49 protein-coding genes (2 of these 49 only partly in view) are annotated in these 57,352 nt (G+C 66.9%); 24 read left to right on the forward strand and 25 right to left on the reverse strand.

Translation table 11 applies throughout. The annotated features are described in order from the left end of the window. Nucleotides 1-195, forward strand: the 3' portion of a protein-coding gene (locus IB227_RS09815) for a hypothetical protein (protein ID WP_192287184.1). Its footprint begins 129 nt before the window's first position; 195 of the gene's 324 nt are visible here — the last part of the coding sequence; its start codon lies off the left edge, out of view; it ends in the stop codon at nucleotides 193-195. Nucleotides 196-216: 21 nt separating this feature from the next. Here IB227_RS09815 and IB227_RS09820 read toward each other — a convergent pair whose 3' ends face one another. After that, nucleotides 217-1,314 (reverse strand): PA0069 family radical SAM protein, encoded by a 1,098-nt coding sequence (locus IB227_RS09820; protein ID WP_192287185.1) that lies wholly within the window; start codon nucleotides 1,312-1,314, stop codon nucleotides 217-219. Nucleotides 1,315-1,464: 150 nt separating this feature from the next. On the opposite strand from IB227_RS09820, the gene cls reads away from it, so the two are divergent. The 3 genes from cls to IB227_RS09835 all read left to right on the forward strand — a co-directional run bounded on the left by cls (nucleotide 1,465) and on the right by IB227_RS09835 (nucleotide 4,165). Then, entirely contained in the window at nucleotides 1,465-2,925 is a 1,461-nt protein-coding gene (gene cls, locus IB227_RS09825) for a cardiolipin synthase (protein ID WP_192287186.1), read from the forward strand. 155 nt (nucleotides 2,926-3,080) lie between these two features. After that, nucleotides 3,081-3,395: a hypothetical protein gene (locus tag IB227_RS09830; protein ID WP_225591643.1), complete on the forward strand. Its 315-nt coding sequence runs from the start codon at nucleotides 3,081-3,083 to the stop codon at nucleotides 3,393-3,395. Further along, complete coding sequence (locus tag IB227_RS09835) at nucleotides 3,392-4,165, forward strand: pyridoxine 5'-phosphate synthase (RefSeq protein WP_192287187.1); 774 nt, start codon at nucleotides 3,392-3,394, stop codon at nucleotides 4,163-4,165. The genes IB227_RS09830 and IB227_RS09835 overlap by 4 nt, the downstream gene beginning before the upstream one ends. 1,605 nt (nucleotides 4,166-5,770) lie before the next feature. Here the strand turns inward: IB227_RS09835 and IB227_RS09840 are convergent. The 12 genes from IB227_RS09840 to dnaA form a co-directional block, all read right to left on the reverse strand. Continuing rightward, nucleotides 5,771-6,181 (reverse strand): biopolymer transporter ExbD, encoded by a 411-nt coding sequence (locus IB227_RS09840; RefSeq protein ID WP_132864051.1) that lies wholly within the window; start codon nucleotides 6,179-6,181, stop codon nucleotides 5,771-5,773. Between the two features lie 3 nt (nucleotides 6,182-6,184). Further along, nucleotides 6,185-6,610 carry a biopolymer transporter ExbD gene (locus IB227_RS09845; RefSeq protein WP_132864052.1) on the reverse strand — a complete coding sequence of 142 codons (426 nt, stop codon included), beginning with the start codon at nucleotides 6,608-6,610 and terminating at the stop codon, nucleotides 6,185-6,187. 46 nt (nucleotides 6,611-6,656) lie between these two features. Continuing rightward, complete coding sequence (gene exbB, locus IB227_RS09850; RefSeq protein WP_132864053.1) at nucleotides 6,657-7,400, reverse strand: TonB-system energizer ExbB; 744 nt, start codon at nucleotides 7,398-7,400, stop codon at nucleotides 6,657-6,659. A gap of 87 nt (nucleotides 7,401-7,487) precedes the next feature. Then, the gene (locus tag IB227_RS09855; protein WP_225591644.1) at nucleotides 7,488-8,045 is read right to left on the reverse strand and encodes an energy transducer TonB; all 558 of its coding nucleotides are present in this window, start codon (nucleotides 8,043-8,045) and stop codon (nucleotides 7,488-7,490) included. A 263-nt stretch (nucleotides 8,046-8,308) separates the two neighbouring features. After that, the gene (locus tag IB227_RS09860; RefSeq protein ID WP_132864055.1) at nucleotides 8,309-9,502 is read right to left on the reverse strand and encodes a DUF4032 domain-containing protein; all 1,194 of its coding nucleotides are present in this window, start codon (nucleotides 9,500-9,502) and stop codon (nucleotides 8,309-8,311) included. 129 nt (nucleotides 9,503-9,631) lie between these two features. Then, a complete protein-coding gene (locus IB227_RS09865) occupies nucleotides 9,632-10,438 on the reverse strand; it encodes a M48 family metallopeptidase (RefSeq protein WP_192287188.1) in 807 nt (268 codons plus the stop codon). 72 nt (nucleotides 10,439-10,510) lie between these two features. Continuing rightward, complete coding sequence (locus IB227_RS09870) at nucleotides 10,511-11,332, reverse strand: type II CAAX endopeptidase family protein (RefSeq protein ID WP_225591645.1); 822 nt, start codon at nucleotides 11,330-11,332, stop codon at nucleotides 10,511-10,513. 80 nt (nucleotides 11,333-11,412) lie between these two features. Then, nucleotides 11,413-13,872, reverse strand: a complete 2,460-nt coding sequence (gene gyrB / locus IB227_RS09875) for a DNA topoisomerase (ATP-hydrolyzing) subunit B (protein ID WP_192287190.1) — start codon at nucleotides 13,870-13,872, stop codon at nucleotides 11,413-11,415. A 109-nt stretch (nucleotides 13,873-13,981) separates the two neighbouring features. Then, nucleotides 13,982-15,082, reverse strand: coding sequence for a DNA replication/repair protein RecF (recF, locus tag IB227_RS09880; RefSeq protein WP_132864059.1), 1,101 nt, complete (start codon nucleotides 15,080-15,082; stop codon nucleotides 13,982-13,984). A gap of 497 nt (nucleotides 15,083-15,579) precedes the next feature. Further along, nucleotides 15,580-16,284: a hypothetical protein gene (locus tag IB227_RS09885; protein ID WP_192287191.1), complete on the reverse strand. Its 705-nt coding sequence runs from the start codon at nucleotides 16,282-16,284 to the stop codon at nucleotides 15,580-15,582. A 19-nt stretch (nucleotides 16,285-16,303) separates the two neighbouring features. After that, nucleotides 16,304-17,401 (reverse strand): DNA polymerase III subunit beta, encoded by a 1,098-nt coding sequence (gene dnaN, locus IB227_RS09890; protein WP_132864061.1) that lies wholly within the window; start codon nucleotides 17,399-17,401, stop codon nucleotides 16,304-16,306. 324 nt (nucleotides 17,402-17,725) lie between these two features. After that, nucleotides 17,726-19,057: a chromosomal replication initiator protein DnaA gene (gene dnaA / locus IB227_RS09895; RefSeq protein ID WP_132864062.1), complete on the reverse strand. Its 1,332-nt coding sequence runs from the start codon at nucleotides 19,055-19,057 to the stop codon at nucleotides 17,726-17,728. 254 nt (nucleotides 19,058-19,311) lie between these two features. Between dnaA and rpmH the strand changes: the two genes are divergently transcribed. The 7 genes from rpmH (at nucleotide 19,312) to IB227_RS09930 (ending at nucleotide 28,743) form a co-directional block, all read left to right on the forward strand. After that, nucleotides 19,312-19,452: a 50S ribosomal protein L34 gene (gene rpmH, locus IB227_RS09900; RefSeq protein ID WP_132864063.1), complete on the forward strand. Its 141-nt coding sequence runs from the start codon at nucleotides 19,312-19,314 to the stop codon at nucleotides 19,450-19,452. Nucleotides 19,453-19,490: 38 nt separating this feature from the next. Beyond that, nucleotides 19,491-19,949, forward strand: a complete 459-nt coding sequence (rnpA, locus tag IB227_RS09905; protein WP_192287192.1) for a ribonuclease P protein component — start codon at nucleotides 19,491-19,493, stop codon at nucleotides 19,947-19,949. Further along, the gene (gene yidC, locus IB227_RS09910) at nucleotides 19,949-21,661 is read left to right on the forward strand and encodes a membrane protein insertase YidC (RefSeq protein WP_192287193.1); all 1,713 of its coding nucleotides are present in this window, start codon (nucleotides 19,949-19,951) and stop codon (nucleotides 21,659-21,661) included. Before rnpA ends, yidC begins: the two co-directional genes overlap by 1 nt. Before the next feature lie 96 nt (nucleotides 21,662-21,757). Next, nucleotides 21,758-24,439: a polysaccharide deacetylase family protein gene (locus IB227_RS09915; RefSeq protein WP_192287194.1), complete on the forward strand. Its 2,682-nt coding sequence runs from the start codon at nucleotides 21,758-21,760 to the stop codon at nucleotides 24,437-24,439. 3 nt (nucleotides 24,440-24,442) lie between these two features. Further along, entirely contained in the window at nucleotides 24,443-25,792 is a 1,350-nt protein-coding gene (mnmE, locus tag IB227_RS09920; protein WP_192287195.1) for a tRNA uridine-5-carboxymethylaminomethyl(34) synthesis GTPase MnmE, read from the forward strand. A 176-nt stretch (nucleotides 25,793-25,968) separates the two neighbouring features. Further along, entirely contained in the window at nucleotides 25,969-27,582 is a 1,614-nt protein-coding gene (locus IB227_RS09925) for an ATP-binding cassette domain-containing protein (protein WP_225591646.1), read from the forward strand. A gap of 75 nt (nucleotides 27,583-27,657) precedes the next feature. Then, nucleotides 27,658-28,743 (forward strand): glycerophosphodiester phosphodiesterase, encoded by a 1,086-nt coding sequence (locus tag IB227_RS09930; RefSeq protein ID WP_192287197.1) that lies wholly within the window; start codon nucleotides 27,658-27,660, stop codon nucleotides 28,741-28,743. A 52-nt stretch (nucleotides 28,744-28,795) separates the two neighbouring features. Here the strand turns inward: IB227_RS09930 and IB227_RS09935 are convergent, their stop codons facing one another. Together IB227_RS09935 and IB227_RS09940 are read right to left on the reverse strand one after the other, a co-directional pair. Further along, nucleotides 28,796-29,578: a rhomboid family intramembrane serine protease gene (locus IB227_RS09935; RefSeq protein WP_192287198.1), complete on the reverse strand. Its 783-nt coding sequence runs from the start codon at nucleotides 29,576-29,578 to the stop codon at nucleotides 28,796-28,798. Between the two features lie 94 nt (nucleotides 29,579-29,672). Beyond that, nucleotides 29,673-30,629 (reverse strand): TerC family protein, encoded by a 957-nt coding sequence (locus IB227_RS09940; RefSeq protein ID WP_132866114.1) that lies wholly within the window; start codon nucleotides 30,627-30,629, stop codon nucleotides 29,673-29,675. Between the two features lie 281 nt (nucleotides 30,630-30,910). Here IB227_RS09940 and IB227_RS09945 point away from each other — a divergent pair, with 281 nt between their 5' ends. After that, nucleotides 30,911-32,080: a class I SAM-dependent rRNA methyltransferase gene (locus tag IB227_RS09945; protein ID WP_132864071.1), complete on the forward strand. Its 1,170-nt coding sequence runs from the start codon at nucleotides 30,911-30,913 to the stop codon at nucleotides 32,078-32,080. Between the two features lie 169 nt (nucleotides 32,081-32,249). Continuing rightward, a complete protein-coding gene (locus IB227_RS09950; RefSeq protein WP_192287199.1) occupies nucleotides 32,250-33,488 on the forward strand; it encodes a dipeptidase in 1,239 nt (412 codons plus the stop codon). A 79-nt stretch (nucleotides 33,489-33,567) separates the two neighbouring features. On the opposite strand, the gene IB227_RS09955 is transcribed toward IB227_RS09950, so the two are convergent. From IB227_RS09955 to IB227_RS09970, 4 genes are all read right to left on the reverse strand, one after another. After that, nucleotides 33,568-34,998 carry an amino acid permease gene (locus IB227_RS09955; protein ID WP_192287200.1) on the reverse strand — a complete coding sequence of 477 codons (1,431 nt, stop codon included), beginning with the start codon at nucleotides 34,996-34,998 and terminating at the stop codon, nucleotides 33,568-33,570. A gap of 152 nt (nucleotides 34,999-35,150) precedes the next feature. Then, a complete protein-coding gene (locus IB227_RS09960; protein WP_132864074.1) occupies nucleotides 35,151-35,507 on the reverse strand; it encodes a DUF488 family protein in 357 nt (118 codons plus the stop codon). A 62-nt stretch (nucleotides 35,508-35,569) separates the two neighbouring features. Then, the gene (leuE, locus tag IB227_RS09965; protein ID WP_192287201.1) at nucleotides 35,570-36,193 is read right to left on the reverse strand and encodes a leucine efflux protein LeuE; all 624 of its coding nucleotides are present in this window, start codon (nucleotides 36,191-36,193) and stop codon (nucleotides 35,570-35,572) included. Nucleotides 36,194-36,196: 3 nt separating this feature from the next. Beyond that, nucleotides 36,197-36,754, reverse strand: a complete 558-nt coding sequence (locus tag IB227_RS09970) for a nucleoside 2-deoxyribosyltransferase domain-containing protein (protein ID WP_192287202.1) — start codon at nucleotides 36,752-36,754, stop codon at nucleotides 36,197-36,199. Between the two features lie 81 nt (nucleotides 36,755-36,835). Here IB227_RS09970 and rmuC point away from each other — a divergent pair, with 81 nt between their 5' ends. Continuing rightward, nucleotides 36,836-38,377 carry a DNA recombination protein RmuC gene (gene rmuC, locus IB227_RS09975; RefSeq protein ID WP_192287203.1) on the forward strand — a complete coding sequence of 514 codons (1,542 nt, stop codon included), beginning with the start codon at nucleotides 36,836-36,838 and terminating at the stop codon, nucleotides 38,375-38,377. A 123-nt stretch (nucleotides 38,378-38,500) separates the two neighbouring features. Continuing rightward, nucleotides 38,501-39,046 carry a glutathione peroxidase gene (locus IB227_RS09980; protein ID WP_132864078.1) on the forward strand — a complete coding sequence of 182 codons (546 nt, stop codon included), beginning with the start codon at nucleotides 38,501-38,503 and terminating at the stop codon, nucleotides 39,044-39,046. Between the two features lie 105 nt (nucleotides 39,047-39,151). Here the strand turns inward: IB227_RS09980 and IB227_RS09985 are convergent, their stop codons facing one another. The 6 genes from IB227_RS09985 to IB227_RS10010 all read right to left on the reverse strand — a co-directional run bounded on the left by IB227_RS09985 (nucleotide 39,152) and on the right by IB227_RS10010 (nucleotide 43,477). Further along, nucleotides 39,152-40,165, reverse strand: a complete 1,014-nt coding sequence (locus IB227_RS09985) for a VacJ family lipoprotein (RefSeq protein ID WP_192287204.1) — start codon at nucleotides 40,163-40,165, stop codon at nucleotides 39,152-39,154. A 1-nt stretch (nucleotide 40,166) separates the two neighbouring features. Beyond that, nucleotides 40,167-40,475 carry an STAS domain-containing protein gene (locus IB227_RS09990; RefSeq protein WP_192287205.1) on the reverse strand — a complete coding sequence of 103 codons (309 nt, stop codon included), beginning with the start codon at nucleotides 40,473-40,475 and terminating at the stop codon, nucleotides 40,167-40,169. Further along, nucleotides 40,465-41,133 (reverse strand): ABC transporter substrate-binding protein, encoded by a 669-nt coding sequence (locus IB227_RS09995; RefSeq protein WP_192287206.1) that lies wholly within the window; start codon nucleotides 41,131-41,133, stop codon nucleotides 40,465-40,467. Before IB227_RS09995 ends, IB227_RS09990 begins: the two co-directional genes overlap by 11 nt. Further along, nucleotides 41,130-41,657: an outer membrane lipid asymmetry maintenance protein MlaD gene (gene mlaD / locus IB227_RS10000; RefSeq protein WP_132864082.1), complete on the reverse strand. Its 528-nt coding sequence runs from the start codon at nucleotides 41,655-41,657 to the stop codon at nucleotides 41,130-41,132. The genes IB227_RS09995 and mlaD overlap by 4 nt, the downstream gene beginning before the upstream one ends. 91 nt (nucleotides 41,658-41,748) lie before the next feature. After that, entirely contained in the window at nucleotides 41,749-42,498 is a 750-nt protein-coding gene (locus tag IB227_RS10005) for an MlaE family lipid ABC transporter permease subunit (protein WP_192287207.1), read from the reverse strand. 181 nt (nucleotides 42,499-42,679) lie between these two features. Then, on the reverse strand, nucleotides 42,680-43,477 hold the full coding sequence (locus tag IB227_RS10010) for an ABC transporter ATP-binding protein (protein WP_132864084.1): 798 nt from the start codon (nucleotides 43,475-43,477) through the stop codon (nucleotides 42,680-42,682). A 349-nt stretch (nucleotides 43,478-43,826) separates the two neighbouring features. Between IB227_RS10010 and IB227_RS10015 the strand changes: the two genes are divergently transcribed. The 9 genes from IB227_RS10015 to IB227_RS10055 form a co-directional block, all read left to right on the forward strand. Then, complete coding sequence (locus IB227_RS10015; RefSeq protein WP_192287208.1) at nucleotides 43,827-44,927, forward strand: PAAR domain-containing protein; 1,101 nt, start codon at nucleotides 43,827-43,829, stop codon at nucleotides 44,925-44,927. A 68-nt stretch (nucleotides 44,928-44,995) separates the two neighbouring features. Next, nucleotides 44,996-45,415 (forward strand): hypothetical protein, encoded by a 420-nt coding sequence (locus IB227_RS10020; RefSeq protein ID WP_192287209.1) that lies wholly within the window; start codon nucleotides 44,996-44,998, stop codon nucleotides 45,413-45,415. Between the two features lie 82 nt (nucleotides 45,416-45,497). Further along, nucleotides 45,498-48,854 carry an exodeoxyribonuclease V subunit gamma gene (gene recC / locus IB227_RS10025; protein ID WP_192287210.1) on the forward strand — a complete coding sequence of 1,119 codons (3,357 nt, stop codon included), beginning with the start codon at nucleotides 45,498-45,500 and terminating at the stop codon, nucleotides 48,852-48,854. Then, entirely contained in the window at nucleotides 48,851-52,477 is a 3,627-nt protein-coding gene (gene recB / locus IB227_RS10030) for an exodeoxyribonuclease V subunit beta (protein ID WP_192287211.1), read from the forward strand. Before recC ends, recB begins: the two co-directional genes overlap by 4 nt. Next, complete coding sequence (gene recD / locus IB227_RS10035; RefSeq protein WP_192287212.1) at nucleotides 52,474-54,495, forward strand: exodeoxyribonuclease V subunit alpha; 2,022 nt, start codon at nucleotides 52,474-52,476, stop codon at nucleotides 54,493-54,495. Before recB ends, recD begins: the two co-directional genes overlap by 4 nt. Nucleotides 54,496-54,602: 107 nt before the next feature. Further along, entirely contained in the window at nucleotides 54,603-55,130 is a 528-nt protein-coding gene (locus IB227_RS10040; protein ID WP_192287213.1) for a DUF3828 domain-containing protein, read from the forward strand. 123 nt (nucleotides 55,131-55,253) lie between these two features. Then, complete coding sequence (gene folE / locus IB227_RS10045; protein WP_132864091.1) at nucleotides 55,254-55,853, forward strand: GTP cyclohydrolase I FolE; 600 nt, start codon at nucleotides 55,254-55,256, stop codon at nucleotides 55,851-55,853. Between the two features lie 22 nt (nucleotides 55,854-55,875). Next, nucleotides 55,876-57,345: a DUF3375 domain-containing protein gene (locus IB227_RS10050; protein ID WP_192287214.1), complete on the forward strand. Its 1,470-nt coding sequence runs from the start codon at nucleotides 55,876-55,878 to the stop codon at nucleotides 57,343-57,345. After that, nucleotides 57,332-57,352: the 5' portion of a DUF4194 domain-containing protein gene (locus IB227_RS10055; protein WP_192287215.1), read on the forward strand. Its footprint extends 696 nt past the window's final position; 21 of the gene's 717 nt are visible here — the first part of the coding sequence; its start codon is at nucleotides 57,332-57,334; its stop codon lies off the right edge, out of view. Before IB227_RS10050 ends, IB227_RS10055 begins: the two co-directional genes overlap by 14 nt.

The following is a 57,352-nucleotide window of genomic DNA, read 5'->3' on the forward strand; positions in this document are numbered from 1 at the left end:
CCGGTCATCGGCGCGGTGTTGTGCCTGAGCTTCGCCAGCACCCAGGCCAATGCCGCCGCCACGCCGCGCGATGACACGTTCTCCGCATCCGACGGCGGCGGGCCGATCCTGGGAACCGACGCCTATGCCAGCGAGTGCAGCGGCGATGGGGGCAGCTGCGATGGTGGCGGGGACGGTGGAGGTGGCGGCGATTGACCCGGCAACCGGCCTGCCCGCTCAAAACAACTCGCCCTGCAGCGACGGTTTCTTCGGCGGGGCCGGCGCGATGAAACGGCTGCAGTCCAGCTTCGGCCAATGGCTGTTCTGGGCATCAAACCCCAACCGCTTGCGCGCCAGCTTGAAGCGGTTGGAAAGCAGGTCGGCGTAGGCGCCTTCTCCACGCATGCGCTTGCCGAACTGGCTGTCGTAATCCTTGCCGCCCCGCAGCTGGTTGATGGTGCTCATCACGTGTTCGGCACGCTGCGGGTAGTGCGCCTGCAGCCAATCGCGGAACAGCGGTGCCACTTCGTAGGGCAGGCGCAGCAGCACATAGCCCGCGCTGCAGGCCCCGGCATCGCGGGCGGCCTCCAGCACCGCTTCCAGCTCGGCGTCGTTGATCCACGGGATGACCGGCGCCACCATCACCCCCACCGGGATGCCGGCCTGGCTCAGCCGCCGCATCGCGCGCAGGCGGGCATGCGGGGCCGAGGCGCGCGGCTCCAGCTTCGCCGACAGGTGCGGGTCCAGCGAGGTCACCGAAAAATGCACGCTCACCAGCTGCTGCCCGGCCAGCGGGGCGAGCAGGTCGATGTCACGCTCCACCAGCGCGTTCTTGGTGATCAGCGAGAACGGATGCCGGGTCTCCAGCATCACCTCGATCAGCTGCCGGGTGATGCCCAGCTTGCGCTCGATCGGCTGGTAGGCGTCGGTGTTGATGCCCAGCGCGATCGGCTGCGGCACGTAGCCCGGCCGGGACAACTCCCGGCGCAGCACGTCGGCCGCGTTGACCTTGGCGAAGATCTTGGTCTCGAAGTCCAACCCCGGCGACAGGTTGAGGTAGGCATGCGTGGGGCGGGCGAAGCAGTACGAACACCCGTGCTCGCAACCGCGGTACGGGTTCACCGACTGGCTGAAACCCACGTCCGGCGAGGTGTTGCGGCTGATGATGCTGCGCGCGGTTTCCGGGCGTACGTCCGTGCGCAGCCGGGCCTGGGCGAACTCCTCGCTCTCCTCTGTCGCCCAGCCATCGTCCACGGCTTCGGTGAGCTGTGTCTCGAACCGGCCGGGCAGGTAGCTGCTGGCACCGCGGCCTTTGATGGGGGAGGGGGTCGACATCTGCCTACGCTAGCGCCCGCCTGTCTCACTGTCAGCGACTGGCCACATTCAGCTGCCCGGCGCTTCAGCCGGCCTTGCACAAGGTGATCGACAGGCGCCATGGGCGGCTTTTGTCCCTCGCGCGCACCGTCGGATGGCTAGAATCGGCGGATGCGCGATGCCTTCCACAGCCTCTGGGCCAGCTTGTCCAGCCTTCCCCACCTCGGCCAGATCCTGGCCGCCACCTACGTGGTCTACCTGGTCCTGCTGGCCTGCTACATCGTGCTGCAGAAGCGCGAACCGGTGGCCACGCTGAGCTGGATCCTGTCCTTGGCGGCGCTGCCCTACATCGGCCTGTTCGTGTTCTACCTGTTCGGCCCACAACGCATCGTCCGCCAGCGCCTGCGCCGCGGGCGCTCGCGCGAGGGGCTGGGCACCTACGACGCGGTCGGCGCGCAGGATGACACCTGCACCGAGCTGGCGCGGGTCGGGCAGGCCACCACCGGCCTGCCGCCCAGCACCGCCACCGAAGTCGACTGGCTGGTCGATGGCGCGGCCACCTACGCGGCGATCATCGGCGCCATCGGCCAGGCACGTCGCCACGTGAACCTGGAGTACTACATCTTCGAGCCCGACCATGCCGGCACCGCCATGCGCGATGCCTTGGCCGAACGCGCCAAGGCCGGCGTCAAGGTGCGCCTGCTGCTCGATGCGGTGGGTTCCTCGCGCATCGGCAAGCGCTTCCTGCAACCGCTGCTCGACGCCGGCGGCGAGGTGGCCTGGTTCCACCCGCGCCAGTTGTTGAAGCCGTTCAAGCGCCCGTGGCTGAACCTGCGCACGCACCGCAAGCTGGTGGTGGTGGACGGCGAGGTCGCCTTTACCGGCGGCATCAACGTCACCGACGAGGAAGACGACAGCCGCAACCCCAATGCGTATCGCGACCTGCACATGCGCATCCGGGGCCATGTGGTGCACAGCCTGCAACTGGTGTTCCTGGAAGACTGGATCTACGCCACCGGGCAGGGTGCGGGCAACTTCCGGCGCGAAGACCTGTTCCCGCCCGACGTGCCGCGGCGCGACCAGGGCACGATCCGCGCGCAGGTGCTGGTCTCCGGGCCGGATTCGGCATGGGAGGCGATCCACCGCCTGCACGTGGCCGCCATCCAGGAAGCCCGCCACCGCGTCTGGCTGGTCACCCCGTATTTCGTGCCCGGCGAAGCCGCCCGAATGGCGCTGACCTCGGCTGCGCTCGGCGGGCTGGACACGCGCTTGATGGTCCCGCGGCAGAGCGATTCGAAGTTCGTCACCCTGGCCGCCCGCTCCTACTTCGACGAGTTGCTCGAGGCCGGCGTGCGCATCTTCGAGTACGGCCCGCGCATGCTGCACAGCAAGGCCTTCATCGCCGATGACCACACCTGCATCGTCGGCACCGCCAACTTCGACCACCGCAGCTTCCGCCTGAACTTCGAGCTGTCGATGATGTACAACGACCGCGGGTTGACCGCCGAGCTGGACGCCATCCTGCAGCAGGAGTTCGACAGCGCCACCGAGGTGGTGCCAAGCAGCCAGCGCCCCCTGTGGCGCCAGCGGCTGCCGGAGGCCGTAGCTCGGCTGGCCTCACCACTGCTCTGAAGACCGCGCGGCACGCCTCGCCTGGCATGGCTGAACCGGCGGCGACAGGGGCGTTTCGCCGTCCATGCCTTCCAGCGCTCCGTCCATTCCGCGGCCCATGGAACCGGGCTTGCAGCGGCCGTTAAACTGCTGTCCTCTCCGGGGAGGTCGAGACCATGTATTGGTTGTTCCTGTTGCTTGCGCTGGCTGCATTCGTGTTCGCCCTGTCCACGACGAACATGGCCCTGCTGGTGCTGTCGTTGGTGGCGGCGCTGGTGTTCATGCTGCTGTGGGTGAAGGGGCTGTACGCGGCCAAGTTCGACGGCGTGGTCAACGATGTCCCGCGGCCACTGCACGCGGCCGAACTGCAGGCGCTGCGCGAGCAGCTCCGTCCCGCGGCCACTGCCGACGCCGCGACCACAACGCCCCCTTTGCCGGCGCCGGCAGCGGCTCCCGCACCCCCGCAGCTGCAGGACCCCAACCACCCATGACCCAGCTCAGCGTCAACGTCAACAAGGTCGCCGTGCTGCGCAATTCGCGCGGCGGCAGCGATCCGGACGTCGTGCGTGCCGCGATGACCTGCCTGCGCGCCGGCGCGCACGGCATCACCGTGCATCCGCGCCCGGACCAGCGCCACATCCGCGCCGACGACGTCTACGCATTGTCCGAACTCACCCGCCAGCATGGCGTGGAGTTCAACATCGAAGGCAATCCGTTCGCGCCGCCGCGCGAGGGCTATCCCGGCCTGCTGCCGCTGTGCGAGCAGACCCGTCCGGCGCAGGTCACCCTGGTACCCGACGGCGACGGCCAGCTCACCTCCGACCACGGCTTCGATTTCAGCCGCGACAGCGAACGCCTGCGTCCGTTGATCGCCACGCTCAAGGGATATGGCTGCCGGGTCAGCCTGTTCGTCGATGCCGGCAATCCCGACCTTGCCCAGGCCGCAGCCTTGGGCGCTGATCGCATCGAGTTGTACACAGGCCCTTACGCCGAGGCCTTCGCCACCGGCCCGGTGGACCCGGCGTTGGCCCTGTTTGCCGATGCCGCACGCCGCGCGCAGGCCGCCGGGTTGGGCGTCAATGCCGGACATGACCTGTCGCAGGCAAACCTGTATCACTTCCTGACCCAGGTCCCCGACGTGCTGGAGGTCTCCATCGGTCATGCACTGATCGGCGAGGCCCTGTACGAAGGCATCGAAGCCACGGTGGCAGGCTACCTGACGATCATCGAGCGGGCAGGGGAACCAGCCGTCGACGCCTGATTCAGGTCGGAGGCGGGGTACCCGGCGATGGGCAACATGTGCATGCGGCATGAGCACATGATCATTCACATGGTTATCCACAGGCCGGGCGATGGCTTTCACAGACATCCACTGCCATCCCCTCAAGTGCGGGCCCTGCCCGCTTGATGCCGGAGCGGGGAAGGAACGCCGGGCCCCCCGCGAAGAGGACTTACAGGACACGCGGGCGCGCAGCAGGAAGCGGATGCTCTCCTGGGCCCCTGACGACGATGCCCTGTGGATGGATTCGCCGTATCGAAAAGGGCAGTTTCGGCGGCTATCTTTTCCTAAATTCTACCAATGGGCCGACAAATAGCCTGATTTTCTCGGGCGCCGCGTGCTTCCGGTCCGGACTTGTCCACAGCTGCAACGGCCCATGTACAGGCAACGAGCCTGATTCGGTCAGCGCCTGTGGATAAATCAGGTGTCGTCCGGGTCACGAAGCACACCGGAGGCCTGCGAAGCCGCTTATCCCCAGATTGCTGTGGATAAGCAGGCATCCCTCGTCGCTTGAACGCATTTTTATCCACAAACGGGAGCATCCGGGGCCATTCGGGGCATTGATGCGGCGCTGCTTTGCCATTCTCCTGTGAATAAACACCAGTTCGATGGCAACCGACAGCCCTATCGCTGGTCCGTTGTGGATATCCGGCGCCCGGTACGTTGAGAGGCATGACTTATCCACCGGTCCCCTGGACCTGCCACGCCGGGGGTGGGGCAGGCAGCCTGATTCCATCCGCGCCCCTGCTCGGGCATTCCTGATACGTCGGGTTTCAGGCGCAAAGATCGCTGAATATCGCTCAATTTCTGTAGATTCTCGGAAATCCGGCTGTTCTGGCAGTGATAGCGCTTCGCGGGGTATAGCAGGAGTTATCCACAGCCAGACCGATCATCCGCCCGGATCCGCCTTGGCAGAATGACGCCACTCGCTGGCGGTTGTGGATAAGCGCCATCCGGCATCCCGAAATGGATGCACCATGGTCTGTGGATAACCATGGAATCCGCGTTCACCAGGCTGGAGAATCGAGCCGCTCAGCGCAGGAGCTGTGGATAACAACGCCTCCTGATGGCCTGCAATCGCGCATCCGGACGATGCATCGGATTGGATGAGGCTGCAGTTTCATCCACAGCCTGCGCCGCATCTGTGGATATCCCAACAGGCATGCCATGTTTCTCCGATCGGTGGTGCCGAATCAGGCTCGGTGCCAGGCACTCTGCAGGGCAACCCCACGTGGAACCCAGCGATTCTCCGCACGCGTACCTAGCCCAGCGCATATTTATCCACAGCGGGAGGTTCGCAACGCAGGGCTTTCCGGCGCAACGCAATCTACCCCCGCCACGCGCTTCCACATCCAGATGCGCTACCGCGACCGCCTTCTGCTTCGTTTATCCACACGCCCGTCGCTCGATGCCACCCAGCGCCTGGCGCTCGTGTCCAACCGCTCCCTGCCGGTGCACAGCAGGGCAGGGCAGCGCGCCCCATCCCGTTTCCACCGCTGCGCACCATTACGATTCGCGAAGCAAAAAAAAAAACGCCCCCGTTTCCGGGGGCGTTTTCCAGTCGCGTCATGACTTGGTGTTGCAGTATTACTGCACGAAGCCAATCTTCTTCATCTGAGCATTCTTGGCCTGGGCAAGGATCTTGGCCATGACTTCATACTCCGAATCCGGGCTTGCTTCGATGCGAAGTTCCGGCTGGTTGGTCGGATCCTTCTGTACCTCTTCTTCCATCTTCTGCTGCAGGTCAGCCACGTTCACCGGACTGTTGTTCCAGAAAACCTGGTTGCTCGCATCCACGCGCAGATCGATCGGCGGCGGCGGCTCGCGCAGCTGCGGCGGCGGGTTGATGACCCGCTGCGGCAGATCCACGGCGATCGGGTACGTCATGATCGGCGCGGTCACGATGAAGATGATCAGCAGCACCAGCATCACGTCCACGAGGGGCGTGACGTTGATGTCGGCCATTGGGCCCTTGTTGTTGCCACTACTGAATGCCATCGCTTATTGCCCCTTTTCTTTGGTGGCAACGAAACCGACGTCCAGCATGCCCTGACCCTGCGCGATCTTGGTCACTTCGTTGATCACGCTCATCTTGGTGGTCTTGTCACCACGCAGATTCAGCGGCGGCTGCGGCGTCTGCTGCGCAGCGGTGGCGAAACGCGATTCCAGGGTCTCCTTCGAGACCGGCTCGTCGTTCCAGTAGAGCGAACCGTCTTCCTTGACGGCAACCGTGATCGGATTCGGACGCTTTTCAGCATCGTCCGGATTCTGGATCAGGTTGGCCTCGGGCAACTCCACCTTGACCTTGTGGGACATCAGGGGAGCCGTGATGATGAAGATGATCAGCAGCACCAGCATGACGTCCACCAGGGGCGTCACGTTGATGTCGGCCATCGGGCCGCTGCTGTTACCACTACTGAAAGCCATAACGGGCTCCGTCTATATCGTTGCGAGGACTGCTCGGCTTACTGGCTCAGCGAACGCGCGAGCCAGTGGCGAAGAAGTCGTGCAGATCGTGCGCGAAGGTATCGAACTTGCTGATGGTCGCGCTGTTGATCTTGCTGAAGAAGTTGAAGGCGAACACGGCCGGGATAGCCACGAACAGACCGATGGCGGTCATGATCAGCGCTTCACCCACCGGGCCGGCAACGGCGTCGATCGAGGCCGAACCGGTTGCACCGATCTTGATCAGCGCGCCGTAGATGCCCCACACGGTACCCAGCAGACCCACGAACGGAGCGGTTGCACCGACGGTGGCCAGCAGGATCATGCCGCCCTGCAGCTTGTTGGACTCGCGGGTCACGGCCTGACGCAGGGCGCGATCGACGAACTCCGAACGGCTCAGGGTCTCGGCGGCACCGGCCTGCTGGTGGTGGGCAGCAGCCTGGGCAGCGTCCAGGGCGATCTTCGAGAACGGCTCGGAAGCCGGCTGCTCTTCCATGGCGCGGATGGCGTCCTGGGCGTTCGGGGCATCCCAGAACAGGCTCGGAACGCGGCCAGCGGCCGACTTCAGGCGGGCAGTACGGAAGATGTTGATGACAGTCCAGTACCAGGACATGGCCGACATCGCCACCAGGGTGATCAGCACGACCCAGGAGACGGCGAAGTCACCCGGCTTGGAGGTCATTTCGTGGATCAGGTGCTCGAAGCCCATCTGCGAGAGGGCGTTGTTTGCGTTGCCCCCGGCAGCAGCGGCGATGAAAATTTCCTGCAGCATGACGCTTACCTTTGTTGTGTGTGGTGTTAAAGGGTGTAGCTAAAGTTGAACCGTTCCAGCAGCGGCCAGTCCTGGCCGCCACACGGATCAGCTCAGCGCAAAGTTGACCGGGACGCGGACGCGACCAGCCGCCTTCTGTCCACCGCTTGAGGCGGGGTTGAACTTCCACTTGCGCGCCGCTTCCATGGCAGCACGGTCGAGGTCACGGTTGCGGCTGGACTTCTCGACGGCGACATTGGTGACGTTGCCGTTGGCATCGACATCAATGATCAGGATGACCTCGCCCTGGATACCGGCGCGGAAAGCGGCCGGCGGGTAACGCGGCGGGTTCATGTTCTTGGACGAGATGTCCACGCTGGCCTGGATGTCGACCGGCGGGGCGGGCGGAGCCGGCGGGGCCGGCGGCGTCACCACGTCATTCGGGCGCGGTTCCGGCACGTCGATCACCGGGGCTTCCGGCGGCGGCGGCAGCGGCGAGGGCTTCGGCGGCGCCAGGTTCTTGACCGGCGGCGGCGGGATGTCCTGCGGCGGCGGCGGCGGCGGCGGTGGCGGCGGCGGCGGCGGGGCGTCGACCAGCGTCACCATGACGTTGCGTTCCTTCTCCGCAGCGGCCTTCGGGGCCACGGCCGGGATCAGAAGCATCATCAGGGCTGCCAAGTGCAGTGCGATTACAAAGGCGATGCCAGCGATACGGGGCCAGCTCAGACCCTTATCCTTATCGCTGTCGTCGTACCTGTGGTGGAAGACCAATTGTTCCGTCATGCGCCAAGAGCTCTGTAGTGAGGCGGGGCAAGCATTACTGTCGCCCCTGAGATTCAGCGGTGCATGACACCGCAGGAACCTCCAAGCTTATACCAATCCTGACCAGCTGCGCATCTCAAAAACAGCTGTTCAGGCGTTATTCCTGCTTACTTCAGGTTGATGATTTTGTCGGCATCAGCCGGGTTTTTGACACCCTTGGCCTTTGCGTCCCGGGCAGCCTGCTTTGCTTCCGGGATACGGCCTTCCGAATGCAAAACCTTTGCCAGGTTCAGGTACGTCTCACCATCCTTGGACAGCGGAGCGGCCTTCTGCCAGGCCTCGATCGCCTGGGGGATCTGCTCGCTGTAGTAGTACGACTGCGCCAGGGCCAGGTAAACCTGGTAATCCGGCTTGAGGATGCCCTTCTCCAGGCCCTCGTTGATCACCGCAATGACGTCCCGTTCCTTGTTCTCGGTGTTTGCGTAGATCGAGTACAACTGCTTGTACTCGCGCTCTTCGGTGAGCTGTCCGGACGCACGCAGCTTGTCCATCACTGCGGCGGCCTTGTCCATCTGGTCGGCCTGCATGTACATGCTGGCCAGGTTGAGCTGGGCCTTCTTGTCCGAGGGGTTGCGGCTGGCCAGCGCCTCGGCTTCCTTGACCGCTTCACCGGTCTGGCCGGCTTCGGCGTAGGACGCCATCAGCAGCTGGTTCCAGTTGTCCTTCGGCTCGGGCGAGGCGGCAATGGCGGCGCGCAGCACCGGGATGGCCTCGGCGTACTTTTCGGTCTGGTACAGGGCCTGGCCCTTGATGATCAGCTCTTCGGGCTTGTTGGACTTGGACTCGGCGAAGTACTTGTCCAGGTTGGCCAGGCCTTCGGCGTACTGCTCGTCCTGGATCTGCAGCTGGGCCAGCATCAGCAGTGCCTGGTAGTGGCCGTTGTTGTCCAGCTGGTTCAGGGTGAGCGCCTGCTGCAGGTACTGCTTGGCGCCGGCGTTGTCGTCCAGGTTGTAGGCGGCCTGCGAGGCCAGCTGGTTGGCCACGGCCTTGTCGTAGTCGTTGGCAGCCTCGGCGGCGATGATTTCATCGGCCAGCGCACGGGTCTGCTCGAACTCGCTCTTGTTGTAGGCCTCGAACAGCTTCTGCAGCTTGCCGCTCATCTTCGAGGAAGCCTTGCCGTTGGGCTCCTGGCGGGTCGCTTCCGGGAACAGCACTTCAGCCTTGGCGCTACCACGGCCACCGCGACGCTCGTTGCGATCGGACGAACGCGACTGTGCAACGGCATCAGCCACCACAACACCACCGAGCGCGGTCGCGATAAGGACGGAAAGCACGGCTTGTTTATGGCTGCGGAAGATCATGGTTCACCTCGATGGGACCGCTTGGGAGCGGAGTTCGGACTATTCGGAAAGAAACCGAGCACGCAAACGTAGCAGAAATTATTTGACGGAGAAATCACTTCCGTTGGTGTACTGCAGCAATGTCCCGGGTCATCCGCACCGCGGGATCCGTCCGGCCTGGCGGGCCTGCTGGAAAACAGGCATCAGCGCCGGCGCATCGCGCTGCAGTTCACGGATGCGGTTGGCCGGGGCCGGGTGGGTGGAAAGCCATTGCGGGGAGCGGTTTCCGCTGGCCGCCATCATGTTCTGCCACAGGTTCACCGCCTGCGAGGGGTCGAACCCGGCCTGGGCCATCAGCCGCTGGCCAACCACGTCGGCCTCGCTTTCCTGGGTGCGCGAGCCGGGCAGCAGGAACATGGTCTGCGCCCCCATGCCACCGAGCTGGCTGACCGTGCTGGCCGCGCTTTCACCGTAGGCGGCGCCGGCCAGCACGCTGGCCACCTGCAAGAGCCCGGAGGCGCCCATCTGCTTGGTGATGCGTTCTTCGTGGTGGCGCGAAATGACGTGGCCGATCTCATGGCCGATGACGGCCGCCAGCTGGTCCTGATTGCGGGCCACGCTGAAGATGCCGGTGTTCACGCCGACCTTGCCGCCAGGCAGGGCGAAGGCATTGGGTTCCTTGTCGACGAACACCGCCGTCTCCCAACGTACGCCATGGTACTGGGAGGGCAACTGGGCGACGAGCGCGTTGACCACGCATTGCACGTAACCGTTCTGCCGGGCGTCGCGGTTGACGGTTTCCTTGGCCTTGGTTTCGGCGAAGGCCTGCGCGCCCAGCTGGTCCAGCTGTTGCTGGGAAACGCCACCGACGACCTGGCGACGCCCGGTCGGCGACGTGGTGGTCGCGCAGGCGCCGAGCAGCAGGATGGCAGTGATGGCGAAAGCAGCGGCTTTCATGATGGATCCCCCACATTCATGGCTGCAGTGTGCGAGCGTCCTGCTTAATTTTTCGTCAACCGCGCGTTCGGCTTACTGCGCGCCGAACCAGACCAGCGCGCCGAGCGCGATGGCGTTGTTGATCGCATGCGCGGCGATGGCCGCCCACAGCGTCCCGGTCTTGCGGTACAGCCAGGCAAAGGCGATGCCCATGCCCCCGTAGATCAACCACAACAGCAGCATCTCCGGCAGCCCGTTGGGGCTGGTGCCGGGCACCTCGTGCACCAGCGCGAAAGCCGCGCCGCTCAACAGCATGCCCAGCCATGGTCGGCCGGCGGCCCACAGGCGGCCGAACAGGACGCGCCGGAACAGCAATTCCTCATAGGCCGGGGCCAGGAACACGGCGAAGACCACCAGCAGCAGGGGATAGTTGGCCAGTGCCTGTTCCATCAGCGGCAGGTTGGTCGGGGCCGGCTCGATGCCGAACTGCTTGCCGATCCAGCTGATCAGGCTGCTGCCAATGAACACGCAGGCCGCTACCAGCAGCGTCCAGCCCCAGGTCGTGCCGCGGCGGGCATTCCGGTGCGATTGCGCGCGCTCGGCCGGCGTGGCGCGACGACGCCAGAAGTACAGCACCAGTGCCGCGCCGCCAGTGGATATCAGGGCGATCAGGATCTGCGCCAGCGCGCCCGGGTCACCCAGCAGGCCCGACAGTTCTTTGCCGGCCGGCATGCCATTGCCGTTCTTAGCGGCCTCCATGCCCACCATGACGCCACGCCACAGGCCCCAGGCCAGGCCACACACCAGGCTCAGGCACAGCAGGAAGCCGGCGGCGAGCAACAGGTCCGCGATGAAGCCGATGACCGGCGATTCCTTGCGTGCCATGGGCGGGGAGAGCGGGGGAGGGACGGACATCGCGGGCCTTTGCAGAGCAGGCGGTGGGCAGAAGACGGGCGCCATAAATACCTGGCGCCCGGGTCTTGCGGCTGGATCTATCAGATATCCAGGTTCATGACCTTCAACGCGTTGTCCTCGATGAAGTCGCGGCGCGGTTCAACCACGTCGCCCATCAGGGTGCTGAAGATCTGGTCCGCTTCCACCGCATCCTCGATGCGTACCTGCAGCAGGCGGCGGGTATCCGGGTTCACGGTGGTGTCCCACAGCTGTTCCGGGTTCATTTCACCCAGGCCCTTGAAGCGCTGGATCTGGCGGCCCTTCTTGGCCTCTTCCATCAACCAGGCCTGCGCCTGCGCGAAACCGGTCACCTCGGTGCTCTTGTTGCCACGGCTGATGGTCGCGCCCTCGCGGATCAGGCCATGCAGCAGCTGCGACGCCTGGTGCAGCGGACGCAGCTCGCCGGACTCGAACGCGGACAACGGCAACACCTGGATGTGCTCCTCGCCCATGTGGCGACGGGTCACCAGCACGGCCGCCGGCCGCTGCTCGTTCGGTTCCTGCAGGGTCAGGGTGAAACGCGGCGTGCCCAGGCTGCCCTGGTTGAGATGCTTGGCCAGCGCATCCAGGCCTTCGCCCTCACCGGCGCTGCGCAGGTGCTGCAGGTCCATCGGGGTGAAATCGACCAGCGCCTCGAGCAGACCGCGGTCATAGCGGTGCGCGTTGCGCTCGATCGCATCCTGCGCGCCGGCGTAGACCATCAGCAGCTTTTCCAGCGCCACGCCCTCGATCGGCGGCTCGCCGGTGGCCGGTACCAGGGCGGCGTTTTCCACCGCGCTGTTGGCCAGATAGGCATCCAGCGCCGGGTCATCCTTGAGGTACAGCTCGGTCTTGCCCTGCTTGATCTTGTACAGCGGCGGCAGGCCGATGTAGACGTAGCCGCGCTCGATCAGCTCCGGCATCTGCCGGTAGAAGAACGTCAGCAGCAGGGTGCGGATGTGGGCGCCGTCGACGTCGGCGTCGGTCATGATGATGATCTTGTGGTAGCGCAGCTTGTCCGGGTTGTACTCGTCGCGGCCGATGCCGGTACCCAGCGCGGTGATCAGCGTACCGACCTGGTCCGAGGCCAGCATGCGGTCGAAGCGTGCGCGTTCCACGTTGAGGATCTTGCCGCGCAGTGGCAGCACCGCCTGGTTCTTGCGGTTGCGGCCCTGCTTGGCCGAGCCGCCTGCCGAGTCACCCTCGACGATGAACAGTTCCGACAGCGCCGGGTCCTTTTCCTGGCAGTCGGCCAGCTTGCCCGGCAGGCCGGCGATGTCCAACGCGCCCTTGCGGCGGGTCAGGTCACGCGCCTTGCGGGCGGCCTCGCGGGCACGCGCGGCATCGACGATCTTGCCGGCGATGACCTTGGCTTCGTTCGGGTTTTCCTGCAGGAACTCTTCGAGCTTGGCGCCGAAGGTGCTTTCCACCGCCGGCTTGACGTCGGAGCTGACCAGCTTTTCCTTGGTCTGGCTGGAGAAGCTCGGGTCCGGCACCTTGACCGACAGCACCGCGATCATGCCTTCGCGCATGTCATCGCCGGTGAAGCTGATCTTGGCCTGCTTGGCGATGCCGTTCTGCTCGATGTAGTTGTTGAGCGTACGGGTCAGCGCGGCACGGAAACCGGCCAGGTGGGTGCCGCCGTCCTTCTGCGGGATGTTGTTGGTGAAGCAGTACATCGTTTCCTGGTAGGAATCGGTCCACTGCAGCGCCACTTCCACCACGATGCCGTTGGACTCGCCGGTCACCGCGATCACGTTCGGGTGCAGCGGGGTCTTCACCTGGGCCAGGTGTTCCACGAAACTCTTGATGCCGCCTTCGTAATGGAAGTCATCCCGACGGCCTTCGCCGCGTTCGTCGACCAGGGCGATCTTGACGCCGGAGTTGAGGAACGAGAGTTCGCGCAGGCGGCGCGCCAGGATCTCGTAGTGGAACTCGACGTTGTTGTTGAACGCGACCACCGATGGCCAGAAGCGCACGGTGGTGCCGCGCTTGTCGCTGGTTTCCAGCTTTTCCAGCGGACGCACCGCCGCGCCGTGGCTGAACTCCTGCTGGTAATGGAAGCCGCCCTGGAAGATATCCAGCATCAGCTTCTCCGACAGCGCATTGACCACGCTGACGCCGACGCCGTGCAGGCCGCCGGAAACCTTGTAGCTGTTGTCGTCGAACTTGCCGCCGGCGTGCAGGACGGTCATCACCACTTCGGCCGCGGACACTTCGCGGTCGAGCTTCTTGCTCATCTGCTCGTGCTTGCCGACCGGGATGCCGCGGCCGTTGTCCGACACCGACACCGAACCGTCGGCGTGGATGGTGACGGTGACGTTGTCGGCGTGACCTGCCAGCGCTTCGTCGATCGAGTTGTCGACGACCTCGAACACCATGTGATGCAGACCGGTGCCGTCATGGACGTCGCCGATGTACATGCCGGGGCGCTTGCGGACCGCTTCCAGGCCTTCCAGGGCGGTAATGCTGTTGGCGTCGTAATTGCCGTTCGTGGCCGGGGTGTTCTGTTCTTCGCTCATTGCGCTTGCCGTAGGCTCCGCAGGTCATGCACTACCGGTACGGCAGGGGCATGAGGGGTAGGGGTGACGTTCCGATTATACCTACCGGGCAGATTTCCGCCCTGAAGGCTCAAACCACGGCCTGGAGCGTGCCGTGTTCCACGTGGAACATTGCCGCCGGGCGCAGCTCTTCCTCCAGGGCTGCCGGTACTTCGGTGGCGGTGATGAACACCTGGGCCGGCACCTGCGCCAGGCGGTGCAGCACCCGCCGCTGATGATTGCGGTCCAGTTCCGAGCCCAGGTCATCCAGCGCAATGACCGGCCATTCACCGCGCAGGGCAGCGTAGTCCTCGGCCTGGGCCAACAGGCAGGCCAGTGCGGTCAGCTTTGCCTGCCCGCGGGACAGCGCGTCGCGGCCAGGGATCTGCGCAAAGCCCACATCCCAGTCCGCGCGATGTGGTCCCACCGACGTGAAGCCGGCATTGCGGTCACGTTCGCGGGCCAGCAGCAGGGCATCCCCCAGCGATACCTCGTGGCGGCGCCACCCAGGCAGCAGTTCCAGGGTCTGCAACTGCAAGGTCGGGGCCAGATCGGCGGCAATGGCAATGGCCCGCTCCTGCAGACGTTCCACGTAGTGCTGGCGGCGCGAAGTCAGCGGCACGCCCGCTTCAACCAATTCCCTGTCCCAGGCATCAAGCTGATAGCCCGGGGCCCCGGCCTTGAGCAGCGCGTTGCGTTGCTTCAACGCCCGTGTGTAACGCCGCCACAGGGGGAGAAAGTCCGGTTCCACGTGGAACAATCCCCAATCGATGAAGCGACGACGGGGCTCGCTCCCCCCGCTGACCAGGGCATGGCTACCCGGTTCGAAGGTCACCACCGCCAACGCGGCGCACAATGTGCCCAGTTGCGCGACATCCTCGCCATCCAGACGGCCCTTCCAGCTCTGGCCACCATGACGCAGCCCGGCTCGGCGTGGAACTACGGTCTCACCGCCGGCTCCGCGCTCTTCCCATTCCACAAAGACGTCCAGGCTGTCCGCACCTTTCTGGACCAGGCCATCGCGTACGCGTCCGCGGAAACTGCGGCCGTAGGCCATCAGATGCAGCGCTTCCAGCAGGCTGGTCTTGCCAGCGCCATTGGCGCCGGTAATCAGGTTGATGCCAGGGCGGGGCGCCAATTCCACCGAATCGAACCGACGGACGCGGTTCAGGGCAACACGGACGATATGCATTGACGCTCAAGTACCCAACCACCGCGCCATCCGCGGCGGACAAGGGCGCAGCTTAAAGCATCTGCCAACGGGGTGCGGGCAATACGCTCGCCCAGGCGCTCCACGTGGAACACCTGCAATTTCGCGAATTCTGCAGCATCCAACCCTTCACGCCGTTTCAGATTTCACGAAATCAGGCCCAGCTCCCAGTGGGCCGTTCTTGGGGACTTTTTCTTCGCGGGACAGCTCTGGGGGAAAGGTCTGTGTATAACTTTGGCAATCTGTGGATAAATTTGGCACTTTTCCACAGAGATCACCTTATGCACAGATATCCACAGGCTTGACGGCCACTTTTCAAGGGGGTTTCGAAGCTAATATATTTAGCTAAAACAGTCACTTAGCATAGTTTTACATGAAATCCAGCTCTACCATCACCACCAAGCTTTAGATTTATTCTCAGATTTAAAGCATAGAGCTGCGAAAAAAGCGTCACCGCAACAGGGCCGGGACAAAGCGGCTCAAATGGCGAAATCCGGGAGTCCTGCACGCCACCTGACTTTCAGATTTGAAGAAATCCCCGGGCGCTGAGCTGAGTTCGAAGGCGCCACGTGGAACCTGCCGGCCTTCTCGCCCCACGCTGGTACTCCGAAACCGTGGATATCGCTGTTTCTGGACTCGTCATGCGGCCCGATACCGGCAGAAGTCAACGAAACCAGGGGCAAACGGTGGACGCTGGGCGAAGCGGCATCGGGGATCTGCTGCCTGCGCGCTTCGCTTTTCGGCCGAACGGCTGCGGAACTGGCGAAATCTACGATCCCATGGCCGGCCAAGCTCAACGGAACAACCCGCTTGCAGAGCTTCTGCGGGGAAATGGCGTTCTCGATACCCATCAGCCGGGCAACCAGAACCGCAGCATCTCCCGTTGCTCCGAAGATGGCCTCCAAGCCGGGGCCATCTGCGCCCGGAATCGGATCACAGTGGGAAGAACCCGGCGCTTGGGGCAGGTCCCGTCGCCGGAAATCGAGATCCAGGAAGGGGAAAAAGCAGGCGGGGCGACGGCAGATGCGAAGTGCCCTGGGCCTTTGAGAGGAAATTGTGCGAGACCGGCTGCAATGGCGGTCCTTTGCCACCACCGCGAACGGCTTCCGAAACGTCCGCTCCGGAATCAGGTTCCACGTGGAACCTTGCAAGAAAAAAGCCCGGCATTCGCCGGGCTTCTTCATGTTCCACGTGGAACGCCGGTCAGAGACGAAGCGGCATCACGACGTGGCGCGACTTCTCGCTGCTGGCTTCGCGCACCAGCGCCGAGGAGTTCGAGTCGCGCAGCTGGATGACCACATGCTCGTCGCGCAGTGCCGACAGGGCGTCGAGCAGGTAGTTCACGTTGAAGCCAATGGCCAGATCATTGACCTGGGTATCGGCCTCGACTTCTTCCTGCGCTTCTTCCTGTTCCGGGTTATGCGCGCTGATCTTCAGCTGCCCCGGGGTCACCTCGACGCGAACGCCGCGGTACTTTTCGTTCGACAGGATGGCGGCGCGCTGCAGCGAAGCACGCAGGCTTTCGCGCTCGATCTTCACTTCGCGGTCGGCACCGATCGGGATCACCGCTTCGTAATCCGGGAAGCGGCCGTCGATCAGCTTCGAAGTGAAGGTCACATCGTCGCGCTTGACCCGGACATGGCTGCGGCCGACTTCCAGTTCCACCTCACGATCGCCGCCTTCCAGCAGACGCTGCAGCTCGGTCACGCCCTTGCGCGGCACGATGATCTGGCGCTTGCCGGTGCTGCTTTCCAGCTCGGTTTCGCACAGCGCCAGGCGATGACCGTCGGTGGCCACGCAACGCAGGGTCTTGTCGCGCAGGTCGAACAGCAGGCCGTTGAGGTAGTAACGCACGTCCTGCTGGGCCATTGCGAACGCGGTGCGTTCGATCAGTTCCTTCAACGCCGCTTCCGGCACGGCAACGCGCTCGGTGGCTTCGACTTCGTCAACCGACGGGAAGTCGTTGGCCGGCAGGGTCGCCAGGGTGAAGCGACTGCGGCCTGCCTGCACCGTGATCTTTTCGCCGGTCTGCGAAACGGTGATGCGGCTGCCATCGGGCAGGGCGCGGATGATCTCGAACAGCTTGCGCGCCGGAATGGTGGTTTCACCATCCTGGGCGTCTTCGACCGCGATGCGGGAGACCATCTCCACTTCCAGGTCGGTACCGGTCAATGAAAGCTGACCACCCTGCACCTGGACCAGGAAATTGGCCAGAACCGGCAGAGTCTGGCGGCGTTCAACCACGTTGACGACCTGGGCCAACGGCTTGAGAAAGGCTTCGCGCTGCAGTGTGAAACGCATGTGGTTTCGTGCCCCTATGCTTTTAAAAGATGTGGGTTAAATCAAAAGCTTGGTGGTGCTGGTAGAGCCAGATTTGGTTTAAAACACACCCAAGTATTTGTTTTCAAAAGGTTTCTATGCACTGAAACCCTCTGTACTACTGGCCCGGAACGGGTGGGGAATGTTGTGGATAACTTTTCGCGTTTTTGGAGACGCGTTTTTATCCACAACTTCCCCAACGTCTGCCCCCGAATCATGCACCGTTTTGTGCGATGACGCCTCTGCGGCGTCGGTGCATGATTCGTCCGGCTTCTTCCCTACGACCTATCCGGTGCCCCGAATGGCTTACTCACTCAACTTGCGGATGAGCTTGTCCCAGTCCTCGCGGAGCTTGCCGTCGGTTTCCATCAGCGTCTTGATCTGGCGGCAGGCGTGAAGCACGGTGGTGTGGTCACGGCCGGCGAAGGCATCGCCGATTTCCGGCAGGCTGTGCTCGGTCAGCTCCTTGGTCAGCGCCATGGCGACCTGGCGCGGACGGGCCAGCGAACGGGTGCGGCGCTTGGACAACAGGTCCTTGATCTGCAGGCCGTAGTAGTCAGCGACGGTCTTCTGGATGTTGGGAATGCTGATCGCCTGCTGCTGGGCACGCAGCAGGTCGCGCAGGGTTTCCTGGGCGAACTCGGTGGTGATCGCGCGGCCGGTGAAATTGGCGCGGGCGGTCAGGGTGTTGAGTGCCCCCTCCAGGTCGCGCACGTTCGAGCGCATCTTCTTGGCGATCAGGAACGCCACGTCATCCGGGATCTCGGCACCGCGTTCGCGTGCCTTGGCCAGCACGATGGCCGCACGGGTCTCGAAATCCGGCGGCTCGATCGCCACCGACAGGCCCCAGGCCAAGCGTGATTTCAGGCGCGCTTCCAGGCCTTCGACCTCCCGCGGGTAACGGTCGCAGGTCAGGATGATCTGTTGCTTGCCGTCGAACAGCGCGTTGAAGGTGTGGAAGAACTCTTCCTGGGTGCGGTCCTTGCCGGCGAAGAACTGGATGTCATCGATCAGCAGCGCGTCCACCTGCTGGAACTGGCGCTTGAACTGGTCCATGGTCTTTTCCTGCAGCGCCCGGATCATCGCGCTGAAGAACTGTTCCGAACGCAGGTACAACACCTTGGCACCCGGGTTGGCCTGGCGCATGGCATTGCCGGCGGCCAGCATCAGGTGGGTCTTGCCCAGGCCGGTGCCACCGTACAGCAGCAGCGGGTTGTGGGCGCGGTCGCCGGGCTTCTGTGCCGCCTGGAACGCGGCGGCCAGGCCCAGCTGGTTGCTGCGGCCTTCGACGAAGTTGGTGAAGGTGTAGTGCGCATCCAGGTTGCCGTTGAACGGCACCACCGGTGCCGATACCGGCGCCTGGACGCCGCTGCTCACAGGCAGCGGGGCCGGCTCGGCCACGCGGGGGCGCGAGCCGATCTCCAGGATGACCTCGGAAAAACCGGCGAAATGGGCGAGCAGCTCGGAGATGCGCGACAGGTACCGCTCGCGCACCTGCTCGACGATGAAGGCATTGGGCGCGTACAGCACCAGGCTGTCAGCGCGCTGGTCGGCCTGCAAGGGCTTCAACCAGGTGTGGACATCTTCCGGCGGGAATTCCGCTTCAAGACGTTCAAGACAAAGAGACCAGGCATCCATCAGCAATAATCATCAAAGGCCTTGTCGGCAAGGCGCAGGAAGCCGCCGGGCCACAGGCCGGAACAGGGAAAAGTGGATGGCCCAGACTACCACCGCAGACCGGATGCGGGAATGCTTGTCCCGGATTTATTCACAGGCTCATCCACAAGCTGTGCACCGGCCTGTGAATATCCGTCGTTTCGTAAGCTTGACGGGGTGGGGGGCGCTTCTATAGAATTTCCGGTTCTTTCCGTCCCATTCATACAGGTGCCCCCATGGCCACCAAGCGCACGTTCCAACCCAGCAACCTCAAGCGCAAGCGCGATCACGGCTTCCGTGCCCGCATGAAGACCGCTGACGGCCGCAAGGTCCTGTCGCGTCGCCGCGCCAAGGGCCGCAAAGTCCTCAGCGCTTGATTGCGTTGCCGCTCTCCGCGGCACATGCAACTTCAATCGTGAGCAGTGCCTTCCCGCGCAAGCGATTCCCTCGCTCTGCGCGGGTTCGTACGCGCGCTGAATACTCTACGGTCTTCAACGGCGCCCGCCGTGTGTCCGACCCGCTGATGACACTCCACTGGCTGAAAGGGGATGCCCCCGCTCGGTTGGGCATGGCCGTGTCACGGAAGGTGGATACGCGTGCGGTCGGCCGTAACCGTATCAAGCGTGTGTTGCGCGATGCAACACGCCATCTTTTGCCGTGCCTGGCCGGTGGCGATTTCGTCGTCGTTGCCCGCTCGGCGGCCAAGACGGCCAGCAATCAACAGATCCGCGAGGCGTTCGAACGCCTGCTGCGCCGTGCCGGCGCATTGCCCGCTGCGGGCGCGGACGGCACAATGCCGCCGCGCAAGGGCGCTGAACCCACTCCTTTGAACGCGCCGGATGCTTCTTCCGGCCGAGCCGAGCCAGCCTGCTGATGAACCAGACCCGTGTATTCCTGATTTTCGCCTGGCTGATGGTGGCCGTGCTGCTGTGGATGGAATGGGGTCGCGAGAAGAACGCGCCGGATCCGGCCACCGTGGCCGCGACCCAGCCGGCCGTGCCGGTGTCCAACGATGCCGACCTCGCCGTGCCCGGCACCGGTACTGTGCCGCAGGCCACCGTCCCCGGCCATGAGGCTCCGGCCGCCCCGGCGGTTGCCGGCGTCGAAGCGGCCAGTGCCGCACCGCGCGTGACCGTCACCACCGACGTCCTCAAGCTGGTGCTGGATGGCCGCAGCGTGCTCGACGCCGACCTGCTGCAGTTCCCGCAGACCAAGGCCGCCGGCAGCCCGCCGGTGCAGTTGCTGACCGAGGACAAGGCGCACCCGTATACCGCCACCGCCGGTTGGGCCAGCCAGTCCGGTTCGCCGGTACCTGGCGCCGCCGGTTTCCAGCCGGCCGGCAACGCCACCGAGGTGGTGCTGGCCGACGGCCAGAACCAGGTGCAGGTGCCGTTCGTGTGGAATGGCCCCAACGGCGTGAGCATCCACCGCACCTATACCTTCACCCGTGGCGAGTACGCCGTTTCGGTGAAGGATGAAGTGAGTAACGCCGGCAGCGCGCCGTGGCAGGGCTACGTGTTCCGCAAGCTGGATCGCGTGCCGTCCATCGTCACCCGCGGCATGACCAACCCGGACTCCTTCAGCTTCAATGGCGCCACCTGGTTCAGCCCGGAAGATGGCTACCAGCGCCGTGCGTTCAAGGACTACATGGATGACGGCAACCTCAACCAGACCATCACCGGTGGCTGGGCGGCGATGCTGCAGCACCACTTCTTCACCGCGTGGATCCCGCAGGCCGACCAGGCCGCGCTGTACCGCCTGTCGCAGAACGGCCCGCGCAACGTGATCGAAGCCAGCGGCCCGGGCTTCACCGTGGCACCGGGGCAGAAGGTCAGCACCGAGGCGCGCCTGTGGGTGGGCCCGAAGCTGGTCAACCAGATCGCCAAGGAAGATGTGAAGGGCCTGGACCGCGTGGTCGACTACAGCCGCTTCTCGATCATGGCGATCATCGGCCAGGGCCTGTTCTGGGTGATGAACCAGGTGCACAAGCTGGTCGGCAACTGGGGCTGGTCGATCATCGGCCTGGTGATTCTGCTCAAGCTGGCGCTGTTCCCGTTGGCTAATGCGCAGTTCAAGTCGCAGGCCAAGATGCGCAAGTTCCAGCCGCGCATCGCGCAGTTGAAGGAACGCTATGGCGATGACCGCCAGAAGTTCCAGACCGCGATGATGGAGCTGTACAAGAAGGAAAAGATCAACCCGATGGGCGGCTGCCTGCCGCTGCTGATCCAGATGCCGATCTTCTTCGCCCTGTACTGGGTGCTGGTGGAGTCGGTGGAACTGCGCCAGGCCCCGTGGTTTGCCTGGATCCAGGACCTGACCGCGCGTGACCCGTACTTCATCCTGCCGGTCATCAACATGGCGGTGATGTGGTTCACCCAGAAGCTGACGCCGGCCGTGGGCATGGACCCGATGCAGCAGAAGATGATGCAGTTCATGCCGCTGGTGTTCGGCGTGATGATGGCCTTCATGCCGTCCGGCCTGGTGCTGTACTGGGTGGTCAACGGTGGCCTGAGCCTGCTGCAGCAGTGGTACATGATCAAGAAGCACGGCGAGGACACGCTGCCGGCCAAGGTCGAAGCCAAGTAAGTCGAGGAGCCCGCCGCAAGGCGGGCTTTTCGCATGTGGCGTTAGAATCGCCCCGCGTTCGCGCCCCTTCCACTGTTTCCCGTCGTCGAGCCCGCCATGCCCCGTTCGTTGCCTTCGTACCGCGCGCTGTTGTCGCCCCTGTTGCTGGCCTGCGTGCTGGCCTCCGGTTGTGGCAGGCAGCAGGAACCGGCCGGCAAGGCGCCCGTCACCCAACCCAGCGCCGCCGCGGCGGCGGCGACGGACCCGGCAGCGGCACCGCTGCTGGGCGCGTTGCAGAAGCAGTTGGATGGCCATCGCCGCATCGTCGTGCTGCTGGCCGATGAGGCACAGCAGACGCCGGCCGACCGCACCACCTCCAGCCGCATTGGCCAACAGTTGTTCCATGACGGGCTGGAGCAGCGCGAGGCCATCGCCGCGCAGTTCGATGCGTTGCTGCGCCAGAGCAGCCCACAACGCTTCGCCACGCTGGGCACGGTGCTGGACTACATCGAATCGGCACCGGAGCTGTACGACGCCGACCGCCTGGCGTTCCGCGAAGTGCTGCGTGACCTGCATGAGCGGGTCGGCAAGGACTCCTCGTTGCCGGCGGTGAAGCTGCACCAGCGCATCGGCGAGGACCTGGAGGCGCTGGACGAGATCGAGCGCAACTACAACCAGGAGATCACCCGGATCTTCAGCCGTTTCGATCGCACCCGTGCCATCACGCTCAAGCGCGAGAAGTGGGACGACTACATCGCCCACCTGCATACCCAATACAGCCGCGAGGCGATCCTGCGCGACTACGGGGTGATCGAGCCCTACCCGATGTCGATGAAGGACAGCGAGCGCGAGATCTTCGGCCGCGACCTGCCGGCCAAGACCGTGGTGCTGACCTTCGATGATGGCCCGCACAAGGCCTATACCGATGAAGTGGTGGCCATTCTCAAGCGCTACGACGTGCCGGGCGTGTTCTTCGAGGTGGGCCGCAACCTGGGCGCGATCCAGCCCGATGGCAAGGTCAAGCTCGGGCCGATGGCCGGCATCAGCCGCAACCTGATGGAGCAGGGCTACGCGGTGGGCAACCACAGCCTGACCCATGCACAGCTCTCGCGGACCAGCGGCGACGCGCTGCGCGAGCAGGTGCTGGGCACCGACATCCTGCTCAAGGACGTGGACAGCCGCCGCGCGCCGTTGTTCCGCTTCCCGTATGGCGCGCGCAACGCCGAAGGCCTGCAGCTGCTCGGCGAGGCCGGCCTGAAGTCGATCATGTGGAACATCGATTCGATGGACTGGGCCGACCCGGTGCCCGAGTCGATCGTGCAGCGCGTGGTCGAGCAGGTGCAGAAGGAACAGAAGGGCATCATCCTGTTCCATGACATCCACGACCGCGCGGTGAAGGCGTTGCCGCAGATCCTGGACCGGCTGATCGCCGACGGCTACCAGTTCGCAGGCTGGAACGGCCGTGACTTCAGCGTCAGCCGCCCGCGCAAGGGCGCCACCAGTGACGCCACCGTGACCACCGGCTACGAGAAGTCGTGGGCCATCGTGATCGGCATCGACGACTACGCCAAGTGGCCCAAGCTCGAGTACGCCAGCCATGACGCGCAGGCCATCGCCGATACCCTGACCGGGCAGTTCGGCTTCCCGTCCTCGCAGGTGATCGTGCTGAAGAACGAACAGGCCACGCGCAACAACATCCTGGCCGCCTTCCACGACCGCCTGGCCGATGACCGCACCGGCCGGAACGATCGCGTGTTCGTGTTCTTCGCCGGCCATGGTGCCACCCGCCAGCTCGCCTCCGGGCGCGACCTGGGCTACATCATTCCGGTGGATTCGGACCCCAACGAGTTCGCCACCGACGCGATCGCGATGACCGACATCCAGAACATCGCCGAGAGCATGCGCGCCAAGCACGTCATGTTCGTCATGGATGCCTGCTACAGCGGCCTGGGCCTGACCCGCGGCGGGCCGTCCTCGTCGGCGTTCCTGCGCGAGAACGCGCGCCGCAGCGCCCGCCAGATGCTGACCGCCGGTGGCGCCGACCAGCAGGTGGCCGACAGCGGCCCGAACGGGCATTCGGTGTTCACCTGGGTGCTGCTGCAGGCGCTGGCCGGCAAGGGCGACCTCAATGGCGATGGCCTGATCACCGGCACCGAGCTGGCCGCGTACGTGGCGCCGGCGGTGTCGGCGGTGTCGCAGCAGACCCCGGCATTCGGCAGCCTGCCCGGATCGCAGGGCGGCGAGTTCGTGTTCCAGGTACCGGACAGCCAGGAATACCTGACCGCCGACACCCGCCAGCTCTCGGCCGATGCCATCGCGCTCAACAACCGGGTCGACGCCGCCCAGGATGCCAAGGGCGAAGCCGAGAAGCCGGTGACGGTGGCCGACCTGCAGGGCGGCAAGAGCACGCTGGTGGTGCCGGCGGCGGTGCCGACCTCCGACCGCCAACGTGCCCAGCAGGCCAATGACCGCGGCCTGCAGTTGTACCGCGAGAAGCGCTACGACGAGGCCGTGGCGCAATTCACCGAAGCGCTGAAACTGCGTCCGGACTTCGCCCTGGCGGCCAACAACCTGGGCTTCGTCTACTACCGCCAGCAGCGCTATGCCGAGGCTGCGCGCTGGCTGGAGAACACCGTGAAGATCGATCCCTCGCGTGCGGTGGCCTACCTCAACCTCGGCGACGCGTATTTCAACGCAGGCGACAAGGCCAAGGCCAAGCAGGCTTACGCCACCTACCTGGAGTTGCAGCCGCAAGGCAGCGGCGCGGCCCAGGCGCGTGCGCAACTGCAGAAGCTGTAACCGATGAGCGCGTTGTCCACCGGCCAGACCATCGTTGCCATTGCCAGCGGCGCCGCTGCCGGCGGCGTCGGCATGCTGCGCGTCTCCGGGCCGCGGTCATTGCAGATCGCCTTGGACCTGGGTTGCCCGATGCTGCAGCCGCGGCACGCGCACTACGCCAGGTTCCGCGATGCAGGCGGCGAGGTGATCGACGACGGCATCGCGTTGTACTTCCCCGGCCCGCGCAGCTTCACCGGCGAGGACGTGGTGGAACTGCAGGGCCACGGCAGTCCGGTCGTATTGCGACAACTGCTCGCGCGCTGCATCGAACTGGGCGCGCGTCAGGCGCGTGCCGGTGAGTTCAGCGAGCGGGCCTTCCTCAACGGCAAGCTCGACCTGGCCCAGGCCGAGGCCATCGCCGACCTGATCGCCGCCGGTGACGTACGCGCGGCCCGCGCGGCGCGGCGTTCGCTCGATGGCGTGTTCTCGCGGCGCGTGGAAGAGGTGGGGGAACAGCTGGTGCGCCTGCGCATCCATGTCGAAGCGGCCATCGACTTTGCCGATGAGCCACTGGATACGCTGGGCGGCGCACAGGTGCGCGCCGGCATCGAACAGGCGCGCGCGCTGCTGGAGCAACTGCGCGTTGATGCCGAGCGTGGCCGCAAGCTGCGTGATGGCCTGCACGCGGTGCTGATCGGCCCGCCCAATGCGGGCAAGAGTTCGCTGCTCAATGCATTGGCCGGCAGCGAGCGCGCCATCGTCACCGACATCGCCGGCACCACCCGCGACACGCTGCGCGAAACCATTCGCATCGATGGCCTGGAGCTGGAACTGGTGGACACGGCCGGCCTGCGCGAAGGCGGTGATGCCATCGAGCGCGAAGGCATGCGCCGCGCCCGCGCCGAAATGCAGCGCGCCGACCTGGCCATCGTGGTGCTGGATGCGCGTGATCCGGACGCGGGCAAGCAGGCCATTGGCGATGCCGCCGCCCAGGCCGCGCGGCAGCTGTGGATATTCAACAAATGCGACCTGCTGCCACAGTGGCCGCAGGACCTGGGGGCCGACAGCATCGCGTTGTCGGCGGCCAACGGGGCAGGGCTGGAGCAGCTGCACGCGCGCCTGCGCGCCATCGCCAGCGACGGTGCCGGGGAAGGCATGCAGGGCGAGTTCTCCGCGCGCCTGCGCCATGTCGAGGCCATCGCCAGTGCCGCCGGGCACCTGGAAATCGCCGACGCGCAGCTGCACCACGACCAGCTCGAACTGGCTGCCGAGGAGCTGCGGCTGGCCCACGATGCACTGGGCGAGATCACCGGGCGGATGACGGCCGACGATCTGTTGGGGCGGATTTTCTCGAGTTTCTGCATCGGTAAGTGATGCCCCGCGTGAGGTGACACATTCAGCCTGCGCGCAGTAGGCTATGCCCCGTTACGGGATCCCCCCGCTTGCGGAGCCAGTCCAATGCGCCATTGATGCCACCGTCGCAATGACGGTCCCTTCCAGTCCCTGCTGCCGTTGGCGGCCGGGTGCTTCGGGCATCGATGGAACCACGCATGACAACTTCCGTATCCGTGACGCTGGATGGCGTCGCTTGGCACACGCCCGATGGGCGCTGCCTTTTTTCTGATCTCACCGCACGCTTCGATGGCAGGCTGACTGGCCTGGTCGGCCGCAATGGTGTGGGCAAGTCCGTGCTGGCGCAGATGATGGCCGGGCTGCGCGTACCCAGCGCCGGACACTGCCGGCGCATGGGCCGCGTCCACTACCTGCCGCAGCAGGTGGCGGTGATTCCCGGGCAGCGGGTAGCCGAGCTTGCCGCTGTGGATAACGTGTTGGCGGCGCTGCTGCGGATCGAGGCGGGCAGCACCGACCCGGCCGACTTCGACGCGGTGGGCGAACAGTGGATGCTGCGCGAAACGCTGCAGCAGGCGTTGTTCGACGCGGGACTGGAGGGTGTCTCTGCGGACATGCCTGTGGATAAGCTCAGTGGCGGGCAACGGATGCGGGTGGCATTGGTGGGCGCGCTGCTGCAACCGGTGGAGCTGCTGATCCTGGACGAGCCCAGCAATCACCTGGACCTGGCTGGCCGGCAGTGGCTGGCCGCGCAACTGCGGGCACGGGGGCAGGGCGTGCTGCTGGTCAGCCACGACCGCCTGTTGCTGGCCGAGGTGGAGCGCATCGTCGAATTGTCGCCGCAGGGCCTGCGCAGCCATGGTGGCAACTACGCCAGTTATGCACAGGCGCGCGCTGCCACAAGGGCGGCGGCCGAAACCCTGCTGCTGCAGCGTCGCCATGAACGTCGCAAGGGCGAGCAGGAGTTGCGCGTCCAACGCGAACGGCTGGAGCAGCGCAGCGCGCGTGGCAGCCGCGATGCGGCCAGGGCCAATCAGGCGCCGATCCTGCTGGGCCTGCAGCGCCAGCGTGCCGAAGCCAACGCCGGCAAGGCACGACAGCAGCTCCAGCAACGGCATGCGGGGCTGGACGACGCGGTGCGGCAGGCGCATGCGCAGCTGGATGCGCCACCACCGGTGTTGCTGATGCCGGCGCTGCTCTCCGGTGGCCCGGAATGGGTAGTGCGGTTGGAAGGCGTGCGTCTGCCGTGGAGCGGCCCGGCGCAGCCTGCGCTGGACCTGTCGCTGCGCCGGGGCCAGCGCCTGGCCGTGAGTGGAGCCAACGGCACCGGCAAATCCACCTTGCTCAAGCTGCTGGCCGGTCAGTGCGAAGCGGTGGCGGGGAACGTACAGGTTGCGGTGCCCGCAGCGCTGCTGGACCAACAACTGGCGGTCCTGCCGCCGCAATGCAGTGCGCTGCAGGGGCTGCGCGAAAGCAACCCCCTGCAGGAGGAAGCCGTCTCTCGCAGCCGTCTCTCGCTGCTGGGCCTGGACGCCGCGCAGGCGGTGCTGCCCTCGGCCCGGCTCAGTGGTGGGCAGCGGCTCAAGGCGGCGCTGGCCTGCGTGCTCTACGCGGACCCGCCGGCGCAGCTGCTGTTGCTGGACGAGCCGGGCAACCACCTGGACCTGGAATCACTGGAAGCCCTGGAAGGCCTGCTGCGGCAGTACCGCGGCACGCTGGTGGTGGTCTCCCACGATCCGGCCTTCCTGCAGGCCATTGGCATCGATGCCACGTTGCAGCTGGACAGGGATGGCTGGCGATTGCAGCCGGCCTGAGGCTGTTCTTTCTTTCGCCGGTCACATCGCAGCGGCATCATTGCGCCTTCGTTTTTTGGATGAAGGTGCGGTGCGATGTCCAGGTGGGGATGGTTGATGATGGTTGGCGTGGCATGCTGCTCGACGATGGAAGCCACCGCCGCCCAGAGTTATCCACATGTCTCGGTGTATGCGCACCGTGGCGCCAGCGCGTTGCTGCCCGAGCACACCCTGGCGTCCTACGCCCAGGCCATCTCCGACGGCGCCGACTACATCGAGCCGGACCTGGTGATGACCAAGGACGGCGTGCTGGTGGCACGCCATGAGAACGAGATCGGCTCGACCACCGATGTCGCCGCGCATCCGGAATTCGCCGGGCGCCGTACCACCAAGGTGATCGACGGGAAGAAGATCGACGGTTGGTTCACCGAAGACTTCACCCTGGCCGAGCTGAAGACCCTGTACGCCCGCGAGCGCCTGCCACAGGTGCGCGGCACTGCGTTCGACGGGCAGTTCCGCATTGCCTCGCTGGACGAGATCATCAGCTTCCTGGTGCAGCAGGCCGGCCGCGCCAACCGCGGCATCGGGCTGGTGCCGGAGATCAAGCACGGCAGCTACTTCCGCGGCATTGGCCTGCCGATGGAAGACAAGCTGCTGGCCGCGCTGCAGGGCAATGCCTATACCAAGGTGGCGCCGGTGATGGTGCAGTCCTTCGAGACCGCCAACCTGCGCGCACTGCGCGCCAAGCTGGGCCGCGATTCCAACATCCGCCTGCTGCAGCTGCTGGATGCTGCCGGCGACATGCCGGCCGACGTGGTGCTGGCCGGCGGCACGCTGACCTATGCACAGATGGCGACGCCGGCCGGGCTGAAGGAGATCGCCGGCTACGCCGACGCCATCGGCCCGGAACGGCGCATGGTGATCCCGTGGAACGCGCAGGGGGGCCTGGCTGCGCCCACCGCACTGGTCGGGGATGCGCATGCCGCCGGCCTGCAGGTGGTGGTCTACACCTTCCGCCCGGAGAACCCGTTCCTGCCGCCGGCAATGCGCCAGGGTGAGGAGAACGCGCGCAACCCGGAGGCATCGGTGGCCGAGATGCGCGAGTACCTCAAGGCCGGCATCGATGCCTTGTTCACCGACGATCCCGCACTGGGCCGCCGCGCGGTGGACGGTATGCAGTAAGCGCGGCCTTGGCTGTGATGTGGAGGGGTAAGCCTGTCGACCAAGGCCGCGCTTACGCGGGGTCGTTCGGGTCGCGCCGGCGCAGCGGCACCACCACTTCGTAATCGCGGCCCTCACGAGGCTGCCACAACACCGGTACCTGCCGCGGGGACGGTGGCTCGAGCTCATCGGCGTCGGCCAGCACCTCGTCCTCTTCCTCGTCTTCCCAGCTGTAGCGCTTGCGGGGGGCCATCGGGTCGGCGTGGCGGAACATCAGCGCGGCGATGACGCCGGCGGCGGCACCGCCCATGTGCGATTGCCAGGACACGCCCGGCTCATGCGGCAGGATGGTGATCAGCATGCTGCCGTAGAACAGGAAGGCGATCATGCCGGCGGCGATGGCCGGCCGGTCGCGGCGCAGCAGGCCCAGCACGAACACCAGGAACATCAGGCCGTGGGTCACGCCGCTGGCACCGAGGTGATGGCTGCCGGGCTCGCCCAGCAACCAGGCACCCAGCCCGGAACCCGCCCACAGCAGCGGCAGCGCGCGCACGGTGGCCTTGGGGTAGACGCTGCCGGCCAGCGTGCCGAGGATCAGCAGGGTCACCGCATTGGCACCGAGGTGCTCGATCGAGCCATGCAGTAGCGGGGCGCCCAGCAGGCCCCACAGGCCCTTGGCTTCCAGGGGCGCCACCGACCAGGCGCGCCAGTCCCAGCCGCTGCTCTGCACGGCGAACACGGCCACCAGCAGCAGCACGAAGCCCAGGCTCAGGTTGAAGGCGCGCAGCACCCGGTTGCGGTCGCTGCGGTCATTGGCCGGCGAGGCGCCGGTGGCGGGGACGTTTGGCGTATCCATGTCATTGGGATTGCGGCGGGTCCCCGGTTTGCAAGGGGGACGGGCATGGGAACCGCTGTGCCGCCAACGGGACAATCCCGCTGGCGGCGGTGGATCAGCCGTGCTTCTGCTTCGGCGGGATCTTCAGGCTCAGGACCATGGTGGTGACCAGGATCGCGGCGACCACGCCCAGCGACACCGGCACCGGGATCTTGTACAGGTCGATCAGCAGCATCTTGGCGCCGATGAACGCCAGGATCACGGCCAGGCCGTACGGCAGCAGGTGGAAGCGGTCGGCCATGCCGGCCAGCAGGAAGAACATCGCGCGCAGGCCCAGCACCGCGAACACGTTCGAGGTCAGCACGATGAACGGGTCGGTGGTGATGGCGAAGATGGCCGGGATCGAGTCCACCGCGAAGATCACGTCGGTGACCGCGATCAGGATCAGCACCACGAACATCGGGGTGAACCAGCGCACGCCGTCCTTCTCGGCGACCAGCCGGTTGCCGTTGTACTCGTGGCTGATGCGCAGGTGCTTGCGCATGAACTTCAGCGCCGGGTTGTCATCCAGGCTGGGCTCCTGGCCGGCGGCGAACCACATCTTCCAGCCAGTGAACAGCAGGAACGCACCGAACACGTAGAGCAGCCAGTGGAACTGGTTCACCAGCACGGTGCCGGCGAAGATCATCACCGTGCGCAGCGCGATGGCGCCGAGGATGCCGATGATCAGCACGCGCTGGCGCTGGGTCTCGGGCACCGCGAAGTAGCCCATGATCAGCAGGAACACGAAGATGTTGTCGACCGCCAGCGCCTTCTCGATCAGGTAGCCGGTCAGGAACTGCAGGCCGATCTCGTTGGCCACCGCGGTACCGGCGGTCTCGTTCAGGTAGTACCAGAGGCCGGCATTGAAGGCCAGGGCCAACGCCACCCAGCCGATGGACCACAGCAGGGCCTCCTTGAAGGTGACCTTGTGCGGGCCGCCGTGGCGCATCAGCACCAGGTCGATCAACAGGGCGGCGATGACGACGGCGATGAAGCCGCCCCAAAGCCAGGGATTACCGATTGTCTGGATCATGGGAAATTCCGGTCGTTAAAAGGGTTCTCGGAACCACACAGGCCAAGAGCTGGACACGGAATCGGGGAGACCGGGGACAGAGCTTCGCCAATGCGGCGAAGGTCTTGCTCACAGTACCGGAGGCCGGAACTGCCGTTGCACCGGAGCCTTGCGGCTCGAACTGACGGCGACAACGTCTGGGAGCTACTCCCCTTCTGGGGCTGAATACTGCCGGCTGCGCCCCGCACAGTCAATGAGAGCACCGCGGGAGCGGCCCCCGGCGCGGCTACAATAGCGGCATGAATACCCCACTCCCCGTCGTACGCCTGAAGAACGCGTGGCGCTCCAGCCACCCGTGGATTTTCCAGAAACTGGTCGAGAAGCCGACCGTCAAGCCGAAGTCCGGCACCATCGTCGACGTGGTCGGCGTGGACGGTGAGTGGATTGGCCGGGGCTTCTACAACGGTCATTCGCGGATCGCCGTGCGCATTCTGGAAACCCATCCGGAGGTGGCGGTGGACCAGGCCTGGTTCAGCCGCAAGATCGCCGAGGCGGTGTCGCTGCGCCGTGACGTGCTCAAGCTGGACCAGGTCTCCAATGCCTGGCGCGTGGTGCACAGCGAGGGCGATGGCCTGTCCGGGCTGGTGGTGGACCGCTACGACGACCTGATTGTGGTCGAGTTCTTCGCCGCCGGCATGTTCCGCCACCGCGAGTGGATCTACGAAGCGCTGCGCGAACAGTTCCCGGGTTGCCGTTTCCACAGCTTCGCCGACGAGCACGTGCAGAAGCAGGAAAGCTTCGACTTCCACGGCAACACCACCACCGAACCAGCGGTCATCACCGAGTACGGCATCAAGTTCCGTGCCGACCCGGCCGGCGCGCACAAGACCGGTTTCTTCGCCGACCAGCGCGAGAACCGCGAGTGGCTGAGCCAGCAGGTGGAAGGCAAGAGCGTGCTGGACCTGTGCTGCAACACCGGTGGCTTCGCCGTGTACGCTGCCGCGCGCGGCGCCAGCGACGTGCTGGGCGTGGACATCGACCAGGACGTGATCCAGATCGCCAAGGGCAATGCACGCCTGAACAACGCCAAGCCGCGGTTCGTGCAGGCCGACATCTTCCCGTGGCTGCGTGATGCGGCCAACCGCGGCGAGCAGTACGACGTGGTGATCCTGGACCCGGCCAAGATGACCCGCGACCGCGACCAGGTCATCAATGCGCTGAAGAAGTACCTGGACATGAACAAGCTGGCGCTGGGCGTGGTCAAGCCCGGTGGCCTGTTCGCCACGTTCTCCTGCACCGGCCTGGTGGCCGAGGACCAGTTCCTGGACATGCTGCGCCGCGCCGCGTTCTATTCCGGCCGCACCATCCAGATCCTGAAGGTGGCCGGTGCCGGCCCGGACCATCCGTTCATGGCGCACGTGCAGGAATCGCGCTACCTCAAGGCGGTGTTCTGCCGCGTGGTGGATTGATCCGGGATTAGCGGGAGGGCCTTACCCCTCCCCAGCCCTCCCCTTGGCTGCGCCAAAGGGAGGGGGCGGATCGCGCGCGGCGGGTGTCCGGCGCGCCCATGCCGTCCGTCACTGGCCGTGGCCGGTAGGCGGGGCTAAGGTCGGGCCTTTCCACCCCTGGTGAGGCCTCATGACGCTGCGTCCCCTGTCCCTGTTGGTATCCCTGTCGCTGTGCTTCCCGCTGGCGGCCTCGGCCGTGGAGTTCAGCCAGGCCGAACTGGCCAAGGCCAGCGAACTGCAGCGCCGCCTGCTGACCCTGGACTCGCACCTGGATACCCCGGCCAACTTCGCCCGGGCGGACTTCAACATCATGCAGCGCCACGACCACAACGCGCTGTCGCAGGTGGACTACCCGCGCATGGTCGAAGGCGCGCTCGATGGCGGCTTCTTCGCCATCTACACCGACCAGGGCGACCGCACCCCGGCCGCGCACACCACCGAACGCGACCATGGCCTGCAGCGCATGCTGCAGATCCACGAGATGCTGGCCGCCAACCCGGACAAGTTCCAGCTGGCGCTGAGCGCCGATGACGCGGCGCGGATCAAGGCCGCCGGCAAGCGCGTGGTCTACATCAGCATGGAGAACGGCAGCCCGCTGGTGGCCGACCCCTCGCTGCTCAGCTTCTACTACAAGGCCGGCCTGCGGTTGATGTCGACCGTGCATTTCGCCAACAACGAGTTCGCCGATTCGGCCACCGACCCCAAGGGCGCGGAGTGGAAGGGGCTGAGCCCGGCCGGCAAGGCGCTGGTCAACGAGGCGGTGAAGCTGGGCATCGTGATCGACCAGTCGCACGCGTCCGATGCGGTGTTCGACAACCTCATCGAGATGATGCCGGTGCCGTTCATCCTGTCGCATAGCTCGGCCAAGGCGGTGTTTGACCACCCGCGCAACCTCGACGACGCGCGCCTGCGCCAGCTCGCCGCCAAGGGGGGCGTGATCCAGGCCAATGCCTATGGCGGCTACCTGATCGACGAGACCAAGACCGCCGAGCGCAAGCAGGCCGAGGAAGAACTCGGCAAGCGCCTGGGGGGCTGGGACGACATGAGCATGGCCAAGGGCGTGGAACTGGCCCGGGCGATGGCCGAGCTGGACCAGAAGTACCCACGCCGCAAGGCGACGCTGGATGACTTCTTCCAGCACCTGGGGCACATGCTGGACGTGGTCGGGCCGGACCACGTGGGCATCGGCATGGACTGGGATGGCGGTGGTGGCGTGATCGGCATGGAAGACGCCGCCGACCTGCCCAAGATCACCGCATGGTTGCAGCGCCGTGGCCTGAGCGAGGCGCAGATCGCCAACATCTGGAGCGGCAACGTGCTGCGGGTGATGCGCCAGGCGCAGGACTACGCGGCCAGGCAGGCTCGGTAACGCAGGTAGGCTGGGATGTAATCCCACAAACACAAGGCGGGCCGAAGCCCGCCTTGTGTCATCCACATGGAGCGGTGGATTACCGCTTGCCCAGCACCGCATTGCGGCGGCTGTACACCGCGTAGACCACCAGGCCCAGTGCGTTCCATGCCAGGAACCACAGCTGGGTGCGGGTGGGCAGGCTGAAGAACAGGTAGATGCAGCCCAGGATGGCGACCGGGCCGACGATCCACGCCAGGGGTGCGCGGAACTTGCGCTCGCGGCCGGCCTCGCGCTTGCGCAGCACCAGCAGGCACAGGCCCACTGCGGTGAACGCGGCCAGGGTGCCGGCGTTGGCCAGGGCGGCGATCTCGTCCAGGCGCGCCACGCCGGCCAGGGCGGCGACCAGCACGGCGGTGAACAGGGTGATGACCACCGGCGTGCCGGTGCGCTGGTTGACCTTGGACAGGCCGCGCGGCAGCAGGCCATCGCGCGACATCACGAAGAAGATGCGGCTCTGCCCGTAGAAGAAGGCCAGCAGCACGGTCGGCAGGGCGATGATGGCGACGATGCCGATCACCAGCGCGGCGGTGCCGTGGCCCAGTTCGCGCATGATCAATGCCAGCGGCTCGGCGCTCTTGCCGAACACCGTGTAGCTCATCGCGCCGACCGCGGCAGCGGCCACCAGCAGGTAGATGATGGTGCAGCCGACCATCGAGCCGATGATGCCGATGGACAGGTCGCGCTTGGGGTTCTTGGTTTCCTCGGCGGCGGTGGAGATCGCGTCGAAGCCGTAGAAGGCGAAGAAGATGATCGCCGCGGCCGCCATCACGCCGCGCTCCACGCCGTCGGCGCTGACCGACTTGGGGAAACCGTAAGGCATGAACGGCTGCAGGTTCTCGGCGTTGAAGGCCGGCAGCGCGACGGCCACGAACACCGCCAGCGCGATCAGCTTCAGCACCACCAGCACCGCGTTGACCGTGGCGCTCTCGCGCGTGCCCAGCATCAGCATGCCGGCCACCAGGAAGGTGATGACGATGGCCGGCAGGTTGATCACGCCACCGGCGTGCGGGCCGGCGGCCAGCGCCTGCGGCAGCATCACGTTCCAGCCGAAGGAGGTGTGCAGCCACTCCAGGAAGCCGACGAAATAGCCCGACCAGCCCACCGCCACGGTGCTGACCACCAGCGAGTACTCCAGGATCAGGCTCCAGCCCACCACCCAGGCGATGGTCTCGCCCAGCGCGCTGTAGCTGTAGGTATAGGCGCTGCCGGCGGCCGGCATCATCGTCGACAGCTCGGCATAGGCCAGCGCCGCGCAGGCGCAGATCACGCCGGCGATGATGAAGGACAGCAGCACCGCCGGGCCGGCCTTGTCCGCGCCCACGCCGATCAGCGTGTAGATGCCGGTACCGACGATGGCGCCAATGCCCAGTGCGACCAGGTGGGGCCAGCTCAGCGAGGGGATCAGGCGGCGGCCTTCTTCGTGTTCGGTGAGCTGGTCGATGGGCTTGCGCCGGAGCCAGGACTGCATGCGGACCTCACGGTTCGTGGTGATTCAGGAAGTCGGCGAGTGTCGCCGAATGCAGTGCAGCAAAGCCAGAAAGATGCGCGGTTTCAGCGGGCTTTGGCGATTGCCATTGGCATCGCTGCCGGAACCGGCACAAAACCGGGGCCGCGCGCTGATCATGAATGGCGAGGGTGGGCGAGCAGGTAATCCCGCAGCGCCACGGCCTGGTTGTACCGGGTGTCGCGCGCGCCGTAGACCAGCGTGACCGGGCCGGCGTCGAGGGCGTCGCGCAGCGGTTTCAAGTGTTGCGGGGAACCGGCCAGTTCCGCGGCATAACGGTGCTCGAACGCCTCCCAGCGCTCGGGCTGGTGGTCGAACCACTGGCGCAATGCGGTGCTCGGGGCCACGTCCTTCAGCCAGGTGGCCTGCAGCTTCTCGCGGCTGACGCCGCGCGGCCACAGGCGGTCGACCAGGAAGCGCTGGCCGTCGTCGGCGCTGGCGGCCTCATAGGCCCGTTTGCAGGAGATCTTCATTGCCCACCCGCCTCGCACTGCCAGGGATGTCGGCCGATCGTACCGCTCTGGCGCAGCGGCTCCTATTCCAGGCCCAGCCGCACGCCGAACACCATCAGGCACACGCCGACCGCGCGGCGCAGCCAGACCCCGACCCGTGGATACCCGGCCAGGCGCCGGGCGATGAACTGCCCGCCGAAGATCAGCACCGAGCACCAGCCGATGCTCAGCACGGCGATCAGTACCGCCATGGTCGCCAGGGTCAGCGCGCCACGTTGCCGGGCCGGGTCGATGAACAGCGGGAAGAAGGCCATGTAGAACAGGATGGCCTTGGGGTTGAGCACGCCGACCAGCAAGGCCTGCCGGAACCAGCGCCGGCCATGCTGGACCGCATCGCTGCCGTTGCTGCCGGCGGCCGGTTCACGCAGCAGCTGCACGCCTACCCAGATCAGGTAACCCGCACCGAGGTAGCGCAGGCCGGCGAACAGCGCCGGGTGTGCCTGCAACAACGCGGCCACGCCGGTGGCGGCGATGGCGATCAGGATCTGGTCGCCCAGCATCAACCCGCCCAGCGTCGCGTAGCCGGCGCGCACGCCGCCGCGCGCGGTGGCGGTGAGCAGGGTGAAGGTGCCCGGGCCGGGCAGCATCAGGAATAGGATCACCGCCACCACGAAGGTGCCGACGTCGTTGATGCCCATCCACGGCATGGCTCAGGTCCCGGGCTGGGCCGCGCGCTGTGCGGCCAGGCGCTGCTTCACCGCGGAGATCAGCGCCGGCAGGTCGTCATGGCGCGGCACGCCATAGCGGTCACCGGTGATGTCCAGGTTGCCCTTGCGCCAGAAGCCGGCCGGTGCGGCGACCAGCAGCTTGCCCGAGCGCGCGTACAGCCCGAACTCCAGCAGCGTGATCGGGCTCTGCGTGCCCGGCGTGAAGTACATCAGCACGATGTCGGCCTGTTCCAGCGCAGCCAGCTCCCATTCCACCTGGCGGCGGAACTCGGGTTCATCGGCTTCCGGGCGCCAGGCCGGGTTCCAGTCGGCGCGGCGCGGGTTGAGCATCAGCACGCCTTCGTCGGCCAGTGCCTGCTGCACCTGCTGCTGCCAGTCGCCGGCCTTGCCCATTTCGATGCTGCCGGCCAGGAACACCTTGGGACGGGTGTCGTGGGCGGGCAGTGCGTGGGGCGAGGTGACGGTCTGCGAGGGCGCGGCCGGTACCGGCAAGGGCGCCAGGCAGGCCAGGCCGAGCAGCAGGGAAAGCGACGGCTTCATGGGAAATGGGTGGTGCAGGGGGGCCTACATGATCGCAGATGCGGCGCAGGCGGTGAGATCGACGGGGCTACACTTGCATGCATGCAAACCGAAACCCTGATCCTGGCGGCCCTGGTGCTGGTCGTCCTCGTGCTGCAGCTGGTGCTGCTGTTCCGCCGCGCCGATAATGCCACGCTGGAGAATGCGCTGCGCGAGGAGCAACGCATCGGCCGCGGCGAACTGCGCGAGCAGCTGGAGGCGATGACCCGCCAGCAGGACGCGCGCATGGACGGCTTCGGCCGCAACCTCACCGACCTGTCCACCCGCACCGACCAGCGCCTGGACCTGCTGCGTGACAGCCTCAACGACGACGCACGCAAGGGCCGCGAGGAAAACAACGTGCTGCAGCAGCAGCTGGCGCAGCTGCTCGGCGCGCGCCTGCAGGAAGTGCGCGACCAGCTTGATGCCTTCGGCCAACAGCAGCAGGGGCGCATGGACGTGTTCGCGCGCCAGCTGGCCGGCCTGCAGCAGGCGCTGGTCGAAGACACGCGCAAGGGCCGCGAGGAAGGCGTGCAGCTGCAGCAGCGCTTCGGTGAACTGCTCGGCCAGCGCCTGGTCGAGCTGACCCAGCGCAACGAGACCGGCATCAACGAGATGCGGCAGACGCTGGAAGCGCGCCTGAAGGACCTGCAGGGCGACAACGCCACCCGGCTCGAGCAGATGCGCCAGACCGTGGACGAGAAGTTGCAGAGCACGCTCAATACGCGCCTGGATTCGTCCTTCAAGCTGGTGTCCGAGCGGCTGGAGCAGGTGCAGCGCGGGCTCGGCGAGATGCAGCAGCTGGCCACCGGCGTGGGCGACCTCAAGCGCGTGCTGAGCAACGTCAAGAACCGCGGCGGCTGGGGTGAAGTGCAGCTGGACAACATCCTGGAGCAGACCCTGACCGCCGAACAGTACGCGCGCGGGGTGAAGGTGCGCCCGGACAGCGGCGAGATGGTCGACTTCGCGGTGCGCCTGCCCGGGCGCGGCGACGAGCAGGCGCCGGTATGGCTGCCGATCGACTCCAAGTTCCCGCGCGAGGACTACGAACGCCTGCTCGATGCGCAGGAAGCCGGTGACCTGGAGGCGGTGCGCGGCAGCGGCAACCAGCTCGAACGCGCCATCCGCGTACAGGCCAGGTCGATCAGCGAGAAGTACATCGTGCCGCCGCACACCACCGACTTCGCGGTGATGTTCCTGCCGACCGAAGGCCTGTATGCCGAAACCATCCGCCGGCCGGGCCTGGTCGACGCGCTGCAGCGCGAACACCGCGTGGTGATCGCCGGCCCGACCACGGTCACCGCGCTGCTCAACAGCCTGCAGATGGGCTTCCGCACGCTGGCCATCGAGCAGCGTTCTTCCGAAGTGTGGAGCCTGCTGGGCGCGGTCAAGGGCGAGTTCGGCAAGTTCGCCGGCATCCTGGAGAAGGCCGAGAAGCAGATCAACACGGTCGGCAAGAGCCTGGGCGATGCCAGCCGCAAGACCCGCACCATCGAGCGCAAGCTGCGCGGCGTGGAATCGCTGTCGGCCGACGCCGCGCAGGCGCTGCTGGGCGATCTCGGCGGCGAGGATGAGGCCGAAGACACGGGTGCCGACGAAACCTGATCGCAGGCGACGCCGGGCATTACCGGCATCACTGGAACAGCGCGTAACGGGCACCCCGAGGTCGTGCCAGCGCCATCCACGCCCGCTATGCTTGCCCTCCCCAACCCCCCGCAGGAAACCGCAATGACTGCTTCCGTGTATGACACCGCGCTGACCACCATCGATGGCGCACCGGCCACGCTGGGCGACTACCGCGGCAAGGTGCTGCTGGTGGTCAACACCGCCTCCAAGTGCGGCCTCACCCCGCAGTACGAAGGCCTGGAAAAGCTGTACCGCCAGAAGAAGGGTGACGGCCTGGAAGTGCTGGGTTTCCCGGCCAACAACTTCAACGGCCAGGAGCCGGGCAGCGAGGACGAGATCAAGCAGTTCTGCGCGCTCACCTACGACGTCAGCTTCCCGATGTTCTCCAAGATCAGCGTGGCCGGCGCCGACATCCACCCGCTGTACCAGCAGCTGACCGCGGCCCAGCCGGTTGCCACCGGTGATGGCCCGCTGCGCGAGAAGCTGGCCAGCCTGGACATCCCGACCAACGCCGCGCCGGCGATCCTGTGGAACTTCGAGAAGTTCGTGATCGGCAAGGACGGCAGCGTCGTCGCCCGTTTCTCGCCGGATACCCCGGCCGACAACGCGGCGCTGCTGGCGGCCATCGATACCGCCCTGGCGGCGTGACGCGCGGGGCCGGGATCGCCTCCCGGCCCTGCTGCGTAACGGGTTCCAGCGGCACGAAAAAGCCCGGGTTTCCCCGGGCTTTTTCTTTTGCGGCATCACCGGCGATCAATTGCCCCAATCGGGCATCGGCATCGCATCGACCGGGATCGTGGTCGGGTCATCGTCGTCGTCGCCGCGGTTGTGGCGCAGGTCGCGCTCGATCTGGTACGTGCGGCGCTGCAGCCATGCATCGCGGGTCAGGGCGTATTCGTCGACCGCGGTGTCACGCAGCGAGTCCACCGCCATCAGCTGGGCACGCGTGTCGACCAGCTGCAGGCCCTGCAGGCCGATGCGGACCTTGTCCATCTCGATCTGGCGGATCGGCGAGAGCGGCATGTCGCCGGCCAGGCCGAATACGTCACGCACCGTGCGCGGGCCGAAGAACGGAAGTTCCACGTAGCGCGACTGGCGCCAGCCCCAGGTGCCCAGGGTCTGGCCGAAGTCCTCGCTGCGCTTGGGCACCATCGCCTTGCTGGCCGGGTCGAACAGGCCGCCGATGCCGAAGGTGCTGTTCATCAGGAAGCGGCCCAGCGTGTCCCAGGCGTCATCGGCATGGCCCTGCAGCAGCTGGTTGACCATGGTCAGCGGCGAGCGCAGGTTGCTGAAGAAGTTGGTCACGCCGGTGCGCGCGAACTGCGGCACCACCTTGGTGTAGGCGGTGGCCAGCGGACGGGCGACGCTGCGGTCGACGGCATTGTTGAAGCGGTGCACGCCGCGGTTGTACTTCTCCCACGGGTCGTAGGACGGCGATGCGCCGGTGGCTTCCTCCGCGCCGGTGCTGGGCGACGGGCCGCCGTACAGCGCAGCGAAGTCGTCCTCGGCAGCGGTGGGGGCCACCTCTTCGCTGGCGGTGCCCGCACTGGCCGCGGCCGGCGGTGGCGTGTCGTGCCCGGAGGTGTCGGTATCGACGGCGGGGGTTTCCGCCGCCGCCGGCACGTCATTGGCCGCCACGGGCTGTTCGATGGCCTGCGACGGTTCGACCAGGCGGGAGGCCGGCGCGCTGTCGCGTGCGGGCTTGCCGGCACAGGCGGCCAGCAGCACGACGCAGGCAAGGAGGGGGAGGGTGCGGATGATGCTCATGTCAGCTTCCTGCTGCGGTCGCATTGAAATCGAGTGACGGGGACAGCCGGTAGGCTGCCCGCAGTTCGTCCAGCCCTGCCGGTGCACCGAGGACCTGCACTGGCCCATGCGCGTGCAGGCGTGCGGCGAGCTCGCCCAGCACGGCCAGCCCGGCGCTGTCGACACGTTCCAGCAGCTGCAGGTCGAGCTGGCGCAACGTGCCCGGCACGCGCGCCAGCTGCGGCCACAACGCCGTTACCGCAGCGCGGTCGAGCACGCCTGCCAGGTGCAGGGTGTCGCCCTCGATGCGGGCGCTGGCATTACTTGCCACGGGGAGCCGGGCCGGCGTTGGCCTGGATGCTGCCGCTGCGCAGCTCGGTGGCCACCTGGCGGATCGACTTCTGGCGCAGCGGGGCGTCGAACTGGTTCTTGAAGGTCTGCACGTAGGAGATGCCTTCGATCATCACGTCGAAGATCTTCCACTGGCCGCCGACGTTGCGCATCAGGTACTCCACCGGGGTCGGCTCGCTGCCCGAGCGCACCAGTTCGGTGGTTACCTTGACGCCGCGGTTGCCCGGCAGCGCGGTTTCGCCCTTGTAGCGGAAGCTCGGCTTGCCCTGGATGTCGAGCAGGGTCGAGCCGTAGCGCGACATCAGGTTGTCGGCCATGGCGTCGGCGAACAGCTTCACGTCCTCGTCCGACGCGCCGCGGCCGTGCACGCCCAGCACCAGGCGGGCGGCGTAGTCGCGGTCGAAGCCACGGCTGAGCTCGCCGTCGATGAAGCTGCGCAGGGCGGCCGGATTGCTGCGGAACTCGCTGCGGCGGGACTGCAGCGTGTCGATGATGCGGGTGCTGGAATCCAGCACGGTGCGTGCGGCCGGCGACGGCTGGGCCGCGGTGGCGGCTGGGCGCGCCTGCGCGCTGACCAGTGCCGGGGTGGAGGCCAGCAGGGCCGAAGCAAGCACGGTGCCGAGCAGTTTCACGTTCATGGTTGCGGTTCCATTGCGGGCGCGTCTGCGCCGGGGGTTTCGTGGGTCTCGGCGCCGGCGGCATTGCCGCCACCGCTGAACATGTACTTGCCAACCAGCTGGATCAGGTCCACCGCCGGCTGGGTGAAGACGATCTCGTCACCGGACTTGAGCGGTTCAGGGTCTCCACCGGGTTGCAGGCCGATGTAGCTTTCGCCCAGCAGGCCACTGGTGAAGATGCCTGCCGAGGTATCGGCGGGCAGATCCTTGAACTTGCCGTCCAGGGCCAGGGTGACGATGGAGTCGTATTTAACCGGGTCGAGCTGAATATCAGCCACTTGGCCGATGGTCACGCCGCCGACCTTCACTGGCGCCTGCTTGCGCAGCTGGCCGATCTGGGTAAAGCGGGCCTTGAGCACATAGTCACCGCCGCCCACGCCGAAGCGCTGGTTGGTCGATGCCACGGCAAGCACCAGCAGCGAGGCCAGGGCCAGCAGCAGGAAGGCGCCGACGGAAAATTCGAGTCTGGGTCCACGGATGGCCATGTTGTTATCTCACTCCTGATCCATCTGGTGCTTCGCCGCGGCGAAGCCGTTCGGGTTCTGTTCCCACGCGACCGGCGCGGGGCGTGGGGTATTACTGGAAGAGCAGTGCCGACAGCACGAAATTGAACATCAGCACCAGCAGCGAGGCGTTGACCACCGCGCGGGTGGTCGCCACCGAGGTGCCTTCGATGGTCGGCTCGGCGTGGAAGCCGACGTAGGCCGCCACCAGCGCCGCGGTGCCGCCGAAGATCGCCGACTTGAGCAGGGCCACGGCGAAGTCATCCCAGAAGTCGACGCTGCCACGCAGCCCCGACCAGAACGTGCCGTTGTCCTGGCCCAGCACATGCACCGCCTCGAAGTAGCCACCGGTGATGGCCAGCGAGCAGAACACGCCGGTCAGCAGCGGCACGGTCAGCACCGCCGCCCAGAAGCGCGGTGCCACCGCCTTGGCGACCGGATCGATGGCCATCAGTTCCAGCGCCTTGATCTGGTCGGTGGCGCGCATCAGGCCCAGTTCGGCGGCGATCGAGCTGCCGGCGCGGCCGATGAACAGCAGCGCGGTCAGCACCGGTGCCAGCTCGCGGTACAGCGATAGGCCCAACAGCGTGGACAGCGCGTCGGAGGCACCGAAGGTGGTCAGCGTGCGGTAGCCCTGCAGGGTCAGCACCAGGCCGACGAAGGCACCGCCCACGGCGATGATCGGCAGCGAGCGTGCGCCGATCTTGTAGATCTCGCGGGTCAGCTCGGCCAGGAAGTCACGGGTCGGCAGCGAACCACGCAGCACGGTCAGCGAGAACAGGCCGGCGCGGCCGAGCGAACGGATGGAGGAGGCGAAGGGCATCAGAGAGCGACTCCTGAAGTGTTGGAGGTGCAGAAGCCGCTGTTGTCCTTCTCCCGCTTGCGGGGGGAGGTGCCCGAAGGGCGGAGGGGAGCAGCCTTGAGCGCAGAAGCGCCCTCAGCCCAACCCTCTCCCGCCATGCGGGAGAGGGGGCAGGAATCACGCATTTCGTGCATCGGCACCATCATGCGTTCTCCAACCCGTAGTTGCGCGCCGGCGCATCGAACGGGATCGGGCCGTCCGGCTGGCCGTGCAGGAACTGGCGCACCAGCGGGTCCTGGCTGGCCTGCAGTTCGTCCGGCGTACCGGAGAACACGATGCCGCCGTTGGCGATCACCACCGCCTGGTCGCTGATCGGCAGGGTCTCGTGGACGTGGTGGCTGACGATGATGCTGGTCAGGCCGAGGCTGTCGTTGAGGCGCTGGATCAGGCTCATGATCACGCCCGAGGCGATCGGGTCCAGCCCGGTCAGCGGCTCGTCGTAGATCATCAGCGGCGGGTCCAGTGCCAGCGCACGGGCCAGCGCCACGCGCCGTGCCATGCCGCCGGACAGCTCGCGCGGCCAGGCATCGGCAGCGGCCAGCAGGCCGACCGCGTGCAGCTTCATCTGCACCAGTCGGCGCAGCACCGGTTCCGGCAGCCGGGTATGCGCGCGCAGCGGCAGCGCTACGTTCTCGGCCACGCTCAGGTCGGTCAGCAGGCCGTTGCCCTGCAGCAGCACGCCGACGTTCTTGCGCATCTCCAGCAGGGCGCGGTTGCCGTGCGGGATGTCCTGGCCGAACAGCTGCACGTTGCCACTTACCGGACGCAGCTCGCCGGTCAGCGCCGCCAGCATCGTCGACTTGCCGCTGCCCGACGGACCCAGCACCGCGGTGATGCTGCCGCGCGGTACCTGCAACGAGACGTCGCGCAGGATCGTGCGCCCGCCGCGGTCGATGCGTACGTTGGACAACTGCACCAGGGGTGGCGGGTTCGAGGGCATGGTGGCCTTTAACGGAAAAACAACGTTGTAGGATTATCAGACGCGGCTGAACAAAAGCGAACTGGTCCGTGCAGTATTGTCGCATCCGCCGGGCGAACCATGGGTGATGAGCAGTCCCGGGAGCAGCAACACAGTGTCCGCCGGTTGGCCCAATCCGTACGGGGTCGCCGGGCCGCTTGCCCGGAACACCGGGACGCGCGGCAAGTGGAACTGCCCTGTTGCCAGCCCCGCGCGTTGTCATGCCAGTGATCCCGGGCCAACCTCGCCGCCCCTGATCATCCCGCCGCATCCCTGCACTAAGGTCCGCCGCTGATTTCCCTGAAGGATCGGCCAGGGAGGCCGAGCGGCGATGTCACGGATGCTCATCGTGGTTGGCGATGCCCTGCAGCGCGGAGGCGCGGTGCTGTCCGGCTCGCCGCACACCGATATCGACGGCCGCGCGGTGGCGCGAGTCGGCGACAAGGTCCTGTGCACCCGGCATGGTGCCGGCGCCATCGTGACCGGTGACCCCACGCTCCTGATCGACGGGCAGGCCGTCGCACGGAATGGGGACAAGGCCAGCTGTGGTTGCGTACTGCTGGCCGGGAAGCAGCCATTGGTGCATGTCAATCATGGCGGCGATGTCGGGAGTGCTGTCTTTGCAACAGCGCCGAAACGGGCCAGTAATGTGATTGCGTCGTCACCGAGCCCCGTAGCGCCTTCTGATGCTCCCACCGAGGAGGCGTCGGATCCGGGCTGTTGGGTCCAGGACCACGACGTGCGGATTAGTGGTGATATTGATGGCCGCTACTACGAGGCCTATGCCAGTACGGGTGAAAGACACAACTATTCCTTCCCCGTCAGCTACCGGATCGAGGTGCCACTGAAGACACAGGCCGATATCGTGGTCTCCATCGAGGTGAAAGTGGTGCCGATGCCAGGCATCACGGCGGCTGAAGTGGCGAGCGTCAAACAGCGTATGGCCGAAGGGATCTCGCGCTACTGGAACGGAAAGCTCGTGTTGGGGATCAGGGATCCTGAGTGCGGCAGCCGGAAACGTCCGATCCGCTACGAGGTCCGTTGGGTGGATGGGGGTGGCGACTACATGTTGTTCATTCACCGCAGATATGAACGCGAGCAGGTGAGCTACCCGGATATTGATGTTTCCCTCAGTACCACCGTATGGACCTTTGCGCATGAGTTTGCGCATTGCCTCGGTCTTCCAGATGAGTATTCGTACAATGATCCGGACGAAGAAACCGTCCGTTACATAAAGCCAGACGGTAGCTTCGACCCTGAAACGCTTGTGGCCAAGCCAGATTCGCGGGAATTATCGGATCCAGATGCAACGATCATGAACGCGGAGGATTGCAACGCAATCAAGCCGCGCCATGCCTGGAACATTGCACGCGAGGTACAGGAACTACTGCGCCATGAGATCGGCAGGGAAATAACATGCACCGTAGAGTGACCCAGCTATTCACCACAATGTTGATTGCCGTAGTTCCGGCCGTAGCGCAGAACAAGGAGCCTGACCCAATGATCGAACTGCATGCACGCTGCGTGGATGATGCACATTGCCGCTTCCACGAAGGGGTAACGCTGAACATTGAGTTGGAGCTACGCAACGGTGGTTCCGAGCCTGTGAGCCTGCCGTTGGAGTACATCCGCCAGCGGGGGCCATCGGTGAGGGTCCATGACAACCACACGCAAAGAACCACGTCGTTGCGAACCACGCTCGCTGCGGCGACATTGCGCGAACAATTGCAGGTGTTGGCCCCTGACCAATCCATCCGCTTCTCGATTCCGGTAAAGCCCCAGGACATCAGTCGATTCGCGTTGCGCCCCGTCGATGTTTCCCTGGAATTCTCCATCAATCTGACGCCCGGCTTGAGCGGAGAGGACGCAGACATGGTGAGCAGCCGGCTGCGGGTAGTCGGGGCAGTGGGTTCCAGCTGATGGGACCGGGGATCGGGTGCTGCCGGTGCGTCGATCAACATAATGTTGGCGGGCAGTAGTTCGGCTACGGCAAGATGGCGCGATGACCGCCGTACCCGATTTCCGCCTCTATCACTCCAATGCCCTGGACGTGCTGGCCTCGCTGCTGGCCCATGCCCTGCGCGAACCTGCGCCCGGGCAGCCGCTGCTGGCCGCCGACACGGTGCTGATCCCGCAGGTGGCGATGCGGCGTTGGCTGCAGTCCACGCTGGCGGCTGAGTACGGCATCGCAGCCAACCTGGAGTTCCTCACGCCCGGCGAGTTCGTGGCGCGTGCGCTCAACGCCAACGTCAGCGGTGAAGCCGACGACCTCGGCGCCAGTGGCCTGCATTGGCGGCTGTACGCGGCGTTGACCGATCCGGCGCTGATGGCCCGGCCGCCGCTGGCCGCGCTGCGCGCCTACCTGGACCGCGACGACCCGCTGCGGCCGTGGGCGTTGGCCGGCGAGCTGGGCGGGGTATTCGAGAAGTACCAGGCCTGGCGCCGTGACTGGCTGCTGGACTGGGAGCAGGGCGGCGAGCCCAACGATCCCCAGGCCATCCTGTGGCGGGCCATCGCCGGGGGCCACCCGTACCGCGCACGCCGCATCGATGACTACCTGCGCCGCTTCGAGGGCGACGGCAAGCCGTTGCCGCAGGGCTTGCCGGGGCGGTTGTTCGCCTTCGCCACGCTCAATGTGTCGCCGGACGTGCTGCGCGTGATCGCCACCCAGGCGCGGGTCGGCACGTTGCACTTCTATATGCCCACGCCGACCCGCTCGTACTGGGGCGACCTGCAGACGCTGGGCGAGAAGCTGCGTAGCGGCGAGGCCGATCCGTTCGGCGCGCAGGCCGGCGAGAACCCGCTGCTGCAGGCCTGGGGCGCGGCTGGCCGCGACTTCATGGCGGTACTGGGCAGTTACGAGGTGGTGCACCCCTCCGGCGAGATCGCCGCCTACGTCGACCCGGAGAGCGAGGCCGGCCCCGGGCTGGATGCCGGTGGGCTGGGCGACAGCCTGCTGCACCGCCTGCAGGCCGACCTGTACCACCGCCGCGCGCTGCCCGAACCACCGCTGCGCGAGCGCCTGCGCGTGGACGACCCCAGTATCCAGGTCCACGCCTGCCACACGCGCCTGCGCGAGATGCAGGTACTGCACGACCAGTTGCGCGCACTGCTGGAGGACCCGCGCTTCGACCCGCCGCTGCAGCCGCGCGAGATCGCGGTGTTGGCGCCGGACATCGACCCCTACGTGCCGTACCTGGAATCGGTGTTCGGTGGCCGTGGCGGCAGCGACGAGCACATCCCGTGGGCGCTGGCCGATGCCAGCCCGCTGCAGGGCGAGCCGCTGGCCGAGGTGTTCGTGCAGTTGCTGGGCCTGCCGGTGTCGCGCTTTGGCCTCAATGAAATCCTCGATCTGCTGGCCAGCGCGCCGTTGGCCGCCGCCGCCGGGCTGGACGCGGTCGCCTTCGAACGCCTGCACGCCTGGCTGCAGGCCGCCGGTGCCCGCTGGGGCCTGGACGCTGCGCATCGCGCGGACCCGCACCAGGCCCCGCGCGACGATGCCTATACCTGGCAGTTCGCGCTGGATCGCCTGCTGCTCGGCCATGCCAGCGGCAGCGACGAGGACATCGGCGGCGTCGCCCCGTGGCCGGAACTGGAAGGCGGTGCGTTGGCCGCGCTGGATGCGCTGATCCGCCTGCTGCGGGTGCTGGCCCGTCACCAGAAGACGTTGGCCGATGCGCTGACCCCGGCGCAATGGCGCGAACGCCTGCTCGGCCTGCTGCAGGCGCTGCTGCCCGAGCCCCCGGCCGAGTCGTCCACCCAGCGCGCGCTGGACCGCCTGCGCAAGCTGGTCAGCGAGTTCGCCGAGGACGCGGACACGGCCGGCTTCGCCGCCAGCGTGCCGGCCGAGGTGGTGCGCGCGCACTTCGCCGCGGTGCTGTCCGAGGCCGATACCCGCGCCCCGCTGCTGACCGGCGGCATCAGCTTTGGCCGCATGGTGCCGATGCGCCTGCTGCCGTTCCGGGTGATCTGCGTGCTGGGCCTGAACGACGGCGACTTCCCGCGTCGCGACCCGGCCGCGGGCCTGAGCCGGCTCACCGCCGAGCTGGGCACCACGCGCCGCCGCCATGGCGACCGCTCGCTGCGCGAGGACGACCGTTTCCTGTTCCTGCAGCTGTTCGCCTCCGCGCAGGAGGTGTTCTACCTGAGCTACCTGGGCGCCGATGCGCGCGATGGCAGCGTGCGCGAGCCCTCGGTGCTGGTCAGCGAACTGATCGACACGGCCGCCGCCTACCACCAGGACCCGGCCGCGGTGCGCAGGCAGTTGGTGGTACGCCACCCGCTGCAGCCGTTCGCGCCGACCGCGTTCGGCGGCGAGGAGCCGCGCCGCTTCAGCTATCGCCAGCAATGGCACCCGGCCGCCGGTGCGGTCGGTGGCAACCGCCGTGCGCTGGCGCCGTGGTTCACCGGCCTGCAGGCCGCGCCGTTGCCGGCCGCGCTGGAGGACGATGCCTTGTCGCTGGACAGCCTGCGCCGCTTCCTGTCCGACCCGGCCGGGCAGTTCCTCGGCCAGCGGCTGGGCCTGCGCCTGGCCGGCGAGATCGACCACAGCGAAGACACCGAGCCGCTGGTCGTCCCCGGCGGTGGCCGCGAGCATTCGGCCCTGCAGCAGCAGGTGTTGACCGCCTTGTTGGAAGGTCGCGAACAGGGGCTGTACCAGCGCCTGCGCGCGCGCGCGCTGTTGCCGTCCGGTGCGCTGGGCCAACAGCAGTTCAAGCGCGTACTCGGCCGGGTCCGGCCCAGCGCCGAAGCCTTCGCGGCCTGGTACGACGGCCAGCCGTTGCGCTCGGAACTGTACGAAGTAGAGATCGATGGCCTGCGCCTGCATGGGCGGGTCAACCAGATTCATCCACAGGGGCTGGTGCGCCTGCATGCCGGTGCGCCCGGGGTGGCCTACGTGCTGCGTGGGGGGCTGGACTGGTTGCTGGCCAATGCCGCCGGTGCCGGCCTGCCGCTGCTGCAGTTCCACGACGGCGGGCAGGACGGGCACGGCCCGCACGCCCTGCCGGCGCCTTCGCCGGAAGCAGCACAAAACGCCTTGAAAGCCTTGCTGCAGCTACGTTCCGACGGTCTGCAGGCGCCGCTGCTGTTTGCCCCGTACACCGGTTGGGAGATCTACAACGCCGCTGCCGAAAACCGCGAAAAGTCTGCACACGCGCGCTGGTACGGCGGCGACTACAGCTGGGGCGAACGCGACGGCGAAGCGCTGCGGCTGGCCCTGCGCGGCAGCGATCCGTTCGCCGCCGAAGACACTACTCACAGATTTATCCACAACAGCCTGTTGATATTTTCGGCCCTGCGCGAGGGTCGGGTACGGGCCGAACCGGGCCCGGCCGGGCGCACTGGAGGTGCGGCATGAACACCGCCGTACACGACCCCTACCTGGACCTGCCGCTGGACGGGTTGCGCCTGATCGAAGCCAGCGCCGGCACCGGCAAGACCTTCACCCTGGCCACGCTGTTCACCCGCCTGGTGGTCGAGCGCGGCCTGCGCATGGGCCAGATCCTGGCGGTGACCTTCACCGACGCCGCCACCCAGGAGCTGCGCAAGCGCATCCGCGAACGCCTGGACCTGGCTGCGCGCCTGGTCGGGGTGGCGCCGGACGCCAGCGACACCCCGGAAACCGCGCTGACCCACGCCGTCCTGCAACGTCACCTGGACCAGGGCGGCGAGAGCGCGGCCCAGCTGGGACGGCGCCTGCGCGCGGCCGCCGAGGAAACCGACCTGGCGGCGATCTTCACCATCCACGGCTTCTGCACCCGCGTGCTCGGCGAATACGCGCTGGAAAGCGGGCACACCTTCGCCGCGCCGGAACTGCTGGCCAACACCCGCGAACTGCATGCCGAACTGGCCGCCGACCTGTGGCGCCTGCATGCCGGCCAGGGTGAGCGGCTGGAGGCCCTGCTGGGCCTGTGGAAAAGTCCCGATGCACTGGCCGCCGACCTGGACAAGCTGGCCGGCGAGCTGCCGCTGCTGCCCGAGGTGCCGGACAGCGTGGTCGAGGACGCCCGCCCATTGCGCGATGCCGCCGTGCAGCGCCTGGCCGCCGGCCTGATCGAACACGGACCGACCTACCTGCAGCAGCTGCGTGAGGCAATGGACGGCGGCGTACTCAACAAGGCCAGCTACAAGCCGGACTGGGTGAACACAGTGTTCCTGCAGCTGGAGCAGTGGAGCCGCCATCCCGACCCGGAGGTTGAACTCGACGAACGGCTGGAGCGGCTCACGCTGGAGGCGCTCACCGCCAAGACCAACAAGGCCAAGGCCGGCAGCACGCCGGCGTCGCCGTTGCAGCCGCTGCTTGCCGACTACCTGCAGGCAATGGCGCAGGTCACCCGCTGGCAGCGCCAGCAGTCGATCGCGTTGCTGCACCAGCTGCGCGACGAAGCCCGCCAGCGCTTGCGCACGTTCAAGCAGCAACGCCGGCTGCAGACCTACGACGACCTGATCGACAACGTCGCCCATGCCCTGCAGGGCGAACACGGCGCGGTGCTGGCCGCGCGCCTGCGCGCGCAGTACCGCTTCGCGCTGGTGGACGAATTCCAGGACACCGACCCGCGCCAGTGGGACATCTTCCGCAGCGTGTTCGCGCCGGGCGATGGCAACGAGGCCGCGTTGTTCCTGATCGGCGACCCCAAGCAGGCCATCTACGGTTTCCGTGGCGGCGACGTGCACACCTACCTGCAGGCCAAGGCATTGGCCGAGGCGGCACCGGCGCTGGACCGCAACTTCCGTTCGCGCCCCAGCGTGCTGCGTGCCATCCAGGCGCTGTACGACAACGCCGGCAGTACCGCCTTCCTCGATGAGCGCATCCAGTTCGAACCGGTGCTGCCGGGCAGCAAGCGCACCGATGCCGACTACCTGATCGATGGCGTGCCGGCACCGGCGTTGACCGTGTGCGTGATCCAGGGCGATGCCGACGGCAAGCCACTCAAGGCCGACGATGCCCGCGAGGCCGCCACGCTGGCCTGCGTCGGTGATATCCACAGGGTATTGCGTGCGTCGCGCGAGGGCCGCGCGCAGGTGGATGGCGCGCCGGCGCAGCCCGGCGACATCGCCGTGCTAGTGCGGTCGCACAAGGAGGCCGCGCGCATCCAGCAGGCCTTGGCGGCGGTGGGTATCCCGGCGGTGGCGGCGGGCAAGCAGAGCCTGTTCTCCAGCGCCGAGGCGCACGAGGTGCGGCTGCTGTTGCTGGCCTTGCTGCAACCGGCCGACGAAGGCCGGCTGCGCGCGGCGCTGTCCACCGTGCTGCTGGGCGAGGACGCCGCCGCGATCGCGGCGATGGAGCACGAGGGCGACCGCCAACGCGCGCACCAGGAACGCCTGCTGCAATGGCGCGAGCGCTGGCAGCGCGGTGGCGTACTGGCACTGCTGTCCGACCTTGCCGCCGAGCAGGCCGAACGCCTGCTGGCGCTGGTCGATGGCGAGCGCCGCCTGACCAACTACCTGCAGCTGGGCGAACAGCTGCAGGAAGCCAGCAACCGCAGCATCGGCCTGCATGGCCTGCTCGACTGGCTGCAGACGCGCATGGCGCACGCCGATGAAAGCGACGAGACCCAGCTGCTGCGGCTGGAATCGGACGCGCGCCGGGTGCAGATCATCACCCTGCACAAGAGCAAGGGCCTGGAGTACCCGCTGGTCTACCTGCCGTTCGTGGGCATCGCGACCAACGCGCCGGATACGTCCAACCACCGCACCGTGCATGACGGTGCGCAGCGCGTGCTGCATTGGAAGATCGACAAGGACGACCCGCAGTGGAAAGCCGTCGGCCAGCAGGTCAGCGCCGAGGAGGAAGCCGAAACCGCGCGCCTGCTGTACGTCGGCCTGACCCGCGCCGAGCATGCCCTGTGGATAACCGGGGGTGCACTGACCGGCCTGGCGTCCTCGCGATTGGGCCCGATGCTGCAGGACATGGCCGCGCTGGCCGCGCACGCGGATATCCACATCGTTGATGGTGGCCCGCACAGCCTGCCGCCACGCCTGCCCGCCGAGCGCGAGCAGGCGTTGCCGCCGGTGCGCGCGGTGCAGCGCGTGGTGCCGCACGACTGGTGGGTGTACAGCTTCACCCAGCTGGCCCATGCCGACGGCGGGCAGGACACCTCCGCCGCGGCCACCGAGGAAAAGGGTGGCGCCTCCGACGAACCGGCGCAGGTGGACGTGGAAGCCGAACCGGCCGTGGTCGACACGCCGGCCGAGGTATTCGACCCCCGCTTTGCCGGCAGTCGCTTCGGCAACGTACTGCATGCCGCGCTGGAGAACGTGGACTTCGCCGCCTGGGTGCACTGGCAGGCCGGCGAGGCTGCGCCGGACGGGCAGGGCACCGTCATCGCCAAGGCCCTGCGCGACGACGGCTACGTGGAGGAAGACATCGCCGACGGCGTCAGCCTGCTGACCGGCCTGATCGGCCAGACCCTGACCGTGACCTTGCCCGAGGGCGGCGCGCTGCATTCGCTGGCCGTGGGCACGTACAGCGCCGAGATCGAGTTCCACTTCGCCATGCAGGCCACCACCGTGCCGGCCCTGTTGCGGGTGCTGCATGTGCACGGCGTGGTGCGTGACCGCCACGGCTTTGGCCTGCGCCGCCAGCTGGAGGGGCTGATGACCGGCAAGATCGACCTGACCTACGTGCGTGACGACCGTTGGTACGTGCTGGACTACAAATCCAACCGGTTGCCGGACTACGCGCCGTCGCAGCTGGAAGCGGCGATGCAGCACAGCGAGTATGACCTGCAGGCGCTGATCTACACCGTGGCCCTGCACCGTTGGCTGCGGTTCCGCCTCGGTGCCGGCTACGACTACGCGCGCGACTTCGGTGGCATCCGCTACCTGTTCTGCCGCGGCCTGGACGCCAGCCGCACGCCGTCGCCGGGGCTGTACGCGCACCGCTTCGCGCCGGAGCTGGTGCATGCGGTGGATGAATTGTTCGCCGGTGGCCGCGAAGGCCATGCGGCGCTGTTGGCGCGCCTGGAGGGCGAGGCATGAGCCTGCTCAAGGCCTTGAACAACGCCGGTGCCCTGCGCGCGCTGGACCACGCACTGGCGCAGAGCCTGCGCCGGCTGGACCCAGACACGCCGGACGCCGTGCTGGCCGCCGCCGCGCTGGCGTCGCTGGCGGTATCGCAGGGCCATGCCGGCTTCGATCCACGCCAGCCGCAGCGGCTGGTCGACGTGGGCGTGGAGTGGCCGGACCCGGCGCAGTGGAGCGCCCAGCTGGCGGCCTCGCCGTGGATCGTGTCGATGGCCGATGCGCGCGAGGCCAGCACGCAGTCGCTGCTGGTCTGGGAGAACGGCCTGCTGTACCTGCGGCGTTACCGCGAGTACGAGCGGCGCCTGGCGCTGGGACTGCAACGGATCGGTGGCGTGCGCCCGCCCTTGGCGGCGCTGGGCGGTGTGGCGGCGCTGTTCACGCGGTTGTTCCCGGGCGAGGTGCTGCCGTTGGTGGCAACGCAGGGGGAACTGTTTGGGATGCCCTCACCCCAGCCCTCTCCCGCAGGCGGGAGAGGGGGCCAAGCGCAGCACGTTGAGCGTCAGTCCTCCCTTCTCCCGCAAGCGGGAGAAGGTGCCCGAAGGGCGGATGAGGGCAACAAACCCCTCGCCGGCAACCTCCAGGCCCGCGCCGCCGCCGTCGCCCTGCGCCACAACCTGCTGCTGGTCACCGGCGGCCCGGGCACCGGCAAGACCACCACCATCACCCGCCTGCTGGTGCTGCTGGCCGCGCAGGCCCGGGCCGAGGGCAAACCGGCGCCGCGCGTAGCCCTGGCTGCCCCGACCGGCCGTGCCGCCGAACGCATGGCCGAAAGCCTGCGCAACGCCCTGCAGGTGTTGCCCGGTGCCGGTGTCGATGCCGCCTTGTGCGAGCAGTTGCCGACCACCGGCACCACCCTGCATCGCCTGCTCGGCGTGATTCCCGATTTGCCGCGTTTCCGCCACCACGCCGACAACCCGTTGCCCTACGAGGTGGTGGTGGTCGACGAGGCCTCGATGATCGACCTGCCGCTGATGACCAAGCTGGTCGAAGCGGTGGCCGACGGCACCCGGCTGGTGCTGCTGGGCGATCCCGACCAGCTGCCATCGGTGGAAGCCGGTGACGTGCTCAGCGCCATCCTGCGCGCCGCCGGCGACGGCCAGCGCATCGCCGCGGCCGATGCGCAAGCGCTGCAGCCACTGCTCGGCAGCCTGCCCACCGAGGCCATCGAAACCACCCCGAACGCCTTCGCAGGTGCCCGCGTGCAGCTGCAGCGCGGTTACCGCCAGAGCGATGCCCTGCAGCTGGCACCGCTGGCCACCGTGATGCGCGAGGGCGATGCCGCACAGGCGCTGGCGCTGCTGCGCGGGAAGACCCTGGCCGGCGTGCACTTCCATGAAGGCGAGGTTGATCCGCTGGCGGCGTGGCGGGGTCCGCTGCAGCAGTACTGGGAGTCCCTGGCCACCGCCAGCAGCCCGGCCGAGGCCCTGGCCCTGACCGGCCGCCTGCGCCTGCTCACCGCGGTGCGCGAAGGCCCGCAGGGCGCGCGTGGCCTCAATGCGCGCATCGAGGAACGCCTGGCCGGCGCGTCCCGCCGCGGCAGTGCCGGGCCCGGCTATTTCCACGGGCGGATGTTGATCATCACCGAGAACAGCTACCGCCACCGCCTGTTCAACGGCGACATCGGCATCTGCCTGAGCGATGGCGGCAGCCGTGGCACCACGGCCTGGTTCCCCGGCGATGACCTGTCCTCGCCGCGCGCCTTCCACCCCGCCGCCTTGCCGGCGCACGAGAGTGCCTTCGCGATGACCGTGCACAAGGCGCAGGGCTCGGAGTTCGACCAGGTCTGGTTGCAGCTGCCACGCCGCGACAATCGCGTGCTCAGCCGTGAGCTGCTGTACACCGGCATCACCCGTGCCCGGCATGGGCTGCACCTGTCCGGCAGCGCCGAGGTGATCAAGGCGGCCCTGGCCCGGCATGCCAGCCGCTGGTCGGGCCTGGCGGAGCGGTTGCTGGGCGGAGCTGCTCCAGCGTGATCGACCCGGCCGCATGAACCGCCCCCTCCCTGGCGCCGAAGGCGCAGGGGAGGGCCGGGGAGGGGTAAGCTCCCGCCAAGCCATCCCCACCCACTCAGGACCGCACGATGAAGAACACATGGACGTGGGCCCTCGCCCTGGCCCTGGCCGGCTGCAACGCCCCGCCGGCCAACGCCCCGCAACCGGCAGCCACGCCCGCCGCCGCGGGTACTGCCGCCGACCTCGACCAGGCCCGCGCCTTCCTGGCCCACGTCTACGCCACGTACTACCCGGACGTGCCGCTGGAGGACGTGCTGCCCGACGATCAGGTCTACGCCCCGGCGCTGCTGGCGGCGATGGAGGCCAACAGCCAGGCCAATGACGGCGAGGTCGGCTACCTCGACGCCGACCCGCTGTGCCAATGCCAGGACACCGCGCAGGACCTGCGCCAGCTGGCCTTCACCCTCACCCCGCTGGATGGCGGCCGGCTGCGTGCCACCGCCCAGATGGCCGATCCGGTTGCACCGCTGGCGCTGGACCTCACCCTCAGCCGCCAGAAGGGCCAGTGGCGCATCGCCGATATCGCCAGCCCTGCCGAACCCAGCCTGCTGAAGGCGCTGGAGCGGGATACCGAAACGGCCCGGCAGCGGCCCTGAGGGCGGCTGAACCTGAACGCAGGCCATGAACAGGGAGGCCCCCGCCCCCGTGAACCCGCCGTGCTGCCCCCTCCGGGGCCCGGCTGGTAGCATGTCCACCCCGTAATCCAAGCGCTGTCTGTAATGACCGATTCCAAGAACCCGCCCGTCACCCAGGCCCAGGCCGAAGACGCCGTGCGCACCCTGCTGCGCTGGGCCGGTGAAGATCCCGCCCGCGAAGGCCTGCTGGATACCCCGCGCCGGGTGGCCGAGGCCTACGGCGACTGGTTCAAGGGCTACCAGGACGACCCGCGCGAGTACCTGGCACGTACCTTCGAGGAAGTGGCCGGCTACGACGAGATGATCGTGCTGCGCGACATCGAGTATGAAAGCCACTGCGAGCACCACATGGCGCCGATCCTGGGCCGTGTCCACGTCGGCTACGTGCCCAACGGCCGCGTGGTCGGCATCTCCAAGCTGGCGCGCGTGGTCGAGGCCTATGCCCGCCGCTTCCAGGTGCAGGAGAAGATGACCGCGCAGATCGCCGATGTCATCCAGGACGTGCTGCAGCCGCTGGGCGTGGGCGTGGTGGTGGAAGGCTCGCACGAGTGCATGACCACCCGTGGCATCCACAAGCGTGGCGTGTCCATGGTCACCTCGCGCATGCGTGGCACCTTCCATGACGACGCGCGCACCCGCGCCGAGTTCCTGCGTTTCATCGAAGTCGGCCACGCCCGCCGCTAAGCCAAGGACCCGCGCGCTGTCGATGAAGTACCCCAAACGTATTGCCGGCTATCAGCGCCTGCGCGAGCAGCCGCTGTGGAAACTGCTGGCCTCCGACCGCGCGCCGGTGTTGATCGGGCTGCTGCAGGGCCTGTTGCTGGAAGCGGACCGGCGCGTGCCGGGCTCGATCCTGGCCGAGCGCCTGCAGCAGCAGCTGGACGCGCTCAACGCCGAGGAGCTCGACGTCGAGCTGCCGCGCACCGCGCAGGCCTACATCGCCTACTGGCTGTCGCAGGGCTGGCTGGAGCGGCGCCTGCCCGAAGGAGCGAGCGAAGAGGAGTACGAGCTCTCGCGCCAGGCGGTGCAGGCCATCCGCTTCATCGCCGGGGTCGAGCACAACGCCAGCCTGGCCACCGAAAGCCGCCTGTCGATGGTCATGCAGCAGCTCTCGCAGCTGGCCCAGCAGACCGAGACCAACCCCGAGGCACGGCTGGCCGCGCTGCGCGCCGAGCGTGAGCGCATCGACGCGGAGATCGCCCAGGCCGCCAGCGGCAAGGTCGCCACCCTCGACGGCAAGCGCGCGCTGGAACGCACCCGCGACGTGATCCGCCTGGCCGATGACCTGGCCGAGGACTTCCGCCGCGTGCGTGATGACTTCGAGCAGCTCAACCGCCGCTTCCGCGAGCGCATCATCGACGACGAAGGCGCGCGCGGCGACGTGCTGGACCGCCTGTTCAGTGGCGTTGATGTGATCGGCGAATCCGATGCCGGACGCAGCTTCCAGGGCTTCTGGGACCTGCTCAACGACCCGCGCCGCAGCGCCGAGCTCGATGCCGCGCTGGACGCGGTGCTCGAGCGTGGCTTCACCCGCAAGCTGGACCGCAACGAGCGCAACTTCCTGCGCAACTTCACCAGCACCCTGCTCGAGCGCGGCGGCCAGGTGCACGAGGTGATGCAGCACTTCGCGCGCAGCCTGCGCGGTTTCGTGCAGAGCCGCGGCTACCTGGAACAGCGCCGCCTCAACCAGCTGCTCAAGCAGGCGCAAGGCCAGGCGCTGCAGCTGCGCGAGGACATGCACCCCACCGCCGCCACCGGCTTCGTGCTGCCGTTGTCGGCCGCACGCTTGCGTTCAATTGGCCAATGGCGCCTACACGACCCGCGCAGCCACCAGGTCGAGACGTCGATCTTCATGGCCGATGCGGCCGAGATCTCGCTGGACAGCGTCGGCGACCTGGTCGCGCAGTCGGAGATCGACGTGCGCACGCTCAAGGACAACCTGTTCATGCTGCTCGGCACCCGCCCGCAGCTGTCCATCGCGCAGGTGCTGCGCGAGCGGCCGGCGCGGCAGGGCCTGGGCAGCGTGATCGGCTATCTCTCCATCGGCACCCGCCACGGCATGGTGGTGCGCGATCAACTGGAAACCGTGGAATGGACCGGCGGCGACGGCAGGGCACGGCGTGCCCGCGTGCCGCTGGTGTGGTTCCTCAAGGAAAGACGCGATGAACTGGTCTGAGACCGAA

It is taken from the genome of Stenotrophomonas sp. STM01 (assembly GCF_014852135.1).
Classification (GTDB): domain Bacteria; phylum Pseudomonadota; class Gammaproteobacteria; order Xanthomonadales; family Xanthomonadaceae; genus Stenotrophomonas; species Stenotrophomonas capsici.

Coding starts and splice junctions, on each gene's coding strand:
- IB227_RS09820 (WP_192287185.1), bottom strand. CDS start 1,314: ATGTCGACCCCCTCCCCCATCAAAGGCCGCGGTGCCAGCAGCTACCTG.
- cls (WP_192287186.1), top strand. CDS start 1,465: ATGCGCGATGCCTTCCACAGCCTCTGGGCCAGCTTGTCCAGCCTTCCC.
- IB227_RS09830 (WP_225591643.1), top strand. CDS start 3,081: ATGTATTGGTTGTTCCTGTTGCTTGCGCTGGCTGCATTCGTGTTCGCC.
- IB227_RS09835 (WP_192287187.1), top strand. CDS start 3,392: ATGACCCAGCTCAGCGTCAACGTCAACAAGGTCGCCGTGCTGCGCAAT.
- IB227_RS09840 (WP_132864051.1), bottom strand. CDS start 6,181: ATGGCATTCAGTAGTGGCAACAACAAGGGCCCAATGGCCGACATCAAC.
- IB227_RS09845 (WP_132864052.1), bottom strand. CDS start 6,610: ATGGCTTTCAGTAGTGGTAACAGCAGCGGCCCGATGGCCGACATCAAC.
- exbB (WP_132864053.1), bottom strand. CDS start 7,400: ATGCTGCAGGAAATTTTCATCGCCGCTGCTGCCGGGGGCAACGCAAAC.
- IB227_RS09855 (WP_225591644.1), bottom strand. CDS start 8,045: ATGATGCTTCTGATCCCGGCCGTGGCCCCGAAGGCCGCTGCGGAGAAG.
- IB227_RS09860 (WP_132864055.1), bottom strand. CDS start 9,502: ATGATCTTCCGCAGCCATAAACAAGCCGTGCTTTCCGTCCTTATCGCG.
- IB227_RS09865 (WP_192287188.1), bottom strand. CDS start 10,438: ATGAAAGCCGCTGCTTTCGCCATCACTGCCATCCTGCTGCTCGGCGCC.
- IB227_RS09870 (WP_225591645.1), bottom strand. CDS start 11,332: ATGTCCGTCCCTCCCCCGCTCTCCCCGCCCATGGCACGCAAGGAATCG.
- gyrB (WP_192287190.1), bottom strand. CDS start 13,872: ATGAGCGAAGAACAGAACACCCCGGCCACGAACGGCAATTACGACGCC.
- recF (WP_132864059.1), bottom strand. CDS start 15,082: ATGCATATCGTCCGTGTTGCCCTGAACCGCGTCCGTCGGTTCGATTCG.
- IB227_RS09885 (WP_192287191.1), bottom strand. CDS start 16,284: ATGAAGAAGCCCGGCGAATGCCGGGCTTTTTTCTTGCAAGGTTCCACG.
- dnaN (WP_132864061.1), bottom strand. CDS start 17,401: ATGCGTTTCACACTGCAGCGCGAAGCCTTTCTCAAGCCGTTGGCCCAG.
- dnaA (WP_132864062.1), bottom strand. CDS start 19,057: ATGGATGCCTGGTCTCTTTGTCTTGAACGTCTTGAAGCGGAATTCCCG.
- rpmH (WP_132864063.1), top strand. CDS start 19,312: ATGGCCACCAAGCGCACGTTCCAACCCAGCAACCTCAAGCGCAAGCGC.
- yidC (WP_192287193.1), top strand. CDS start 19,949: ATGAACCAGACCCGTGTATTCCTGATTTTCGCCTGGCTGATGGTGGCC.
- IB227_RS09915 (WP_192287194.1), top strand. CDS start 21,758: ATGCCCCGTTCGTTGCCTTCGTACCGCGCGCTGTTGTCGCCCCTGTTG.
- mnmE (WP_192287195.1), top strand. CDS start 24,443: ATGAGCGCGTTGTCCACCGGCCAGACCATCGTTGCCATTGCCAGCGGC.
- IB227_RS09925 (WP_225591646.1), top strand. CDS start 25,969: ATGACAACTTCCGTATCCGTGACGCTGGATGGCGTCGCTTGGCACACG.
- IB227_RS09930 (WP_192287197.1), top strand. CDS start 27,658: ATGTCCAGGTGGGGATGGTTGATGATGGTTGGCGTGGCATGCTGCTCG.
- IB227_RS09935 (WP_192287198.1), bottom strand. CDS start 29,578: ATGGATACGCCAAACGTCCCCGCCACCGGCGCCTCGCCGGCCAATGAC.
- IB227_RS09945 (WP_132864071.1), top strand. CDS start 30,911: ATGAATACCCCACTCCCCGTCGTACGCCTGAAGAACGCGTGGCGCTCC.
- IB227_RS09950 (WP_192287199.1), top strand. CDS start 32,250: ATGACGCTGCGTCCCCTGTCCCTGTTGGTATCCCTGTCGCTGTGCTTC.
- IB227_RS09955 (WP_192287200.1), bottom strand. CDS start 34,998: ATGCAGTCCTGGCTCCGGCGCAAGCCCATCGACCAGCTCACCGAACAC.
- IB227_RS09960 (WP_132864074.1), bottom strand. CDS start 35,507: ATGAAGATCTCCTGCAAACGGGCCTATGAGGCCGCCAGCGCCGACGAC.
- leuE (WP_192287201.1), bottom strand. CDS start 36,193: ATGCCGTGGATGGGCATCAACGACGTCGGCACCTTCGTGGTGGCGGTG.
- IB227_RS09970 (WP_192287202.1), bottom strand. CDS start 36,754: ATGAAGCCGTCGCTTTCCCTGCTGCTCGGCCTGGCCTGCCTGGCGCCC.
- rmuC (WP_192287203.1), top strand. CDS start 36,836: ATGCAAACCGAAACCCTGATCCTGGCGGCCCTGGTGCTGGTCGTCCTC.
- IB227_RS09980 (WP_132864078.1), top strand. CDS start 38,501: ATGACTGCTTCCGTGTATGACACCGCGCTGACCACCATCGATGGCGCA.
- IB227_RS09985 (WP_192287204.1), bottom strand. CDS start 40,165: ATGAGCATCATCCGCACCCTCCCCCTCCTTGCCTGCGTCGTGCTGCTG.
- IB227_RS09995 (WP_192287206.1), bottom strand. CDS start 41,133: ATGAACGTGAAACTGCTCGGCACCGTGCTTGCTTCGGCCCTGCTGGCC.
- mlaD (WP_132864082.1), bottom strand. CDS start 41,657: ATGGCCATCCGTGGACCCAGACTCGAATTTTCCGTCGGCGCCTTCCTG.
- IB227_RS10005 (WP_192287207.1), bottom strand. CDS start 42,498: ATGCCCTTCGCCTCCTCCATCCGTTCGCTCGGCCGCGCCGGCCTGTTC.
- IB227_RS10010 (WP_132864084.1), bottom strand. CDS start 43,477: ATGCCCTCGAACCCGCCACCCCTGGTGCAGTTGTCCAACGTACGCATC.
- IB227_RS10015 (WP_192287208.1), top strand. CDS start 43,827: ATGTCACGGATGCTCATCGTGGTTGGCGATGCCCTGCAGCGCGGAGGC.
- IB227_RS10020 (WP_192287209.1), top strand. CDS start 44,996: ATGATCGAACTGCATGCACGCTGCGTGGATGATGCACATTGCCGCTTC.
- recC (WP_192287210.1), top strand. CDS start 45,498: ATGACCGCCGTACCCGATTTCCGCCTCTATCACTCCAATGCCCTGGAC.
- recB (WP_192287211.1), top strand. CDS start 48,851: ATGAACACCGCCGTACACGACCCCTACCTGGACCTGCCGCTGGACGGG.
- recD (WP_192287212.1), top strand. CDS start 52,474: ATGAGCCTGCTCAAGGCCTTGAACAACGCCGGTGCCCTGCGCGCGCTG.
- IB227_RS10040 (WP_192287213.1), top strand. CDS start 54,603: ATGAAGAACACATGGACGTGGGCCCTCGCCCTGGCCCTGGCCGGCTGC.
- folE (WP_132864091.1), top strand. CDS start 55,254: ATGACCGATTCCAAGAACCCGCCCGTCACCCAGGCCCAGGCCGAAGAC.
- IB227_RS10050 (WP_192287214.1), top strand. CDS start 55,876: ATGAAGTACCCCAAACGTATTGCCGGCTATCAGCGCCTGCGCGAGCAG.